This is a genomic window from Thiothrix fructosivorans, from assembly GCF_017349355.1.
Taxonomy (GTDB): Bacteria; Pseudomonadota; Gammaproteobacteria; order Thiotrichales; family Thiotrichaceae; genus Thiothrix; species Thiothrix fructosivorans.
Map to the genome: position 1 here is coordinate 1483767 of NZ_JAFMPM010000006.1, position 57671 is coordinate 1541437.

General features: G+C 49.9%; 58 protein-coding genes and 1 other RNA gene (2 of these 59 cut by a window edge). 32 read left to right on the top strand and 27 right to left on the bottom strand.

Going from position 1 to position 57671, the window contains the following annotated elements; genetic code table 11:
* From leuC to J1836_RS10700, 10 genes are all read left to right on the top strand, one after another.
* A protein-coding gene (gene leuC, locus J1836_RS10655; RefSeq protein ID WP_207251066.1) for a 3-isopropylmalate dehydratase large subunit crosses the window boundary here: on the top strand, positions 1-103 show its final stretch. 1301 nt of this gene lie to the left of the window's left edge; the window shows 103 of its 1404 coding nt (coding positions 1302-1404); its start codon lies off the left edge, out of view; the stop codon is at positions 101-103.
* 12 nt (positions 104-115) lie between these two features.
* The gene (locus J1836_RS10660) at positions 116-256 is read left to right on the top strand and encodes an entericidin A/B family lipoprotein (RefSeq protein WP_207251067.1); all 141 of its coding nucleotides are present in this window, start codon (positions 116-118) and stop codon (positions 254-256) included.
* Positions 257-261: 5 nt separating this feature from the next.
* Positions 262-897, top strand: coding sequence for a 3-isopropylmalate dehydratase small subunit (leuD, locus tag J1836_RS10665; protein WP_207251068.1), 636 nt, complete (start codon positions 262-264; stop codon positions 895-897).
* Between the two features lie 28 nt (positions 898-925).
* Positions 926-2005: a 3-isopropylmalate dehydrogenase gene (gene leuB, locus J1836_RS10670; protein WP_207251069.1), complete on the top strand. Its 1080-nt coding sequence runs from the start codon at positions 926-928 to the stop codon at positions 2003-2005.
* 2 nt (positions 2006-2007) lie between these two features.
* A complete protein-coding gene (locus J1836_RS10675; RefSeq protein WP_207251070.1) occupies positions 2008-3030 on the top strand; it encodes an aspartate-semialdehyde dehydrogenase in 1023 nt (340 codons plus the stop codon).
* Between the two features lie 255 nt (positions 3031-3285).
* Positions 3286-6480: a motility hub landmark protein FimV gene (locus tag J1836_RS10680; protein ID WP_207251071.1), complete on the top strand. Its 3195-nt coding sequence runs from the start codon at positions 3286-3288 to the stop codon at positions 6478-6480.
* A gap of 74 nt (positions 6481-6554) precedes the next feature.
* Complete coding sequence (gene truA, locus J1836_RS10685; RefSeq protein ID WP_207251072.1) at positions 6555-7337, top strand: tRNA pseudouridine(38-40) synthase TruA; 783 nt, start codon at positions 6555-6557, stop codon at positions 7335-7337.
* 96 nt (positions 7338-7433) lie between these two features.
* The gene (locus J1836_RS10690) at positions 7434-7715 is read left to right on the top strand and encodes an RDD family protein (protein WP_207251073.1); all 282 of its coding nucleotides are present in this window, start codon (positions 7434-7436) and stop codon (positions 7713-7715) included.
* A gap of 98 nt (positions 7716-7813) precedes the next feature.
* On the top strand, positions 7814-8983 hold the full coding sequence (locus J1836_RS10695) for a UbiH/UbiF/VisC/COQ6 family ubiquinone biosynthesis hydroxylase (RefSeq protein ID WP_207251074.1): 1170 nt from the start codon (positions 7814-7816) through the stop codon (positions 8981-8983).
* A gap of 18 nt (positions 8984-9001) precedes the next feature.
* Complete coding sequence (locus tag J1836_RS10700; RefSeq protein ID WP_207251075.1) at positions 9002-9907, top strand: alpha/beta hydrolase; 906 nt, start codon at positions 9002-9004, stop codon at positions 9905-9907.
* On the opposite strand, the gene J1836_RS10705 is transcribed toward J1836_RS10700, so the two are convergent.
* Positions 9908-10480, bottom strand: coding sequence for a hypothetical protein (locus J1836_RS10705; RefSeq protein WP_207251076.1), 573 nt, complete (start codon positions 10478-10480; stop codon positions 9908-9910).
* 117 nt (positions 10481-10597) lie between these two features.
* On the opposite strand from J1836_RS10705, the gene J1836_RS10710 reads away from it, so the two are divergent.
* Positions 10598-11650: an Sfum_1244 family protein gene (locus J1836_RS10710; RefSeq protein ID WP_207251077.1), complete on the top strand. Its 1053-nt coding sequence runs from the start codon at positions 10598-10600 to the stop codon at positions 11648-11650.
* On the opposite strand, the gene J1836_RS10715 is transcribed toward J1836_RS10710, so the two are convergent.
* Positions 11647-11970 carry a low molecular weight protein tyrosine phosphatase family protein gene (locus tag J1836_RS10715; RefSeq protein WP_207251078.1) on the bottom strand — a complete coding sequence of 108 codons (324 nt, stop codon included), beginning with the start codon at positions 11968-11970 and terminating at the stop codon, positions 11647-11649. The genes J1836_RS10710 and J1836_RS10715 overlap by 4 nt on opposite strands.
* Before the next feature lie 15 nt (positions 11971-11985).
* Positions 11986-13122 carry a molecular chaperone DnaJ gene (locus J1836_RS10720; protein ID WP_207251079.1) on the bottom strand — a complete coding sequence of 379 codons (1137 nt, stop codon included), beginning with the start codon at positions 13120-13122 and terminating at the stop codon, positions 11986-11988.
* Between the two features lie 87 nt (positions 13123-13209).
* On the opposite strand from J1836_RS10720, the gene J1836_RS10725 reads away from it, so the two are divergent.
* Together J1836_RS10725 and gcvA are read left to right on the top strand one after the other, a co-directional pair.
* Entirely contained in the window at positions 13210-14412 is a 1203-nt protein-coding gene (locus tag J1836_RS10725; RefSeq protein ID WP_207251080.1) for an MFS transporter, read from the top strand.
* 7 nt (positions 14413-14419) lie between these two features.
* Positions 14420-15382 (top strand): transcriptional regulator GcvA, encoded by a 963-nt coding sequence (gcvA, locus tag J1836_RS10730; RefSeq protein ID WP_207251081.1) that lies wholly within the window; start codon positions 14420-14422, stop codon positions 15380-15382.
* A 217-nt stretch (positions 15383-15599) separates the two neighbouring features.
* Here the strand turns inward: gcvA and J1836_RS10735 are convergent, their stop codons facing one another.
* Positions 15600-16190: an NUDIX hydrolase gene (locus J1836_RS10735; RefSeq protein WP_207251082.1), complete on the bottom strand. Its 591-nt coding sequence runs from the start codon at positions 16188-16190 to the stop codon at positions 15600-15602.
* A 3-nt stretch (positions 16191-16193) separates the two neighbouring features.
* The gene (locus J1836_RS10740; protein ID WP_207251083.1) at positions 16194-17270 is read right to left on the bottom strand and encodes a DesA family fatty acid desaturase; all 1077 of its coding nucleotides are present in this window, start codon (positions 17268-17270) and stop codon (positions 16194-16196) included.
* Between the two features lie 85 nt (positions 17271-17355).
* Between J1836_RS10740 and J1836_RS10745 the strand changes: the two genes are divergently transcribed.
* Positions 17356-17772, top strand: a complete 417-nt coding sequence (locus tag J1836_RS10745; protein WP_207251084.1) for a sirohydrochlorin chelatase — start codon at positions 17356-17358, stop codon at positions 17770-17772.
* On the opposite strand, the gene J1836_RS10750 is transcribed toward J1836_RS10745, so the two are convergent.
* The 4 genes from J1836_RS10750 to J1836_RS10765 all read right to left on the bottom strand — a co-directional run bounded on the left by J1836_RS10750 (position 17762) and on the right by J1836_RS10765 (position 19088).
* Positions 17762-18238 carry a DsrE family protein gene (locus J1836_RS10750; RefSeq protein WP_207251085.1) on the bottom strand — a complete coding sequence of 159 codons (477 nt, stop codon included), beginning with the start codon at positions 18236-18238 and terminating at the stop codon, positions 17762-17764. The genes J1836_RS10745 and J1836_RS10750 overlap by 11 nt on opposite strands.
* Before the next feature lie 56 nt (positions 18239-18294).
* Positions 18295-18473: non-coding RNA, 6S RNA (gene ssrS, locus J1836_RS10755), on the bottom strand.
* 55 nt (positions 18474-18528) lie between these two features.
* Entirely contained in the window at positions 18529-18843 is a 315-nt protein-coding gene (locus J1836_RS10760; protein WP_207251086.1) for a cell division protein ZapA, read from the bottom strand.
* 5 nt (positions 18844-18848) lie between these two features.
* Positions 18849-19088, bottom strand: a complete 240-nt coding sequence (locus J1836_RS10765) for a hypothetical protein (RefSeq protein WP_207251087.1) — start codon at positions 19086-19088, stop codon at positions 18849-18851.
* A gap of 74 nt (positions 19089-19162) precedes the next feature.
* On the opposite strand from J1836_RS10765, the gene J1836_RS10770 reads away from it, so the two are divergent.
* Both J1836_RS10770 and J1836_RS10775 read left to right on the top strand, forming a co-directional pair.
* Complete coding sequence (locus J1836_RS10770; protein WP_207251088.1) at positions 19163-19720, top strand: UPF0149 family protein; 558 nt, start codon at positions 19163-19165, stop codon at positions 19718-19720.
* Between the two features lie 10 nt (positions 19721-19730).
* On the top strand, positions 19731-21080 hold the full coding sequence (locus J1836_RS10775) for an aminopeptidase P N-terminal domain-containing protein (protein WP_207251089.1): 1350 nt from the start codon (positions 19731-19733) through the stop codon (positions 21078-21080).
* Position 21081: 1 nt separating this feature from the next.
* On the opposite strand, the gene J1836_RS10780 is transcribed toward J1836_RS10775, so the two are convergent.
* Positions 21082-22350: an ATP-binding protein gene (locus J1836_RS10780; RefSeq protein ID WP_207251090.1), complete on the bottom strand. Its 1269-nt coding sequence runs from the start codon at positions 22348-22350 to the stop codon at positions 21082-21084.
* A 77-nt stretch (positions 22351-22427) separates the two neighbouring features.
* On the bottom strand, positions 22428-24260 hold the full coding sequence (locus J1836_RS10785) for a gluzincin family metallopeptidase (RefSeq protein WP_207251091.1): 1833 nt from the start codon (positions 24258-24260) through the stop codon (positions 22428-22430).
* Positions 24261-24432: 172 nt separating this feature from the next.
* Here J1836_RS10785 and ubiH point away from each other — a divergent pair, with 172 nt between their 5' ends.
* Positions 24433-25650, top strand: a complete 1218-nt coding sequence (gene ubiH, locus J1836_RS10790) for a 2-octaprenyl-6-methoxyphenyl hydroxylase (RefSeq protein WP_207251092.1) — start codon at positions 24433-24435, stop codon at positions 25648-25650.
* Entirely contained in the window at positions 25647-26246 is a 600-nt protein-coding gene (locus J1836_RS10795; protein WP_207251093.1) for a 2OG-Fe(II) oxygenase, read from the top strand. The genes ubiH and J1836_RS10795 overlap by 4 nt, the downstream gene beginning before the upstream one ends.
* Here J1836_RS10795 and J1836_RS10800 read toward each other — a convergent pair.
* Entirely contained in the window at positions 26243-26884 is a 642-nt protein-coding gene (locus tag J1836_RS10800) for a lytic transglycosylase domain-containing protein (protein WP_207251094.1), read from the bottom strand. The two genes, J1836_RS10795 and J1836_RS10800, sit on opposite strands and share 4 nt — an antisense overlap.
* Before the next feature lie 258 nt (positions 26885-27142).
* Here J1836_RS10800 and J1836_RS10805 point away from each other — a divergent pair, with 258 nt between their 5' ends.
* The 11 genes from J1836_RS10805 (at position 27143) to J1836_RS10855 (ending at position 38407) form a co-directional block, all read left to right on the top strand.
* Complete coding sequence (locus J1836_RS10805; RefSeq protein ID WP_207251095.1) at positions 27143-28255, top strand: PDDEXK nuclease domain-containing protein; 1113 nt, start codon at positions 27143-27145, stop codon at positions 28253-28255.
* A 19-nt stretch (positions 28256-28274) separates the two neighbouring features.
* Positions 28275-30035, top strand: a complete 1761-nt coding sequence (locus J1836_RS21795) for an McrB family protein (protein WP_278189477.1) — start codon at positions 28275-28277, stop codon at positions 30033-30035.
* The gene (locus tag J1836_RS10815) at positions 30032-31300 is read left to right on the top strand and encodes an McrC family protein (RefSeq protein WP_207251096.1); all 1269 of its coding nucleotides are present in this window, start codon (positions 30032-30034) and stop codon (positions 31298-31300) included. The genes J1836_RS21795 and J1836_RS10815 overlap by 4 nt, the downstream gene beginning before the upstream one ends.
* Positions 31293-31814, top strand: coding sequence for a DUF1016 N-terminal domain-containing protein (locus J1836_RS10820; RefSeq protein ID WP_207251097.1), 522 nt, complete (start codon positions 31293-31295; stop codon positions 31812-31814). Before J1836_RS10815 ends, J1836_RS10820 begins: the two co-directional genes overlap by 8 nt.
* The gene (gene bioA / locus J1836_RS10825) at positions 31811-33118 is read left to right on the top strand and encodes an adenosylmethionine--8-amino-7-oxononanoate transaminase (protein WP_207251098.1); all 1308 of its coding nucleotides are present in this window, start codon (positions 31811-31813) and stop codon (positions 33116-33118) included. The genes J1836_RS10820 and bioA overlap by 4 nt, the downstream gene beginning before the upstream one ends.
* Before the next feature lie 149 nt (positions 33119-33267).
* The gene (gene tnpC / locus J1836_RS10830; RefSeq protein WP_242632653.1) at positions 33268-34845 is read left to right on the top strand and encodes an IS66 family transposase; all 1578 of its coding nucleotides are present in this window, start codon (positions 33268-33270) and stop codon (positions 34843-34845) included.
* 87 nt (positions 34846-34932) lie between these two features.
* On the top strand, positions 34933-35250 hold the full coding sequence (locus tag J1836_RS10835; RefSeq protein WP_207251099.1) for a hypothetical protein: 318 nt from the start codon (positions 34933-34935) through the stop codon (positions 35248-35250).
* Positions 35251-35290: 40 nt separating this feature from the next.
* Entirely contained in the window at positions 35291-35608 is a 318-nt protein-coding gene (locus J1836_RS10840; RefSeq protein ID WP_207251100.1) for a hypothetical protein, read from the top strand.
* A gap of 74 nt (positions 35609-35682) precedes the next feature.
* Positions 35683-36018 (top strand): hypothetical protein, encoded by a 336-nt coding sequence (locus J1836_RS10845; RefSeq protein ID WP_207251101.1) that lies wholly within the window; start codon positions 35683-35685, stop codon positions 36016-36018.
* 147 nt (positions 36019-36165) lie between these two features.
* The gene (locus tag J1836_RS10850) at positions 36166-37413 is read left to right on the top strand and encodes an Lcl domain-containing protein (protein WP_207251102.1); all 1248 of its coding nucleotides are present in this window, start codon (positions 36166-36168) and stop codon (positions 37411-37413) included.
* A gap of 214 nt (positions 37414-37627) precedes the next feature.
* Positions 37628-38407, top strand: a complete 780-nt coding sequence (locus tag J1836_RS10855; RefSeq protein ID WP_207251103.1) for a hypothetical protein — start codon at positions 37628-37630, stop codon at positions 38405-38407.
* Here J1836_RS10855 and J1836_RS10860 read toward each other — a convergent pair.
* A complete protein-coding gene (locus J1836_RS10860; RefSeq protein WP_207251104.1) occupies positions 38293-39801 on the bottom strand; it encodes an IS4 family transposase in 1509 nt (502 codons plus the stop codon). The genes J1836_RS10855 and J1836_RS10860 overlap by 115 nt on opposite strands.
* 95 nt (positions 39802-39896) lie before the next feature.
* Here J1836_RS10860 and tnpC (J1836_RS10865) point away from each other — a divergent pair, with 95 nt between their 5' ends.
* The gene (gene tnpC / locus J1836_RS10865; RefSeq protein ID WP_242632653.1) at positions 39897-41474 is read left to right on the top strand and encodes an IS66 family transposase; all 1578 of its coding nucleotides are present in this window, start codon (positions 39897-39899) and stop codon (positions 41472-41474) included.
* Here tnpC (J1836_RS10865) and J1836_RS10870 read toward each other — a convergent pair whose 3' ends face one another.
* The 5 genes from J1836_RS10870 to J1836_RS10890 all read right to left on the bottom strand — a co-directional run bounded on the left by J1836_RS10870 (position 41475) and on the right by J1836_RS10890 (position 46739).
* Positions 41475-41654, bottom strand: a complete 180-nt coding sequence (locus tag J1836_RS10870) for an IS4/Tn5 family transposase DNA-binding protein (protein WP_207251105.1) — start codon at positions 41652-41654, stop codon at positions 41475-41477. It lies immediately after the preceding gene.
* A 233-nt stretch (positions 41655-41887) separates the two neighbouring features.
* A complete protein-coding gene (locus tag J1836_RS10875) occupies positions 41888-42283 on the bottom strand; it encodes a hypothetical protein (RefSeq protein ID WP_207251106.1) in 396 nt (131 codons plus the stop codon).
* Positions 42261-44165 carry a hypothetical protein gene (locus tag J1836_RS10880; protein ID WP_207251107.1) on the bottom strand — a complete coding sequence of 635 codons (1905 nt, stop codon included), beginning with the start codon at positions 44163-44165 and terminating at the stop codon, positions 42261-42263. Before J1836_RS10880 ends, J1836_RS10875 begins: the two co-directional genes overlap by 23 nt.
* A 130-nt stretch (positions 44166-44295) precedes the next feature.
* Positions 44296-46080: a sensor histidine kinase gene (locus J1836_RS10885; RefSeq protein ID WP_207251108.1), complete on the bottom strand. Its 1785-nt coding sequence runs from the start codon at positions 46078-46080 to the stop codon at positions 44296-44298.
* Positions 46077-46739 (bottom strand): response regulator, encoded by a 663-nt coding sequence (locus J1836_RS10890; RefSeq protein WP_207251109.1) that lies wholly within the window; start codon positions 46737-46739, stop codon positions 46077-46079. The genes J1836_RS10885 and J1836_RS10890 overlap by 4 nt, the downstream gene beginning before the upstream one ends.
* Positions 46740-46886: 147 nt before the next feature.
* On the opposite strand from J1836_RS10890, the gene J1836_RS10895 reads away from it, so the two are divergent.
* A complete protein-coding gene (locus tag J1836_RS10895; protein ID WP_207251110.1) occupies positions 46887-47900 on the top strand; it encodes a T6SS phospholipase effector Tle1-like catalytic domain-containing protein in 1014 nt (337 codons plus the stop codon).
* Between the two features lie 63 nt (positions 47901-47963).
* On the opposite strand, the gene J1836_RS10900 is transcribed toward J1836_RS10895, so the two are convergent.
* Positions 47964-48653, bottom strand: coding sequence for an iron-containing redox enzyme family protein (locus J1836_RS10900; RefSeq protein ID WP_207251111.1), 690 nt, complete (start codon positions 48651-48653; stop codon positions 47964-47966).
* Positions 48654-48862: 209 nt separating this feature from the next.
* Between J1836_RS10900 and J1836_RS10905 the strand changes: the two genes are divergently transcribed.
* Positions 48863-49690 (top strand): universal stress protein, encoded by an 828-nt coding sequence (locus J1836_RS10905; RefSeq protein WP_207251112.1) that lies wholly within the window; start codon positions 48863-48865, stop codon positions 49688-49690.
* Positions 49691-49850: 160 nt separating this feature from the next.
* On the opposite strand, the gene J1836_RS10910 is transcribed toward J1836_RS10905, so the two are convergent.
* The 8 genes from J1836_RS10910 to J1836_RS10945 form a co-directional block, all read right to left on the bottom strand.
* Positions 49851-50207, bottom strand: a complete 357-nt coding sequence (locus J1836_RS10910) for a hypothetical protein (RefSeq protein ID WP_207251113.1) — start codon at positions 50205-50207, stop codon at positions 49851-49853.
* A gap of 70 nt (positions 50208-50277) precedes the next feature.
* The gene (gene tnpC / locus J1836_RS10915; RefSeq protein ID WP_242632653.1) at positions 50278-51855 is read right to left on the bottom strand and encodes an IS66 family transposase; all 1578 of its coding nucleotides are present in this window, start codon (positions 51853-51855) and stop codon (positions 50278-50280) included.
* A gap of 18 nt (positions 51856-51873) precedes the next feature.
* Entirely contained in the window at positions 51874-52152 is a 279-nt protein-coding gene (locus J1836_RS10920) for a hypothetical protein (protein WP_207251114.1), read from the bottom strand.
* Between the two features lie 62 nt (positions 52153-52214).
* Entirely contained in the window at positions 52215-52763 is a 549-nt protein-coding gene (locus tag J1836_RS10925) for an Lcl C-terminal domain-containing protein (RefSeq protein ID WP_207251115.1), read from the bottom strand.
* Between the two features lie 32 nt (positions 52764-52795).
* On the bottom strand, positions 52796-54415 hold the full coding sequence (locus J1836_RS10930; protein WP_207251116.1) for an Lcl C-terminal domain-containing protein: 1620 nt from the start codon (positions 54413-54415) through the stop codon (positions 52796-52798).
* 161 nt (positions 54416-54576) lie between these two features.
* Entirely contained in the window at positions 54577-56355 is a 1779-nt protein-coding gene (locus J1836_RS10935; RefSeq protein ID WP_207251117.1) for an ATP-binding response regulator, read from the bottom strand.
* Positions 56349-56969 (bottom strand): response regulator transcription factor, encoded by a 621-nt coding sequence (locus J1836_RS10940; protein WP_207251118.1) that lies wholly within the window; start codon positions 56967-56969, stop codon positions 56349-56351. Before J1836_RS10940 ends, J1836_RS10935 begins: the two co-directional genes overlap by 7 nt.
* Before the next feature lie 105 nt (positions 56970-57074).
* Positions 57075-57671: the 3' portion of a deoxyguanosinetriphosphate triphosphohydrolase gene (locus J1836_RS10945; protein ID WP_207251119.1), read on the bottom strand. Its footprint extends 555 nt past the window's final position; 597 of the gene's 1152 nt are visible here — the last part of the coding sequence; the start codon falls outside the window, past its right edge; the stop codon is at positions 57075-57077.

Sequence of the window (57671 nt, forward strand, 5' to 3'; positions counted from 1 at the left end):
TGAAGGGCGGCAAGGGCAGGGTGGACGTACCCACTTGGTTAGCCCTGCGATGGCTGCTGCTGCTGCCGTGACAGGTCATTTCGCTGATGTTCGTACCTTGTAAGGAGAGATTCCCATGCAAAAGTTACTGAGTGTTTTATCCCTGATGGCGCTCCTGCTGTTGGCAGGTTGTAGCACGGTGGAAGGTATCGGCAAGGATTTGAAATCGCTGGGCGGTACGATTGAAAAAGAAGCGACGACTGACAAGGCGAAATAATTATCATGGAAAAATTTACTGTACACACGGGTTTGGTGATTCCGCTGGATCGTTCCAACGTTGATACCGATGCGATTATTCCCAAGCAATATTTGAAATCCATCCAGCGCACCGGTTTTGGCCCCACGCTGTTTGACGACTGGCGTTACCTTGAACCGGGCGAACCGGGCATGGATCACAGCAAACGCACCCCGAACCCGGATTTCGTGCTGAATGCGCCGCGTTTCGCGGGTGCCTCCGTGCTATTGGCGCGTGAAAATTTCGGCTGCGGTTCGTCGCGGGAACACGCGGTGTGGGCGTTGACCGATTACGGCATTCGGGCGGTGATTGCGCCGAGTTACGCGGATATTTTCTTCAACAATAGCTTCAAGAATGGCTTGTTGCCGCTGACCTTGCCTGCGGAGGTGATTGATCAGTTATTCGTTGAGGCGCAAGCCACCGAAGGCTATCAGCTCACCGTGAATTTGGCGGAGCAGCAAGTAGTCACGCCGAGTGGCGCAGCGTTTGCATTCAGCATTGACGACTTCCGCAAGTATTGCCTGCTGAACGGGTTGGATGATATTGGGTTGACGTTGCAACATGCCGATGACATTCGGGTGTATGAGGCGAAGCGTCAGCAAACAGCGCCTTGGTTATTTTAAGATTTTGATTTATTTGGGTTAGGTTGTTATGACACACAAAATTTTGGTATTACCCGGTGACGGTATTGGCCCGGAAATCGTGGCAGAAGCGGTGAAAGTTCTGAACGTTTTCACGGCGGAAGGCAATTTGTCGGTTGAGCTGGAATACGCCAATATCGGCGGGATTGCTTACGATAAAGAAGGGCTTCCGTACCCCGATTCCACGCGTGCCTTGGCGCAAAAAGCCGATGCGATTTTGCTCGGTGCGGTCGGTGGTCCACAATACGACGCGCTGGATCGTCCGTTGCGCCCCGAACGGGGTTTACTGGCTATCCGCGCTGATCTCGGTTTATTTGCCAACCTGCGCCCTGCAATTCTGTACGAAGAACTCGCATCCGCGTCCACCCTGAAACCCGAAGTGGTGGCAGGTTTGGACATTATGATCGTGCGCGAACTGACCGGCGGCATCTACTTCGGTCAACCACGCGGCATTCGGGTGTTGGAAAACGGTGAACGCCAAGGCTTTAACTCCGCCACTTACACCGAATCCGAAATCGAGCGTATTGCCCGCGTTGGCTTTGAAACCGCGATGAAACGTAACAAACGCCTGTGTTCCGTCGACAAAGCAAACGTATTGGAAGTGTGCGAACTGTGGCGCGAAATCGTCGAAAAGGTTGGCAAGGAATACCCTGAAGTTGAACTCAGCCACATGTACGTCGACAATGCCGCGATGCAATTGGTTCGTGCGCCCAAGCAGTTTGACGTTATCGTGACCAGTAACCTGTTCGGTGACGTACTGTCTGACGCGGCGGCAATGCTGACCGGCTCTATCGGCATGTTGCCGTCTGCTTCCCTGAATTCTTCTGCGTGCGGCTTGTACGAACCGATCCACGGTTCTGCCCCCGACATCGCAGGCAAAGGCATTGCCAATCCGTTGGCAACCATTCTGTCCGTGGCCATGTTGCTGCGTTACAGTCTCAACCGTCCAGAAATGGCGGATCGTGTCGAAGTGGCGGTGAAAAAGGTGTTGGCATCCGGCTTACGCACGGGCGACATTTATACTGAAGGCTGCCGCAAGGTAGGGACAGCGGCAATGGGCGATGCCGTTGTTGCGGCATTACAAGGGTAATCATGATTAAGACTTACAATGTGGCGGTAGTGGGTGCGGGCAGTCTGGTGGGTGAAGCCATACTGGACGTGCTGGCAAAGCGTAAATTTCCGATTGGTAAAATTTATGCACTCGAATTTGAGACAGACGGCGAACAGTATGTCGATTTCGGTCATAAAACGCTGGATGTTGAATCTGTCGAAGATTTCGACTTTGCCAGCGTGCAGCTTGCGTTATTTGCCAGCACGGAAAGCGTGGCGGTGAATTATGTGCCAAAAGCGGTAGCGGCTGGTTGCATCGTGATTGATGACAGTGCCTGTTTCCGCTTCGATGCTGATGTACCGTTAGTCGTACCAGACGTGAATCCGCACGCCATTGCGGGGTATAAGCAGGGGGGGATTATTGCTAATCCCGGCAGCATGGTAAGCCAAATGTTGGTGGCACTGAAGCCGCTGCATGATGCTGCGACGTTAACGCGACTTAACGTGGCGACGTATCAGGCAGTTTCCGGCACGGGGCGTGCAGGTATCAATGAGTTAGCGCATCAAACGGCGCAATTGCTCAATGCACGTCCTGTCGAACCGGAGCTGTACGCCAAACAGATTGCGTTCAATCTCTTTCCGCATATCGGTGCGTTTCAGGATAACGGCTATACGTGGGAAGAAGTGAAGATGGTGCAGGAAACTCGTAAAATCATGGGCTTGCCTGAGCTTGGGGTCAACCCAACGGCGGTGCGCGTACCCGTATTTTTCGGGCATTCGGCAGCTATCCATCTAGAGACTGAGCGTAAACTGACGGCTGCTGAAGCGACTGAGTTGTTGCGTCAAGCGCCGGGTGTGGTCGTATTGGATGAGCGGGTGGATGGTGGTTATCCGACCCCCGTTACCGAGGCGGTCAATACTGATGCTGTGTATGTTAGCCGTATTCGTGAAGATATTTCTTGTGCGTCTGGCTTAGATTTATGGGTGGTTGCTGATAATGTTCGTAAAGGTGCTGCGTTAAATAGCGTGCAAATCGCCGAAATATTAGTTCGCGACTATCTGTAGGCATGGTTAAGCGGGAATTAATTCACTATTGCTGACAATGCGAATATGAATATGATGTGCTTTGGGTTTATGCCCAAAGTACGTGCCAGGGGCGGCATTGCTTAGCAAAATGTACTACTATATAGTTTCAATCCTAAGACATAATAACCAGAATCGCTATTCATCAGAATAATAAGGGCTTATAAGCGGAGCAGGTGATGAATCAGGGATGCCACAATCTTACACAGATAAAGAATCAATTGAAGGGGAATTGCAGTGAATAAACAAGCCTTGAGCTTAGCTATATTCATCGCCGGAGCGTATCCTGCGGCTTCCAGTGCCTTGGGGCTTGGGGATATTGAATCCAACTCTCACCTGAATCAGCCATTACGAGCCAAAATCGATTTGTTGTCTGCTGCCCCGGCAGATGCCAGCCAGATCCAAGTACGCCTTGCACCCGCCGAAGTATTTAATCGCGTCGGTGTTGCCCGCCCCGATTTCTTGGGGAATTTGCGCTTTACACCGACGGTGCAGGGCGGTAAGCCAGTTATTCTCGTGTCGTCCGATACACCGATTCAAGAACCTTTCGTCAATTTCTTGCTGGAAGTCAGTTGGCCGCAAGGGCAGCTCCTCAAAGAATACACCGTGATGCTAGACCCGCCGGTACTCATGCAGCCGGGGAATACGGTGGCGGGGGAGGCGGCGGTGCGTGCTGAACCAAAGGCTGCGGGCAATGTCCGCCGTCCTGCCCGTCAAGCCGCTGCGCAGCAAGCCGAGCCTACCCAACAGCAACAACCGGCTGCGGCGAATCGTAACCGTACTTACCGCGTGAAATCCGGCGATACCCTGTTCCGCGTGGCTTCACGCTTGCAACGTCCCGGCGTTAGTAATGACCAGATGATGATGGCGTTGTTCCGTGCGAATCCGGGCGCATTCATCGGCAACAATATTAATAATCTCCGTAATAATGCGGTGATGAAAGCCCCGTCTGCCAACGATGTTAGCGGCGTTTCACGGGCAGAAGCGCGTCGGCAAATTCGCCAGCAAAATGCCGATTGGCGTGAATTCCGCAAATCCTTGGCAGGCAATACCGTACCCCAACAAGCGACAGTCTCCAAAACAAACGGTAAGCAAGCCACACCAGCCGCCACCAAGCAAAATACGCCCGCCGCGAATGCGTCGGATAAAGCACGTCTCGAAGTGTTGGGCGCGAATAAAGACGCGAACGGGGTTGCTAAAGAGGCTGCCGTGGCAGCGGGCAATGCGAAACTGGCTGAAATCGAAAAACAACTCGCTTTGGCGAGCGAATCACTTGCGGCACGTCAGAAAGAAAATGGTGAACTCAAATCGCGTGTGACCGATCTTGAGTCGATGTTGAGCAAGAAAAACCGTTTGCTGGCCTTGCGTGATACCCAGCTTGCTGAGATTCAAAAGCAGTTAGCAGATAACGGCATCAAGGTAACGCCGGGTGCGGATGCGCTGGGTGCGGCAGCAGGTGCAGATCCACAAGGCAGCCAACCGGTTGCGGTGACACCGGATCAAGGCACAGACATCCAAACACACATGGCGAATGTGGCGGGTCAAGGGCAGAATACAATTTTGCGTACTGATCCACCTGCGCAACCAGCTCAGCCTGCGTCACCGGTCACGAATGCGGCGGTTGAACCACCAGCAGCAACAACGCCTTTGGTGGGCGGCAATCGTCCAACTCCAGCCGGTATGGCGACGGGCAATACGAATAATATTCCGTTGAAACCTGCCATTGTGCCGGTAACGCCTGCGGCAGATGCGCAACCGAAGAAACCAGCGGTATTCGCCGATCAAAACGGCGGTGACAATGATTTGCTGGGGCTGTTGACCTCGCCTCTTGCGCTGAAAATTGGTGCTGGCTCGTTAGCCTTGTTGCTGTTGCTGTGGTTGCTGGGACGTCGCCGCAAACCGGAGGGTGGTGCCAATGCAGTACGTCGTGAAGCCAATTTGGGTGACGATTTTGATACAACGCTACCCGTAGATACGCACGATCACTTTGACGTAAATTCGCTGGAAAAAGAACTGGAAAAAGCCGATAAGGGACGTATCGAGGACGATCCATTCGGTATCGGTCAGCCCCTTAGTTCGCCTAAAAATAATGCGTGGGATGATAACGATGGTATTCCGCCTATCGGTGGTTCATCGGCCACTGGCGGCAACGAGTCTGGTGAAGATGATTGCCTGACCGAAGCTAACGTTTACATTGCTTACGGTTTGTACCAGCAGGCAGAAAGCGAGCTGAAGAAGTGCATTGAGCGCAATCCTGACAAGCCGGAGTACCGCCATAAATTGTTGGAGTGCTATTTCGTAGCGAATAACCGCGAAGCCTTCGATAATCACGCGCAGCAATTTGCGGCGATGAACGGCGCGGGCAAAGACAGCTTGTGGAAATCCGTGGTCGAGTGGGGGCGTAAAATTAGCCCAGACAATAAGTTGTATCAAGGTGATGCTAGCCCAGCAAGCCCTGCTGCTCCTGCGTCTTCGGTTGCTGCTACAGTCGCGACGGCATTAGGTGGGATGGCAGCCGCGACAGCGGGTATTGCCTTGGCGAAGGATAACGTTGCAGACGTACCTGCGGCGAAAGCGCTAAGTGTGCCTGTTGCTGCGCAATCGCCTGTGCCGCCTGCGACGTTGGATTATCCTGAAGATGATTTCGGCGATTTGGATTTGGGTGAGTTGGACTTTGACGACATTGATCTCGACAAGTTGCTGCATGATTCTGAAACAACGGATGATGTGCCTGACGTGACGTTGAATGCAGTGGCAGCACCGGTATCTGCACCAGCGGCTGAATTACCCGCACTATCCAGTTTTGATTTTGACGAACCGAAACCAGCGGATAAAGCGGTTGCCTCGCCCATTGACGATGAGCCATTTGATTTCGATTTAGACGATCTGGATGACACGTTAGATTTTGATCTGGATGACATTGATGCGGTTGTCAAACCTGTACAGGTAACTGCACCAGCCGCACTAGCACAGGAAGAGAGTGCTGAACATTTGCTGGACTTTGATCTGGATGATTTAGAGGATTTAACGGATACCCCAGCGGTTGCTTCTAACCTGCCTGCCGCTGTGGCAACGGTTGCCGCACCGGTTGCGGCGATGGCTGCTGCTGGGAGTGCGACCAACTTGAACCTGCATTTGGACAATGATAACGGCATCGGGCGTATTTTGCCGAAAGACACGTTCTACGCGCCGATCAGCGATGAAGACAAGGATTGGTTGGGCGATATTGATGATGCACTGTCATTCCTCGATTTCCCCGATGAAGAGATCGACCTGCACGAAGCGCACATCAGCACCAAATTAGACTTGGCGCGTGCTTATCTCGACATGGGTGACATTGAAGGAGCGCGTAGCACGCTGGAAGAGGTCATGGTAGAAGGTAACGACGACCAGCGCCGCGAGGCGGAAGTACTGTTACACCAGACAGGTTGAGGAATCTGCACTTTCACGTTATAAAGGTCGGTTAATCCGACCTTTTTTTGTTTTGCCCGTGGAAAACCCCGACAATGAAATTTGCAGCGTGTATTGAATATGACGGCAGCCCCTTCTACGGCTGGCAGCGCTTGAGTCATGGCCCCACCGTGCAAGGTCATGTGGAACAGGCACTTTCCCGCGTGGCAGCGGAAACGGTGAGCGTGGTGTGTGCGGGGCGCACCGATTCGGGCGTGCACGGTATCGGGCAAGTGATTCACTTTGAAACCAGTGCGACGCGCCCGTTGCGGGGGTGGCTGTTTGGCACGAATGCACATTTGCCGGATAGCGTGGCAATGCGCTGGATTCAGCCCGTAGCAGACGATTTTCATGCGCGATTTTCGGCACGGGCGCGGCGTTACCGTTATATTATTTTGAATCGGCAAGCGCGTCCGGCGCTATTGCATCAGCGTGTGTATTGGCAACACGGTGAGCTGGATACTGAGTCGATGCATCTCGCTGCGCAAGCTTTGTTGGGAGAACAGGATTTTTCCAGCTTTCGGGCAGCGGGCTGTCAGGCGCGTCATGCAAACCGTGATATGCAGGCTATTACCGTCAGCCGTGAGGGCGATTTCATTTACTTGGATCTGGTGGCGAATGCGTTTTTGCATCACATGGTGCGCAATATCGCAGGGTCATTGTTGATGGTTGGGGCGGGGGAACGTCCGGTGGAATGGATCGCGGAATTGCTAGCGCTACGTGATCGTAAGCAGGCGGGCATGACTGCGCCTGCGTCAGGTTTGTATTTTGTGCATGTGGATTATCCCGAAGTGTTTGGTTTGCCAACAACTTACACCTTGCCTTACTACAACTTTTAACCGATTGCTGAAAAACTAGGATTTCTGCCAGCAAATTTGCGGTGAGCAACTATAATTAAGAACCAGAATATTGCGAGGTGACAAGGAGTGTCATACATGAAAGATTATTTACTGCCCAACAGAAATGAATCTAGCCGTAGCAATGTGGGAATGCACTTGCTGGCATTAGCGTTTGATTGGTTGTTGATTACGCTACTGTTATTACTGGTTGTCTTGTTTGTGTTTGGGCAAACATGGTTGCTTTACCAAGTGTCATACACTAATACCTCGTTGTATTGGGTGGTTTTGACGGTTCCTATTGTTTATTTCGTGAGTTTCTGGAGCTTGTGGGGTGCAACGCCCGGCAAATTGCTGCTCTTGCCTTGGTTGGAACGTTAACGCCGTGATACGGTAATTTTTCCGCACCTGTATTTCCTGCGTCTGCTTTGTTGTAGTCTTTGCAACAGGTAACGCTAATCTGAAAAGGGATGTTAGGAATGCAGACGCAATACGATGTCATCATTGCTGGTGGCGGTATGGTAGGTTCTACGCTAGCTTGTTTGCTGGGTAATGCCGGTAAACGTGTCGCAGTGTTGGAAGCGCACCCACCGGTTGATTTTTCCCCCTCTGATCCTTACGACTTGCGGGTATCCGCGATTAGCCGTGCGTCGCAACGTGCTTTGCTAGAAGCGGGCGCGTGGGAGGGTATCGTGGCCCGCCGTGCTGCGTCTTACGAGGTGATGCAGGTGTGGGATGCGACAGGGGATGGCGAAATCCGTTTCGATGCTGCCGATCTGGGCGAGCCAGACCTTGGGCATATTGTTGAAAACCGTGTGGTACAGCTTGCTTTGCTGGACGCTATTCGTGCACATCCCTCGATTGATTTGCTTTGCCCCGATAAGATTGCGGCGTTTGCAGCGGATGCGCAGCAGATAACGGTGACGTTGGCGAGCGGTAAAACCGTGCAGGCGCAATTATTGGTGGGCGCGGATGGTGCACAATCCAAAGTACGAGACTTGGCGGGTATCGCGTTGGAAACCAACGATTACGGACAAAAAGGGCTGGTGTGCGTGGTGCAAACCGCAGCGCCACATCAGGCAACCGCGTGGCAGCGTTTTATGCCGACGGGGCCTCTCGCGTTTTTGCCGTTGGGCGATGGCAGCAGTTCGATTGTGTGGACATTGCCTGCGGATCGGGCGGATGCCTTGTTGAATCTGTCGGCGAGTGATTTCTGTCGCGAATTGGCACAAGCCTTGGATTTCCGTTTGGGTGATGTGACGGCGGTAGGCGAACGTGCCGCATTTTCGTTGCGGGGTCGTCATGCTGAACCTTACATTCAAGCGCGGTTGGCGTTGGTGGGTGATGCGGCTCACACGATTCACCCGTTGGCGGGGCAGGGCGTGAATCTGGGCATTAAAGATGCGGTGGAACTTGCCAATCAAATCCGCCAAACGCACGGTGATATTGGTAGCGTGAAAGTGTTACGTGCTTACGAACGAGCGCGGCGTGGTGATAACGTACTCACCCAAAAAGCGATGGAAGGGTTTCGCTTGTTATTTGGTAACACCTTGATGCCGTGGAAAATCCTGCGCAATTCGGGGTTATCTATCGTGAATCGCATGAGCTTTTTAAAATACGAAATCGCGAAACGCGCGATGGGCATTTGAATAACGGAGGAGGATACAATGAGTTTACTAACACGTTTTACCGGTACGGTGGCGTTTTCGTTGTTGGCTGCGTTTGGCACGCTGCACGCCGAAGAAGTCACTGTGAAGCAAGGCGATCTTACCTTGCGTGGCGAATTGACGTTGGCGGAAGGTAAAACCGCTAAAGACGGCGTGATCTTAATGCAGCATGGCACGCTGGCGCACAATAAGATGGAAATCATGCAATCTTTAAGCGAGTTGCTGAAGGAAAAGGGTTACAACACGCTGAACGTGAACCTGAGTTACGCGGTCGACAAACGCCCCTCCGAGATGTTGGATTGCACCATCGAACACAAGCACAAACACGAAGACGCGGTAGCCGAACTTGATACGTGGATGAATTGGCTGAAAGAGCAGGGCGCAAGCAAAGTCACGATCTTGGGGCATTCACGCGGTGGCAATCAGGTGACGTGGTATGCGGCCGAAAAAGATTCTGCCTTACTGGAAAAGGTCGTGGCGATTGCTCCGGCAACGTGGGATGCCGCTAATTCTGCCAAGGAATACGAAGAGCGTAACAAAAAGCCACTGGCTGACATTATGGCTGAAGCGCAAAAACTGGTGGATGCTGGCAAAGGTGACACCGTGATGGAATTGCCCGGTTTTGTGTACTGCGAAAAAGCCAAAGCGACCGCCGCTGCGGTGTTGGGTTATTACAAGGATGATGAACGCAAAAACACGCCAACATTATTGCCCAAAATCAAAAAGCCCATGCTGATCGTGATGGGGTCGGCAGATGAGGTGGTCGCAGATTTACCTGCCAAGCTGGAAAGCGTTAAGCAGGATAACCTGACAGTGGAAACGGTCGACGGAGCCGACCATTTCTTCATGGATTTGTACGCCGATGAGTTGGCAGACAAGGTTGCTACGTTTGTGGATTGGAAGTGATTACTTGTGGCTTTCCAGCATCCCCAAACGGGTTAGGACTTTTTTGTAGGTGCTGAGCACTTCAGGCATCAGGGTGCGCTGGATATAGTCCAGCACCCACTTGCGGTCACGCGGCCCGACGGCTTCGGCGATGAAGTTTCCGAAAGCTAGCCCCATTGAGAAGCCGGGTTCTTGCCCGACTTTTCCCCACGTTGTGCCTGCATAATCTTCCATGCGCTGGTTTAATTTGTTGATGAACGGGTTGCGGTAATCACCGGGGCCGCCGAAGTCGCGGGCGTTGTCTTGCACATGATCGGCAATTTTCAGCGCGAACATCGTGATCATGGCAGCACGGTCTTCATCATTTAGAATATCGTGAGCGATGCGGTCGAGGACGTGGATCATGAATGCCATGATTTCTTCCATGATCATCACGCGCTGCATTTGGGTATCGGTCTGGAAATTCTCGTTTTCGATTTCCACTAGGGTTTGCATCCCTATCTTCCACGTATTAAACGCCAGTACACTGACAGTATCTTCCAACGAAACTTCACGTTCCTGCTTATTCCACTTGGTTTTTAGGCGTATGCGCACGGGGTTTTCCTCTCTCAAAGCTAAAACAGTGCGGCATTATAGGGGCAGGGGGCGGGGGAATGCGAATTGTGGGGTGAACCTTGCTATGATCGTGTGAAACGTAAACGAGGTAGGTTTATGCGCACACAGTATCAAGACTTGATCCAAACCATCCAACGCAATTGCCACATTGCTGACGCACGCCACGCGGGTGATTACACCTTATGCGTATATCTGCTGAAAATGCGCGAATTTTACCGCTGGGAAAAAGGCATCCTCCTCAGCGAAGTGGTGACTAGCGACGACGTGGGCGAATGGCTCACCCAACGTGAAGCCGTGTGGGATGCACTAGACGATCAAGATTACGCACCCGTGCCGCTCAATGGCAGCGGTGAACACGACCCGTTTGCTAACGAAGCCATCAATACCGCGTTGAACAAAGAGGGGCTGGTCTACAGTGCAGGCTACGGTCGGCGTTGCCGCCCACTGTTTTTCTTGGCGGAACTGGAACAAATCATCGAGCAAGACGATTACACGCTGTTGGTGGCAGGGCGCGAACTGGCGCGTGACGTGGAAGCCCCGCCCGCCATGAATCAAGGCAAGCACGTCTTTATCCGTCGCGAATCCTTGCGCCGCATGTTGTGGGAAAAGGTCGACGAATGGCGTTGGAGCGGTTTGGATAACCCAATGGGGCGGGCGCTGGCGCACTACGATTTCGATGCGGATGTGGAGGCGGCGTTAGATGCGATGGCAGCGGCTGAAATCCAAACCGTGATTGCGCACGAAATCGGCGAAGTGAAAGCGGGGCAGGTGTTGGGTGACACGGAATGGCAAACCATGCTGTTTGTGCTGCCACCGTCGCACGCCGACATTATGTTACGGGCAGTACGCGATTTACTGGCAGATTGCTTGCATACCTTGCCGGAATTGCTGGCACGGGGGAATGCTGCTTCCATCCATTTCTATTTCGGCAATCTGTCGGCAATGCGCAAAAAAATCGCGCCGCAGTTGGTAGCGGCGTATCAGCATTGGTATCAAACGGGTGATGTGGAGCAGATGGCGGCGTATGCGGAGTGGGGGCGTGAACATTGGGCGCAAGTGGGGCGCGAGGCGTTAGTATTGTTCCAAGCCAAGGGCATTGCTGCCTTGCAGGAGATCGAGGTATTGATTGGTGCAGAACATTCGTTTTAACGCAAAAACGCGCTCACTCTGGTTTCCAGCAGCCGAATCAACTCCGGCTGCATGTAGTCATAGTCATCAGGAATCCCCAGACAAATAACCCGTTTGCCATTCAGGTGAGCCTTGAACTGTTTCGACAATTTGTTGCGGTGGGCTTTTTCCATCACAAAAATCAGCGTTGCCCACTCGATTTGCTCAACGGAAAGGTGTACGTCGGCATCATTGCCCAGTCCGGCAGAGTCCGTTTCCACGTTTGTCCAAGTGGAGAAAACTTGTTCTGCGGTAGGGCTACGCAAGCGGTTTTGCGTGCAAATGAATAGGGCTCGAATCATGTACGGCTCTCACGCTTAACGAAACGGCGGGAAGCCGTCAAAAAATGGATCAAAATCTGGCTCTGGAATCCGATAGCTTTTCAGCCATGCTTTAAGATTTTTCACATCCTGAAACGTCCGCAAGTCGCGTTGGATGCGGGTAATCATGTCCTGCATCGTGCGTACATCTTCCCTGACCATCATCACCAAGCGTTTGGGTGAGAGCGTTTCAAACGGTGCAAGGTGCAGCATCATGCGGATTTGATCTTCTTTGAGAAACACTTCTTCCTGCAATTCGCGTAACTGGTCGTTGAGGATTTTGTTGTAATGCTTGAGGCGGTCAGCAGCAATATTGTTGAGCTTAGTCTGGTCGATTTGCTCAACGGCAAGCTGCAATTCCAGCAGTTTCAGCAAGTCCTTATTGCCGTAAGCGACAGTGACTTGCTGCATCAATTCGGTCTTGCGTTCGCGTTCTACGGGGTCTTGCTCACGGTCGGGGTGTAAGGCGCTGGTGAGTTGGCGGTAAACGGCTTGGATGGATTTGCTGACGTTAGCGGCTTCTTCCGCATCTTTGGCTTCTTGCGCCAGTTGTTTAGCGGTTTTTTTGCGTTGGGGGCGTGCAGCAGACGCGGCTTCTGCCTGTTCTTGCTGTTGTTTGAATTTGGTAAATAAACGTTCTGCACTGGCTTCGGGGTCGTTGGGGTCGAATTCACCGTCTTCTATCTTGATGCCCAGCTCTCTTTCCATCATCTGTTTGAGGAAATCCGCCGCCATGTCTTGCTCTTCTTGCGCCTCGGTATCGTAATCGCCGCCGCTGTATTTGTTGTAGAGCGTTTTTAGCTGATCACTGCCATCGGTTTGCAGCAACTCTTCGCAGGTTTCGGTAATCAGGTGGCTGAGTTTGTCTTGCTGATTGGCGGTGAATTTGTGGCTGGTGAACTGTTGGTCTAGCAGTTTGAGCATTGCCAGTTGTTGTTCTTGTAAGGTTTTTTTCAACGGTTCTAGCTTGGTCATGGCATCTTGTTGGCAGCGTGAGAAGGTTTCTTGCCATTCCGCCAGCAGTTTTTTTTGTGTGTCGATCTTTTTGATCAAATTGTTGAATTGCTTTTGAGCCGGTGACAGCGGCGCTTGGGTGGGCGCGGTTTTGATGTGGACAACTTTTTTCGTGGGCATGAAATCTTCCTGACAGGGTTTTGTAGTTAGTGTGGCATCAGGTGCGGCTTTGTTCCAGTATGCTGTGGGGAAATTCAGGAGATTGCCATGATTGAAGCGAATACCCGTGATTTTCGTGCTGCGACGTTGGCATTGTGCCTTGGTTCAGCGATGATTTTTGCCAACCTGCATGTGGTGCAGTCGTTGTTGCCGACGTTTGCGCAGCAATTTCATCTGACGGAATTGGAAGCAAGTTGGAGTTTGACCATTACGATTCTGACGCTCGGCTTGTCGTTGCTGGTGTATGGCCCGTTGTCGGATGCGTTGGGGCGTAAACCCATTATGGTAGTGACAATGACGGGCGTGGTATTGACCACATTGGCGTTGTCGCAGGTGGAAAGTTATGGCGCATTGCTGTGGTTGCGTGGTTTGCAGGGCTTGTTTCTCGGCGGCTTGCCTGCGATTGCGATTGCGTACATGGGGGATGAATTTACCCGCAAAGCGGTGGTGGTGGCGGTCGGGGTGTACATCAGTGCGAATAGTCTTGGCGGAGTAACGGGGCGCATGGTGGGCGGCTTCGTGGGGGAGCATTTCGGTTGGGCGGCAGCGTTTGGGGCAATGGGTGTGCTCAGTGCGGTGCTTTTGGTGGTGTTTGTGTGGCTGTTGCCGAAATCGCAGAATTTCCATGCTAAACCGTTGCACCCTCGTCACATTGTGCAGGATATGCACGGGCATTTGCGTAATCCAGTGTTGCTGGCGGCTTATTTGATTGCTGGCGGTAATTTCATGATTTTCCTGAATCAGTACAGTTACATTACCTTTGTGTTGGCGGCTGCGCCGTATCATTTGTCACCGCACGCGCTGGGTTTGCTGTTTTTGACGTATTTGAGCGGCACGCTGGCAGCAGCGTTTTCGGGGCGTATCACGCAGTATTTTTCTGCGCCCGTGGGAATGGCAGTGGGGATTTTGTTGTTGATGGGCGGTTCGCTGCTGACCTTGATTCCAAATTTATACGCGATTGTGTGGGGGTTTATGGTGAGCAGCTTAGGCTTTTTCCTGACGCATTCGTTGGCGAGTAGTTGGGTAAGCCATCATGCTTTGAGGGCGCGGGCGAGTGCGTCATCACTGTATCTGGTGTTTTATTACATGGGGGCGAGTGTGGGCGGGTTTGTGCTCGCGCCATTTTGGGCGTGGGCAGGCTGGTTGGGGGTCGTGGTTGGCTCGTTACTGGTGTATAGCCTGACATTGGGGTGCAGTGTGTGGTTATCTGTAAAATTTACCGCAACAAGAGACGTGGGAAATAAGGCATAATCACGCGATGTCTCAACAACTCCCCCCCCTGAATGCCTTGCGTGCCTTTGAGGCTGTTGCTCGCCACTTAAGTTTTACGAAAGCGGCGGTCGAACTCAATGTGACCCGCGCCGCGATTAGTCACCAGATTAAATTTCTGGAGGATTACCTTGGCTTTACCTTGTTGGAACGTAAAAATCGCACGATTACCCTCAGTCAAGGCGCAGAAGAGGCGTTGCCCAAATTACGCGAAGGTTTTGATAATCTCGCGGAAGCCGTACACTTGATGCGCAGCGAAAAGCATCGGCAAAGCATTACAGTGTTCACCACCCCGTCGTTTGCGTCCAAGTGGCTGATTCCGCGTCTGCATCGCTTTTCACTCAAACACCCCGATATTGATATGCAAATCAATAGCAACGTTCATCTGATGGCGGCGGATTTGCAGGGGGATGGCGGCGGTATGGATACCTTTTTCCGCCAGAATCATGTGGATGTGGTGATTGGCTTTGGAGCAGGGCAGTTAGCGGGGGCAGAAAAGTTGTTTGCGGTGTCGGCTGTGCCAGTGTGTAGCCCGACGTTGGTTAGCAAGACTCACCATCACCCTTTGAAACAGCCTGAAGATTTGGCGTTTCACACCTTGTTGCATGATGAATCCGATTATATTGGGCATCCGAGTTGGATAACCTGGCTGAAACGCCAAGGTGTGCAGGGGGTAAATGTTAATCGTGGCTTGCATTTTAACCACGTTTCCTTGGCATTGGATGCCGCTGTGGATGGGCAAGGGGTGCTATTAGCCATAAAACCATTGGCACAATCCGATATTGACGCGGGGCGATTGTGTATACCGTTCAATTTACCTATCCAATTAGAACATGCTTACTTTATTTTTCGTCAGAAAAAAAACAATAATAATCAAGTGGGTACAAACGTTTTTGTTGAGTGGCTGCGCGAAGAAGCTCAGTTACAAAGCCGCGAAGCCTCGAAAGGTTAGCTTTTCTAACCAATGAGTTTAGAAATTGTAGCTTGTCTGCCTAACCTGAAATCCATAATAATTGCTGCATTGCAGAAAACGAGTGATTCCGGCTTTCTCTCCTCCTCCTAGCGGCGGAATCATTTGCAAGCGCCCACAGCGCATGGACATAGAGGGTTTCTCTCCTCCTCCTCTCTATCCTCGTGTTCTTGCTGTGGGCGTACTCTTTCTAAACTGTCTATTGCAGACAAGCCAATAAAGCCAGCGTAATTCGCGCTGTTGCTCCCCACAGTATTTCCCCGTCATATTCCTGAAAGTAAACCACCGGTATGGGTTGTGCTACATCGTCTAATTGTCGATAGCGTATTTCGTGGTGTTGTGGTTGGGCTAGCCAGTGCAAGGGAATCGTGAAAGCGCGTGCCACTTCTTGTTCGCTGAGAGTCAGCGGGTAAGGCCACGGCACGGTGGCAACAATCGGCGCAATACGGAAGCGGCTAATGCTGTGGTGTGGGCTGAGTTGCCCTAGCACTTGCACATCTGCTGGCAAGATACCGATTTCCTCATGTGCTTCGCGCAATGCCGTGGCGGTCAGGCTGACATCTTCTGGGTCACGCTTGCCACCGGCAAAAGCCACTTGCCCACTGTGATAATCCCGTACCGAGGTCGGGCGGCGAATAAACAGCAAATGCCACGCATGTTCGACACGTACAAAGGGTACTAAGACCCCCGCTTCACGGCACGCATCCAGTGCCACGTCGTGCGTAGGGGCGCATTCCACCCGTAGGCACTGGCTAATCTCCGTTGCTGTCAATTGATCAATGTTGTGCATGATTTAAGTCACTATTGAATACCCACGTAAGCGTTGGGCAAATTGTTCCAGTGCGGCAACACCGGTTTTCTCGGCATTGCTGATCCACTCTTGTACCGCTTCCAGTCGTGCTTCTTGGCTGACGGTGGTGCGTTCCCATAATTGATGCAGGCGTTGCTGATACAGGTAAACGGTTTGCAAGGCTTGGCTTTCGGCGAGTATCGCTTGGTGGCGCAATTCCGCTTTGGTGACGGGTTTGACGACTTGTTGGGCGAAGTTGGAAAGCACTTGCAAACGGTTGCCGAGTACGGCGGTGACGGTATCAACGTCCACGGTCAGTTTTTGCGGGTTGATACGCAGACGTGGGGCAAGTTTGCGTACTTTCGCCATGCCGAGCATTTCCAGCAAGCGAATGTAAAACCAGCCAATGTCAAATTCATACCAGCGACTGGAAAGGCGTGCAGAAGCGGCAAACGCATGGTGATTATTATGCAGCTCTTCGCCACCAATCAGGATGCCGATGGGGGAAATGTTGGTGGAAGCGTCGGTGGTATTCCAATTGCGATAGCCCCAGAAATGTGCCAGCCCATTGATAACACCCGCCGCCCAGAACGGAATCCACAGCATTTGTACCAGCCAGACCAGTAAACCGGGTAGCCCGAATAACACCACATCAATGACCAACATGAGCACAATCCCCAGCCACGAGTGCGGGCTGTAAAGATGCCGCTCTAGCCAATCATCGGGTGTGCCTTTGCCGTATTTTTCGAGGGTTTCCTGATTTTTGGCTTCTTGTTTGTACAGCAGTGCGCCTTTCCACAATACGGTGTTGATACCACGGGTTTGCGGGCTGTGTGGGTCTTCAGGCGTTTCGCATTTAGCGTGGTGTTTGCGGTGAATAGCAACCCATTCGCGAGTAACAGTGCCAGTGGTTAGCCATAACCAAAAGCGGAAAAAGTGGGAGGGTATGCGCCCCAAATCTAATGCACGGTGTGCTTGGGTGCGGTGTAGAAAAATAGTGACCGCTGCGATGGTAATATGCGTTAAGCCTAGTGTGACCAGCACCAATTGCCATCCGCTCAGTTCCGACAGTAAACCCATACGATTTATCCCTCCTCTGTTGTAATAAAGAATACTCTACTACATTCGCTCCTATTTGATACACGTTTTGATACAAGGATTCTCCATGCAAGCGCTTCTTATTGTGGCTCACGGTAGCCGCCGTACTCAATCTAACGACGAAATCCGCGCCCTCGCGCTTAAGGTAAGGGAACAGTCAGGTGAAACCTACGCTTACGTCAGCAGTGCGTTTTTGGAATTGGCTGAACCGTCCATCCCTGATGGCATCCAGCAGTGCATTGATCAAGGCGCTACCGATGTCACCATTATGCCGTTTTTCCTCTCGGCGGGGCGGCATGTGGTCAATGATGTACCGGAATTAGTGCGTACCAAACAGCAAGCAAATCCTCAAGTGCGGGTGCGTATTGCCCCTTACCTTGGCGTATCAGATTTGATGCCCAGTTTGATTTTGCAAGCCGCCCAGACAGCCTGTGACTGCAAGGGCGGCACGGATTGTACCTATCCCGCTTGCCTTACGGGCTGAGGTAGCTCCAACCTTCTTCTTGCAGGGTAATGATACGCACAATGCCGGTTTGGGTTTCTTCGATGCCATCGATAAGGGTAGGGCGTGTGCCGCTGCTGGCTTCGACGGTATCCAGCGTGTTGCCGCAGGCGGTGAAGGTGACGTTTTGCAGCATCAGGCTTTCGACGCGCTTGATGAATTTACTTTTGTCGGTGACTAGCCAGATACCTGGGCCATAGGCGACGACTTCCATTTCAATATCATCCATGCCGTAATGTTTTTGCAAATTAACGATATTGGATAAAACGTGATCTTGGAATTCCTCATCCCGCTTATTCATTTGAATGACGAGCCGGTGCGGCTGTGCCGTGGCTGTTGCGGTAACAGCGGGGGTTTGGGCAGGTTCTTCCGCAGACGCCGCAGGCAGACTGGCAGATAACAAGATAGCAGCTAAAAATGTGGCAGATAAATGTGGGACTAATGACATAATTTAATTTCCTCCTAACAGTGTTCTCAACTATAGCAGGGAGGAAAGGAAGGGGACACACTCCAAGAAATCGTGGAAGACTTCGACCTTGAACCAGGGGTTCAAGTGGGTGCGGCGAATGGCTTTCAGGCTTACCGTCGAGCGGTCATGCACACCAAGCCATTACGACCACTCCCGGGGTAAGAAATTAGGCTCAAGGATAATACCCATCCTCTCACGCGTTCCCCAGAAATGTGTCCGTGAAGCCATACTATTACAATTCTCTTGCGGGGGGAAGAATTGACAAATGCTTAGGATTTGTGCTTATCCAACACAGCATCCATACGTTGCTGCAATTGTAGCAATTGTTCGGCAAATTGATGGGTTGGTTGTGTCGCCGCTTGCTGCTGTTGTTTACCCTGCATGAGTTCATGGGCAAGGTTGAGTGCTACCATGACTGCAATGCGATCACTGCCTAACACCTTGCCTGAATCGCGGATGCGGCGCATTTCTTTATCGACGCGGCGGGCGGATGCCAGCAAGGCTTCTTGCTCGCCTTGTGGGCAAGCGACCATGTAATCTTTATCGAGAATGCGCACACCGACGGGCTTTATCTCTTTTTCCATTGTATTTACGCCCCGCTGGTGGTTGGCTGATGTTTGAGACGTTGGATCATGGTTTCGAGCTGGCTACTGGCTTTGTCATGGCGGCTGCGCAAGTCTTGGCATTCTTGCACAAGGGATTTTTCCTGCTTTCTCAAATCAGCATTTTCCGTGGCGAGTTTTTCAACTAAGCCAAGTAGCCGCTCCACGCGATTCTCGATGGTGCTGAATTGAATGGGCAATGTCAGATTAGGGGTTTGTGTATTCATACGATTATGGTAGTAAAGAGTGCGAAACGAGGTCAATCATCTCATAATAGCGCTTTGCCAGGGAGAACATAATTTTGAACGAAGAATTACCCAGTTACGTGGGCATGGAACGCGCACTTGGACGTGCCAATGTCGATTTTTCCGGTGCAGAGATTCACGGTGTCGCGTGCGGCATGTTGGTGGTGGATCAGGCTTTCCGGCAGGATGCGTGGTTAGCGCACGTCTTGGAAGGTGGTAATCCGCAAGATTTTCATGTGCAGGAAGTGCGGACGTTGTTACGCGAATTATTTACTGCTACACGTCTGCAATTAAATGATGCAGGCATGGCATTTGAGCTATTTTTGCCCGAAGACGATGCGCTGGAAACACGGGTGGAAGCGATGCAGGATTGGTGTCAAGGTTTCAGCTTCGGGCTAGCAATGGCAGGCGTGAAAGACATGCGCAAGTTGCCGGACGATTCCCGCGAATGGGCGGAAGACGTGGTACGCATTGGCAGCTCCGGCGAGTTGGAAATGGACGACGAGGAAGAAGGTGAAAATGCCTTGGCGGAAATTATCGAATACTTGCGGGTTGGCGTGCTGATGATGAACGAAGAAATGCAGCCGATGCAAGCGGCATCACACATTCATTGAGGTAACACACATGACGATACCCAGCATACCCAAAGAAGAATTTGCTGTTCGCCGCCGCCGCTTGCTGGAACGCTTGGGTAAGGATGCGATGGCGATTGTGCCTTCGGGTGGTTTGAAGGTGCGCAATCGCGATGCGGAATACCCGTTTCGCCAAGACAGCGATTTCCATTACTTGACGGGTTTCAACGAGCCGGAAGCGGTAGCGGTGTTTGTGCCGGGGCGCGAAGAAGGCGAATACGTGTTGTTTTGCCGCGAAAAAAATGAATTGGCAGAACGCTGGTCGGGAACTCGCGCAGGTTTGGAAGGGGCAAAGCATTGGCATGGCGCGGATGATGCACATGCCATCGGCGACCTCGATAAGTTGATGCTGGAATTACTCACCGGGCGCGATCAAGTGCATTACGACTTGGGTGTGAATGCGGATTTTGACGTGAGCGTGATTCGCTGGATCAACCATTTGCGTGCTAAAGCGCGGGCTGGGGTACGTGCGCCGCACAGCATTGTGATGCTGGATCGGCTTTTGCACGAAATGCGCCTGTTCAAGTCCGAGGCGGAAGTAGCGGTAATGCGTTACGCGGCACAAACGTCGGCGCGGGCGCATACGCGTGCTATGCAGGTGTGTCAACCGGGTAAGTTTGAATACGAAGTCGAAGCCGAGTTGTTGCACGAATTCCGTCAGAGGGGGATGGAAGTTGCTTACATGTCCATCGTGGGCGGCGGCAAGAATGCTTGTATCCTACACTACATTGAAAACCGCAATACCTTACGCGAGGGTGATTTGCTGTTGATTGACGCGGGGGCGGAACATGAGTGTTATGCCAGTGATATTACCCGCACCTTTCCCGTCAATGGCAAATTCAGCCCTGAACAGCGGGCGTTGTATCAGTTGGTCTTGGATGCGCAATACGCCGCGATTGCTGAGGCTATGCCCGGTAAAACATGGGATGACCCGCATCAAGCCGCCGTGAAGGTGTTAGCGCAAGGCTTGCTGGATTTGGGGATTTTAAGTGGCACGTTGGAAGAGGCGTTGCAAAAGCCTGAAGCCGTCGATGGCGAACCCGCCAAGGAAGAGCCTTATCGCCAATTCTACATGCACAAAACCGGACACTGGTTGGGCATGGATGTGCATGACGTGGGTGATTACAAAATCGGCGATGAATGGCGCACGCTGCAAGCGGGGATGGTGCTAACGGTCGAGCCGGGGTTGTACATTTCCCCCACCGATAGCGTTGACCCGAAGTGGTGGAATATTGGCATTCGGATTGAAGATGACGTGCTGATCACCGCCGATGGTAACGAGATACTATCGGCGGCGGTCGTTAAAGAGATTGTGGATATTGAGGCATTGATGCGCGGTTGAATCAGCGTAGCAGCCACGTTTGTACGGCCGTTTCGAGCACGTTGTCGGTACTAGGTTGGGCGTTAGCGGTAAGAATAACGCCCGGCTTATGCAACTGCTCGCTAAAGTGTTGCAGGGCGCGGGTTTCGCGCTGGAGTGTTTTAGCCTCTTCCAGTGAATAGCACACTTGGTACAGCATTTCCCCATCGAAAAAATCGACCTCAACGGTTTCGCGGCAATATGTCAGATTGCGCGTGCGTTGCTTCAAGGCAGTAAATACTAAATTTTCCAAGGCTTGCCCAAGGTTGCGACTCGGTTTGGTGGCGGTTTGCAAGAAACCGTTATCGAGCGCGTACAGTTTCTTTTGGGATTTGATACGTTCTTTGGGTTTGTAATGAAAACGGTCAATGCGTTTCAGCAGAAACGTTTCCTCAAAATAGCCCAGATAGTCGCGAATGGTTTTGTCACTGATGCCAAAGGTTTGGCTTAACGTGGTGTAGTTCACTTCGCGGGTGGCGTTGGTCATCAGGTAAAAAAATAGGTGTTCCAAGGTGGCGGCGTTGCGTATTTGGTGACGCGGCACAATGTCTTGATAGATGATATTTTGCGCATAACTCAGTAATAGGGCTTGCCGAATCGCAGGTGTGGGAGCGGTGAACACTTCGTAAAACCCACCCCATTGCAGGTAGGTGTCGAAGGCACGGTTAATGTCGATACGATTTTTACTCAGACTGAGTTCGTCGGCATGGTCGATACCGAGATAGTTTAAATATTCGTGGAATGAAAATGTATCGAGATGAATATTGAGGCTACGCCCACTCAACAGCGTGTTTAAGTCGTTGGATAGCAGCGAGGAATTCGAGCCAGTAAGGACAAACTTGATGCCAGTCTTTTCGTATTGGCTTTTCACAAACACTTGCCAGTTGGTAAAAAACTGTACTTCGTCGAGGAAGACGTACACCTTGCCTTGAGGGTTTGCTAATTGCAGGTAGGTGTCATACAGCGTGTTCAAGTAAGCCGCATGATGACGGTGTTCAATAAACCACGGCTGCTCAAGGTTCAGAAACAGGATGTTAGTGGGCGGGACTCCCGTCTCCAACAAGTGCTGAATGCCTTGTTTGGCGAGCACGCTTTTCCCACAGCGGCGGATGCCACTGATGGTAATAATCTGGCGTAACGGCAAGTAAGCGATCAGCGTTTCGCGTTGTGTTCTCAGTACGGCACGGTAGGTTTCGCCATACCAATGCGGGTTTTGGTCGCTGAGAATCGCTTTTATGGTATCTGTACTCATGAGAAACAGCCTACTATCAAGAAGTATAATTCCAAATAATAGGCTGTTTTACCTAAATAGCAAGCATCTGGTCGCTATTAATCCAGCTTAAACGGGAAGCCGCCGTGTTTGCCAGCGACCCCAGGCAGGTGCTCTTTTAGGTTGCAACGGTGACGCACGGGGCGCGTAGCACCACTGGATTGTTTCACGATCTTGAACGGTAGCGCATGTTCCCCGCTCGGTAAGTGACCATTCGCATCAACTAAGCCATCGCGGAAGGCGCGTAATGAGCGGTGATGAATACGGGTGAAACGTTCCTTTGCCAGCCGTACTATACGTGCGCCTGCGGGTTCGCCGCTCTCGCTGACTTGCTCAACAGGCGTGATGAGCGTGTCGGGGTCGGTGGCTAGTTGCAAGTCATTCCAATTTTCATCCATGACCAGTGTGCCGCCCTTGGCGATGAGGATAAAGAAGCCTAAGCCCGGGCAGAGGTCGATCATCATTTCATAGCTGTAATACAAGTAACGTTCGGTCATGGTTTTCGTGCCGCTGCCGCGTTGTTCTAGCCCTGCATCCACGGTGCGGGTGACGGTGCTCACGCGGGCATTGAGGATGCGTGCGCCTTCGCTCATCGGAATGCGCAGTGCCTCGGCGTTTTCGTAAACAGCTCGCATCAGAGCGGTATTGCCAGCGAAGGAGGCTTCTTCAAAACGTGTGCCGATGCCGGGGGCGCTTAGGTCGATGTCCTCGTTCCACAACATGCGCCGTTGAAAGACTTCTTTCGCCAGTTCACGCGGGTGCGGGTCAGCGGGGAATAAGCGTGCATCGGCGTTATACAAGACGCGAGCCAAGGTGGGAAAGGTTACGCCCGTCGGTGGGATGTCCTGAAGTGCCCGTAACATCATGCCCTTCACGCGTTCGCTAGCGGCGATGATGGCACTGAAGAAGGCATCAAGGTCACATTGGTTATCGCCTTGCGCGTAGTAGTCCTCGAAAGCCATTTGTTGTTGTGGGTTAGACTGTTGCATTATGTTGCGCCGTGGCTTGCTTTGGCTAAACGTGGGGGCATTTTGTAGGGTAGCCTTGGCAGTCGGCGGTATTGCTTCGGCAACGAGTTTGGCGAGAATTTCGTAAATGGCGGCTGTCCACACCGTGGAGCGGTCATGGATTTCCCCCGGTGCGACGTCATAATTCACGCCATTCAAGGCGGAGCGCAGGAAGGGGAAACTCACGCCCCACAGACCAATCCCAAATTCTTCCGCCAACCCACTGGCTAAGCTCGGATTCATCATGTCGCCGCCGGATTCACGGAACAAGCGTTCCACCACGGGGCGGTGGCTGAGGGCGGTGAACATCGACATCATGTCGCCGACAGATTCGTGCAGTGCGCCCGTGTCAATTTCTTCCGAATACACGTATTGGGGGCGGAAAGAGTCGAGGATGGCATGACCGAGTTCATGCGACACGATGTCGTGGGATAAGCACGTCCAGATTGGGGTGCGTCGGAACGGTGAGGTAAAAGAACCAAAGTTGAGTGAGGGTGATTCTACGTCATAGTAAGCATTGGCTTCGTCAAATGCGTGCGGACGCAACACCAGAGGGGCATTGTGCTTCCACTTCATTTCCCGCCCGATGGCGTTTTCCACTAAATCAAGCGTGTATGCTGCCACTGCAAACGTATTGACTTGATGAAATTGGGGATTGTCGATGAAATTACCGTTTTTGTTCAGCGTGTCGAACGACAGGTCAGCCGTCGCCCAATCCAGCCCTTGGTAACGCAGATCGCCAAACTCGCCGGTATCTTGCAAGGTCAGTTTGCTGGAACTCATGCCCGTCAGAAAGTCGCTCTCTATGGGAAATTGATAGTCTTGGAATAGCTCAGGTACGGATGGGTCTTGCAATAACATGCCCATTGATTTGGTATTACTCATGGTGCTCGCCCTCGTGCAGTTTAGGTGGAAAAGTGCTCTATGCTTGGACATTACGCGGTATACAGTGGGTAGGTAATCACCAGAACAAGGTATTTTGTGCGGCACTACTCGATGCTTGACACCTCGGCTGGTTTATTCAAGGATGCAGGATGATTCTGAGTGAGGACGCGCAATGTTTGATGTGTTAATTGTCGGTGGTGGCATGGTGGGCGCAAGCCTCGCAGTGGCACTCAAGCCCTTGAAGCTGAAAATCGGTTTGATCGAAGCTTTCAACTTCGGCGTGGCGGAACAGCCGAGTTACGACGACCGTTCCATTGCGCTGTCCTACGGTTCGAGCCGCATTTATCAGGGCATGGGGTTGTGGCATAAGCTGAAAAACGGTGTGGAAAATATCCAGTATATCCACATCTCTGATCGTGGGCATTTTGGCGCAACCCGTTTGGCGGCGACGCAGGAACATGTTCCTGCTTTGGGTTACGTGGTGGAAAGTCGCGTGTTGGGTAAATTGCTCTACGACGAACTCAGCGCTGACAACACCATCGAATTGCTCGTTCCAGCGAAAGTGTTTGGGGTGGAGCAAACCGCTGATTATGCGCAGGTGAGCCTCGAACGTGCTGGCGTGGTGGATACGGTGCAAACCCGCTTGCTGGTGGTGTCGGATGGGGTGAATTCCACAGTGCGCGATTTGCTGGGGATTGCCACGACGCGCCGCGAATACCACCAAACGGCGTTGATTGCGAATGTCACCACCGCAGAACAGCACCGTCACACGGCTTATGAACGCTTTACCCCTAATGGCCCGCTGGCGCTATTGCCGTTGACTGAAGGGCGCTATTCGCTGGTGTGGACGCATCGGGATGAAGAGGTTGCGGCAACAATGGCGTTGGATGATGCCGCGTTTTTACGCAAGTTGCAGGCGGAATTTGGCTATCGGCAAGGCGTATTTACCAAAGTCGGGCAACGCGCCACTTACCCGCTGGTTTTGCAGAAGTCGGTGGGGGAAGTGGCAGGACGGGCGGTGGTGATCGGCAATTCGTCGCACGCGCTGCATCCGGTGGCGGGGCAGGGCTTGAATCTGGGCTTGCGGGATGTGGCAACGCTGGCGGATTTGTTAGCGGATGCGGCACGCACGGGTGCGGATTGTGGTGATGCGGATTTGTTGGCGGATTATGCGCAACGTCGCCAGCCAGATTATGCAGCGGTGCTGCAATACACCGATACGCTGGTGCGGATTTTTTCCAATGATTTTGCGCCCTTGGGTCATGCGCGGGCGGGGGGCTTGCTGGCGGTGGATCGTGTGCCGTGGTTGCGGCATTGGATTACGCGTCAAAGCATGGGCTTGCGGCATCGCCAAGCGCGTTTATCCAGAGGCTTGGGGCTGGCAGTATGATGGATACGGTGATTGATACCTTAGCCGAGCGCGGCTGGTTAGTGCTGCCTGACTTTTTAGCGCCGGAACAAGTGGCGGAATTACGCGAACAGGCGCAGGCGCAATGGGCGGCGGGTGAATTTCACGCGGCAGGTGTCGGGCGAGCGCACGAGCTGAACGTGAATGAATCTATTCGTGGTGATCAGGTGCAATGGTTAGAACCCGCAGAACAGGGCGTGTTAGCCGATTACCAAGCCTTTATGGACGATTTGCGGGTGAATCTGAACCGTGCGCTGTATTTGGGTTTGTTTGAATTTGAAGCGCATTTTGCGGTGTATCCACCGGGCGCGTTTTATCGGCGGCATCTGGATAATTTTAGGGGTACGTCGGCGCGGATTATCACTGCCGTCTTGTATTTGAATGAGGGGTGGGATGAGGCGGATTGCGGGCAGTTGCGCTTGTATACCACGGGGGAAGAGGGCGGCGACTACGTGGATATTTTCCCAGAGGCGGGGCAATTGGTGCTGTTTCGTAGTGCGAAATTTTGGCATGAAGTGCTGCCAGCCCGTCGGGAACGTTTCAGTTTGACGGGCTGGCTGCGGACGCGTGCCCATTAATCGCTGGCGAATTCATCCCATTGGAAACGGGGTTCGGGCTTCGGCGCGGGTTTGCGGTAAGCGACCAGTACCGGACGTACTGTTCTCGCTTGGTTATTATTATAGCTAGCGCGGCGTGCGGGTATATTGCGCCCGTTGCTGGCGAGCTTGCTGTAGGCATTTAAGACGCGGCGGGTGTACACGGCAGTTTCTTGAATGGGTACAGCCGCGCCGTAATAATCGACGCGCCCTTCGCCTGCATTATAAGCAGCGATGGCGTGCGGTAGGCTGCCGCCGTAACGGTTGAGCAACCAGCGTAAATAGCGTGTGCCCCCGTCGATGTTTTGGTAGGGGTCAAAGCGGTCGTACACACCGAAACGGCGGGCGGTGGCAGGCATTAATTGCATCAAACCGCCCGCACCTTTGTTGGAACTCGCTTGATTTTTAAAGCAACTTTCAGCGGTAATCACTGCTTTGATCAACGCGGGATTGATGCGGTATCGCATGGCAGCGGCGGCAATCGCATCGTTGTAAACATAGGCTTTTTGGTGCAACACATTCACATGTTGTTGGTCACACGAAGCGGCGAAACTGCTGAACGATATACTCAGCAGCGCAACAACTCCGAGGAGTTGCTTGATAATCTTCGGTTTTTTCATAGGTAACGATACGACACTACATGTAAAAATTAGGGCAAACGGTATTCTAGCCCATAACTTTTAGGACTCATAGGCTTTGGGCGAATTGTTGTCGGTCATCGTTGCGCTTATGTGGGTTGTGAAGTCGCGCTTAGGTACGATTTGCTGCCATGCTATCATTGGAGCGTTGCTAAAGTTGGTAGGGAATGTGGATGATGAAAACTGATCATGAAGTGCGTACTTTCCTTTTTACCCTCACGTTAAACAAGGATGATGATCGTGAATAATAATTTGCAATTTGATCAGTTGGTTGAACTGTTCCGCCTAACGCATCAGGAAACCCAATACCGAGCCAGCCGCACAGTTGATACATACTTGGTTGTACGCAATTGGTTGTTTGGTTGGTATATCGTCGAGTTTGAGAACGGCAATGCGGGTCATGCAGAACTGTATGGGCAAGCATTAATGATGAAGTTGGCAAAGGAACTCGGAAACCCGCAGATCAAGGGCATTTCGATAACCAGCCTAAAACAATGTCGCCGATTCTATAGTGCTTATAAATTAGTTGATAAAACAGCATCAATAATGACTTTTGAGGAGGAAAAGATGCGGCAGGCACTGTCTGCCTCATCTTCTCTGACGACGCCATTTAATGCTATGCAAGAATTTATTACACAGTTAATGCCCTGTTTTACGTTAGGCTGGTCGCACTATGTCACATTGCTAACCATTGACAACTCAAGCGAGAGGCGTTTTTACGAGATCGAAGCGACGGCAAACAGTTGGAGTGTGCGCGAGTTAGAGCGGCAAATTGCCAGTTCCTTGTATGAACGTTTGGCTCTGAGCCGTAACAAGGATGAAATTCGCCAATTGGCAGAACAGGGGTTGGTTATTGAGAAAGCCGCAGACATCATCAAAAATCCATTCGTGTTGGAGTTTCTGGGGTTGGAAGAGAGAGCTGGCTATTCCGAATATGAGTTAGAAGCAGCCATCATCAACAAGATTGAACATTTCTTGCTGGAACTTGGCAAAGGCTTTTTATTTGAAGCACGGCAGAAACGTTTTACCTTTGATAATGATCACTTTTATGTTGACCTCGTTTTTTACAACCGCCTGTTACGCTGTTATGTGTTGATTGACCTCAAACGTGACAAACTGACCCATCAGGATTTGGGGCAAATGCAGATGTACGTCAACTATTTTGACCGTTACGTTAAAACTGATGATGAGCTGCCGACAGTGGGAATTGTGTTGTGCCATCGCAAGAATGACGCGTTAGTAGAACTGACATTGCCAAAAGATGCGAATATCTTTGCTTCCAAATATCAACTGTATTTGCCATCGAAAGAAGAATTAAAATATCAGTTAGAAACAATTGAGATCGATTTGTAGTTTTTTATTATGGGGATTTATGGGTTTTGAAGATTATGCAAGTGAGAGTGTTAAAAAACTGTTTGATAGTTTTAACACGGATGAAGATCGCAAGTGGGCTTGGATGGTTATAAAAAAGCTTAAAGAATATTTTCCAAAAGCAGACCATCATCTCTTTTTTGAGCAATCTAAAAGCTATAATGATCGTTGGACTATTAGGATTGGAGTGAAACCGAAAAATCAGACAAGAGGGTATTATTCTTTTATCCTTGCAAAAGATAAAAAAGAACATGATGCTTCTATATGGGCACATAGTGCTGGATATGATCAAGGGCGATTTGTAAAATTGTTAAAAGAAGAAGGGAAAGAAAAATATTATGTAAGTTCTTCAATGCATCGCGAGGAGAAGGATGTATTGGAATGGCTTGAACTTTGTAAAAAAGTTTCAGAAAAAATAGGGGTTCGATTTGATGGTAATGGTTATATGCCAAAAGACTACGACAAGAAACAAGAGAAAGGTACTATTATTATGAAAAATTTATCATTAAATACTATTCTTTATGGATCGCCAGGTACAGGAAAAACCTATCACACTATCAATAAATCACTCGAAATTCTTGATAAACCATTTCTTGATGCGAATATTAAAGACAGGGAAAAGCTGAAGAAGCGGTTTGATGAGTTACGCAAAGAGGAAAAAATTGCCTTCACAACTTTTCATCAAAGTTTCAGTTACGAAGACTTTATTGAGGGAATTCGTGCTAATGCTATCGATGGAAAAATTGAGTATAAAGTTGAAGACGGTATTTTCAAAAAAATTGCAATAGCAGCCAGCCTACAAACAAAATCAAATTTTGATGAAGTATATGAGAAGCTATGTGATGAGATAGAAGAAAAAGGTCTTGTTTTGAGAACGTTAGCCCACGATAGACCGTTTGATGTTAGAATCTCCGGTACTGGAAATTTGTCAGCAATCCCACAAACGGGCAATGGCAATACCATGTCAATTACCAAGGAAAATTTACGCAAGTTTCTCTTGGAAGATAAAAAGATTGATTGGATTATTTATGCTCGTAGTATCAAAAAACATATCGAAACGACATACGGTTTCAGAAAAAATGAAGAAAAATCCAATTATGTCTTGATTATTGATGAAATCAACCGTGGCAACATCGCCAACATCTTCGGCGAGCTAATCACGCTAATTGAACCTTCCAAAAGGGCAGGCGCACCAGAAGCTTTATCTGTCACACTACCTTATTCCAATGCTTATTCCAAAGAGGAATTTTCCGTACCGGATAATCTCTACATCATTGGCACAATGAACACGGCTGATCGTTCGCTGGCGTTGATGGACACTGCATTACGTCGTCGTTTCCACTTTGAAGAGATGATGCCGAAGCCGGAGCTTTTGCGCGGTATTATCGTTGATGGTGTGAATATCGAGTTATTATTGGCACGAATGAATAAAAGAATCACTGCCTTGTATGATCGTGATCACACATTAGGTCATGCGTTTTTTATGTCACTAACCAATGAGTCACCATTAGCGAAATTGCGCGAGGTGTTTGAGCGACAAATTTTACCTTTGCTGCAAGAATATTTCTTTGAGGATTGGAATAAAATTCGGTTGGTTGTTGGTAATGCGCTAATTGTTACAGAAAACGTAGAAGCTGATTTATTTGAAAGTAGTCCAGAGGGTTTGGTTAACTCGAAAATTTATCGTATTAATCTTGATGCGTTAGATGATCCAAAAACCTATATGCGTATTTATGATAAAGCGATGAAGCCCAGTGTATGACTACTTTATGCTTGCGTGAATACGCGCATATTCGCCGCACTGCTATTCCCTCTTCAGCCTTTACGTGGTTAGAGACGTTGGCAAGTCAACGAAAAAAAGGCGAAGCGGAATTCTTGCGCCATTACGGACAATCATTGCAGGTCAGGAATTTTGTCGGTGTTTTGGAAACACCGTGCGGTACGGTTATTGAAATTTTACCAAAAATAGCAGACACAGATAATCCTGAAGCAGACCGCGCCTTGCTTTTAAAAATGCTGAATGTCGTGTACAAATTGAAGCCCCGCGAATCTACTGAAGCATCGCTTGCAACACGGCAAGGTTCATTGCTGGAAATTCTAATTACGCGATTCCTGCAAGAAGTATCACGCATTGTACATTGTGGTATCCGTTCGGATTATGTGCGTATCAAGGAAGAAGCGGCTTTCATCAAAGGACGTTTGCGCATTGCTCAACAAATTCGTCAGCCGATTTCACGCCAGCATTATTTTCAGATTGAATACGATAAATTCTTGCCAGATCGTGCTGAAAATCGCTTGATTAAAGCTGCATTACGCGTGGTTAGCAAGTCCAGTCAGCAAATGGAAAACCAGCGGTTGGCGCGTGAATTACTGTTTGTATTTGATGCCATTCCTTGCGCTACGCAGATTAACCGTGATTTTTCACGTTGGAGTGCGCAGCGTGATATGGTGCATTACCGTCCCGTAAAGCCGTGGGTGGAATTGATTTTAATGCGTGAAACACCGTGGTTTCTACAAGGTAAGTGGCAAGGTATTTCATTACTATTTCCGATGGAAAAATTGTTTGAAAGCTATCTTGAAATTCTCTTAAGAAGGCAATTGTTACCTACGTATGAATTGATTCCACAATCAACCTTGCATTCGTTAGTACAGCATAATGATAAGGCGTTGTTTCAACTGAAGCCCGATATGTGTATTCGCCAAGGTCGCGATACCAAACTTGTGTTGGATGCCAAATGGAAACGCTTGGAAAATGGCACAGATAAATACGGTTTGAGTCAGGCTGATTTTTATCAGCTATTTGCCTACGGTCAGAAATACCTGTCGGGTGTGGGTGAAATGTTGCTGATTTACCCGAAAACGTCACAATTCGAGACAATGCTAGCACCGTTTCATTTCGATGATAAATTGACAGTTTGGGCTGTGCCGTTTTGCCTTGAACGGGATGAATTGTTGTGTCCTGATGACATGTTACCGCGTTTTTTTCTTTCTACACTCACGTTAACCAAGGATGATAATCGTGAATAATATTTTATCCCAACAACCTTACGATACGCTAATAGCCACGATTGCCAGCACCTACGATCAAGGGCGTTTGCGAGCGGTACAAGCTGTCAACGTACAATTACTGGAAACGTATTGGCAAATTGGTCAGCATATCGTTGAGTTTGAACAAGGTGGAAGTAGCAAAGCCGACTACGGAAAGTCGCTTATTAAACAGCTATCTACAGATTTAACCTTACGTTTTGGTAAAGGTTTCAGTCGTAGTAATCTGATTCGTATTCGTCAATTTTATCTACTTTACCCAAAAGGTGCGACACTGTCGCACTTTTTCAGTTGGTCTCATGTAGTGGAATTGCTCAAGATTGATGATCCACTAGAACGAGGATTTTATGAGCAGCAATGCACGCGTGACCGTTGGACAGTTCGAGAGTTACGTCGGCAAAAAGACAGTGCCTTGTTCCTACGTCTTGCCGCCAGCACTGACAAAGAAGGCATTTTACGTTTATTGGAACTGACATTGCAGGAGGCAGAAGAATGACAATCACCGACCTCGACCGCTGCCACGTCTGGCATCCCTTCACCCAAGCCCAGACCGCGCCCGATGCTATCCCGATCCGCTCCGCTAAAGGCATTCGCCTCTATGCCGAAGATGGACGCGAATTCCTAGACTTGATTTCTTCATGGTGGGTGAACATCCACGGACACGCGCACCCGACCATTGCCGCCGCCATTGCCCACCAAGCGCACACCTTGGAGCAAGTGATTTTCGCTGGATTCACCCACCAACCCGCCGCACAATTAGCGCACGAATTGGTACAACGCTTACCCGCAGGCTTAACCCGCGTGTTCTTCAGCGACGACGGCTCCACGGCGGTAGAGGTCGCCCTGAAAATGGCGCTGCAATACTGGCGCAACCACGGCGAAGGGCAACGCACCCGCTTTCTCGCGTTTGAAGGTGGCTACCACGGTGACACCGTAGGCGCGATGTCCGCCGGAAAAGGTTGTGGATTTTTCGATACTTACGGCAGCTTGCTGTTTGAAGTCGGCTTATTGCCATACCCCGCCACATGGGACGGCGACACCGAGGTCGAAGCCAAAGAACAAGCCGCCCTCGCATGGTTAGATACCTACCTCGCTGATCACGGTGACACGCTCGCCGCCGTCATCCTCGAACCGCTGATCCAAGGTTCGGCGGGGATGCGCATGTGTCGCCCCGCATTTCTGCAAGCCCTCGCCGCTCGCCTACGCGCCGCTGGTATCTTATTGATTTTCGATGAAGTCATGACTGGGTTTGGGCGGACTGGCGCGATGTTTGCCAGCCTCAAAGCGCAAGTCACCCCCGATATTATTTGCCTCTCGAAAGGGCTGACGGCGGGTTTTTTGCCCATGTCGGTGACGGTGGCGAGTGAAACGATTTATGCCGCATTTTTGGGTGACTCGTTTGATAAATCGCTGGTGCATGGGCATTCTTTCACCGCCAATCCGCTGGGTTGCGCTGCCGCCTTAGCCTCGCTGCAAGTGTTTGAAGATGAGCAAACCCTCGCGAAATTGCCGCACATCGAAGCATGGCATCGGCAAGGGTTGGCGACATTAGCGGCACATCCCTTAGTGCAACGGGTGCGCGTGATGGGCACAATTGCCGCCTTTGATGTGGTGGCAGCGGATACGGGTTATACCTCGCCAATCGGGGCACAACTGAAGGCGTTTTTCCACGCACACGGTTTATTGCTGCGTCCGCTCGGCAATGTGGTGTACTTATTGCCACCGTATTGCGTGAGCGAAGCTGAGCTTGCTCATGCGTATGCCACGATTGCCATTGCGTTAAATACCCTCTGTGATTAATTTTACTGTTATCCCTTATGTCAGTGAGCTAAGGGATTATAAGATGCCGCAATGATGCGATTCTTTTAAAAGCGCTTCTCAGTAACAATGCACACGTAACTGAACAGTCCCCCCTTACCCAAACGCACTAAATTTGCGACACTCCCCCGATGACCCAACAACTGAAAGACCACAGCCTCAAACAGCTTAACAGCCAGTACCTTGCCAAGCTCACGCCGGAGGAACTGCTGCACCTGTCGACCAAGTTGTTGCATGACCTGAAAGAAGCGCGGGAACAGATCAACCAAAACTCCAACAACTCCTCCAAACCACCCAGCAGCGGTTTCCCGTGGGAAACGTCACCCAAAACGGTGGCTTTGCCCGAAACAGAAGGGGTGGGTGCAGCCAGAGGAAAGCCAACCCCGGAACCAGAAGCTGTGGCGGGCACAAAGCCAGCCCAACCAGCCAAACGCAAAGCGGGTAAACAACCCGGCGCACCGGGTTATGGTCGGGTATGGCATCCGCCCATCAATGCAGACGAACACCATTACCCCAGCCGATGTGAAGCCTGTGGCAGGTCCCTGGATGCGGCTGTCTCCCGTATTTATACCGCCTATGACAGTGTGGACATCCAGTTTGGCACGGATGGGAACCCCGGACTGACCGTCATCACCACCCGCCACCACCTTCACGATAGCGTATGCACCTGCGGTCATGTGAGCCGCCATATCCCGCATCGCCAAGCTCCCGACCCGTTATACCCGGAGGTTGATGTGGGCGAGTGGCGGCTGATTGGGGGCAATCTGGCGGCACTTATTGTCCACCTACGGCTGCGCTCACGCTTGTCACTGCGTGGCACACAAGAACTGTTGCGGGAGGTGTTGGGCATTCCCCTAAGTGTCGGGGTGTTGCAGCAATGTTTTGAGGAAGCAGCCGCGAGTGCTTCTCCATTGGAAGATGCCTTGGTGGAAGGGCTGTTGGCAGAAGCCACCGCTGACGGCGGGGTGCTGTATATTGATGAAACCTCTTGGAAAGAGCGTGGCGAAGCCCTGTGGCTATGGACATTCGTCACCACCCTCAGCGTTTGTTTCTACGTAGGGCAGCGCACCATTGAAATGCTCGACAACGTGATTAGCCCCCACTTTGGGGGCTGGCTGATGAGTGATGGCTATGCCGCTTACCGCCACCACCCCAAACGCTTGCGTTGCTGGGCGCACCTGATCCGCAAAGCCCGTGGGCTGGCAGAATCACTGGACAAAGACGGGCGGACGTTTGGCAACTTCACCCTCGCTTGGCTGAGGGTATTACAGGACGACATTTACGCTTGGCGGGCAGCAGGCGGCACGGTGGGGACGCAAACCGACGTGATCCGTCAACGCCATCAGGCAAAACTCCTGGAATTCAGGGCATTATGCTTGATCCATGCCGTATCTGCCCATGACAAGACGGCGGCACTGGCGAAAGAGTTCATCAATGATTGGGATGCCATTTTCCGAATCCTTGACCACCCGTGGCTTCCCTTGACCAATAATGAGGCTGAGCGGGCGTTGCGCCATTGGGTGATCCTGCGCAAAACCAACCATGGCACAAAGAGTGCTACGGGGAGCCGTGCGTTTGCCATGCTGGCCAGCATCATCGGTACTTGCCGCAAACGTGGACAGTCTGCCTTGGCTTATCTTGCCAGTGTTATTACCGCTGCCCGCGCTGGCTTTGCCCTGCCCGCTTTACCGCAAGGGGTGGGGATGTGATCAATTACATGCACACCATGAACTGCAATAAAGCAACGGTTCATAAACAACAAACTTTACTGACTGCACTTGAAAAGGAATCAACTCATGAAAACGTCTAAAACACTGGCTGGCATTATTGCTACTTCTTTGCTGCTGTTGGCTTCTGCGAGCCAAGCGGATTTTGACAATAATAGCTATAACGATAATAGCTACAATTGGTCAGCTAATAACAGCACCAATAGCACGACTGATGGTAGCTACCAAGATTATAGCACCAATGATAATCGTGTTTACGACCACAGCGTCAATGACAATAGCTACCATGATTCAGGTACGCATGTTACCAATAACGCAGTAAGCGGCGATATTGCTATCGGCAACGGCTCTCATAACGCCAGCTCAACCACGACGGTTAACCAATAATACCCACTGTTACTTTATCTGATTGAACGAGGAATACCCCATGAAAACCTTCAAATTGATTGCCACCACGCTGGCTACTGCACTGTTAATGGTTGCCAATGTTAGCCATGCTGACTTTGATGATAATAGCTCAAACAATAACAGCACCAATGTGAGCACGGATAATAGCTGGAATACGTATTCCGACTACAGCTCTACCTCGGCGGGGACTAATGACAACCGTTATTATAACCACAGCACGAATAACAACAGCTACCATGATTCAGGTACGCATGTTTCCGATAACAGCGTCACTGGCAATATCGCGATTGGGAATAGCTCTGGTAATACCAGCAGCACCACCACGATTAACCAGTAATCATGCCGCTTCCTTTGGGTAGCCAAACCTGCTTGGCTACCTCCTTTCTACTCGATTGATCGGAGCAATAGACCATGAACGCACAAAAATCTTTTGTTATGAGCACCCTACTGTTATTGCTGCTCGGCACAAGCCCCCTGAGTATGGCAAATGGCGATGCTGATTTTGGTGAAGATAATAAAGGCTTAAACAGCTTCAATGATTATCAACAGCCAGTTGGTACAGTCAATGCCATTATTCATGATAACCGTATCAATGATAACAGCGTCAATGACAATCGTACTTTCGATTCTAGTGTAAACTTGAATGATAATGTTATTGGAGGCAATGTGGAAATTGGCAATAATTCGCATAACACCACCATTAATAATATCAGTGTCAAGCAAAGTGCAAAGCAAGGTAAATCATAATGCCATTAAATGATTAATTTAAACAATGCGCCCATAATTAAATAGAATAATGTTTGCGGTATTGCTCTGTATTTTTTTGCTACGCATTAGGTTTATAATGATTTTGATTAATTTTATTAACTTAATAATGATAGAGGGAGATTTTTTATGTCTATGGCAAGTCATTTGATTAAATTTAATAATAGATTGGCATTGAAGAAAATCAGTGTTGTCGTTGCTACCGTGATACTTCCTTCTTTATTAGGTGCTTGTAGTAGCAATAATGGTGGGTCTGAAGCTGCTGCCAGTGACACCACCGGTACGACCCCTGCCAGTACGTTAGTTGTTAGCCCTAGCACAACGGGCACAGGCACAACCGACACAGGCACAACGGGCACCGGCACAACCGGCACAGGCACAACGGGCACAGGCACAACGGGCACAGGCACAACGGGCACAGGCACAACGGGCACAGGCACAACCGGCACAGGCACAACCGGCACAGGCACAACGGGCACCGGCACAACCGGCACCGGCACAACCGGCACAGGCACAACCGGCACAGGCACAACCGGCACAGGCACAACCGGCACAGGCACAACCGGCACAGGCACAACCGGCACAGGCACAACCGGCACAGGCACAACGGGCACCGGCACAACCGGCACAACCGGCACCGGCACAACCGGCACCGGCACAACCGGCACAGGCACAACCGGCACAGGCACAACCGGCACAGGCACAACCGGCACAGGCACAACCGGCACAGGCACAACCGGCACAGGCACAACCGGCACAGGCACAACCGGCACAGGCACAACCGGCACAGGCACAACCGGCACAGGCACAACCGGCACAGGCACAACCGGCACAGGCACAACCGCTGCATCTTTCCCGTCATATTTTACGAAATTGGGTGATGACGGCTCAACCTTGCCAGCCGACGCGGATGTATGGAGTTGTTTGCTGGATACCAGAACGGGATTGATTTGGGAAGTGAAAACTGATGATGGCGGTTTGCGTGACAAAGATTGGCGCTACCGTTATAACGGTTCTGCTGGTTTATCACCGGCTGGTACGGATTATCCCTGCGTTGGAGTGTCTGCTTGCAACCCGATGTCTTATATCGAAGCCTTGAATGCCTATGGTGTCTGTGGTAAGAGAGATTGGCATCTGCCTACGGCTAGTGATATGGCAGGGATTGCAGAACCGCATAATGCACCACCACACATCAATTTAGCCGCTTTCGCGGTGAATACAGATTTGCCTTATTGTATTGCTAAAGTAGAACCGGGTCATTATCAGGGAATGCATTTTGGGTTGGAATTACCTGCTGGTGCTAACGTGCAGGATGCTTTGCGTGTCGATATGCAAGATTATGATTTTGAATGTCGGGCTTTGATGCTGAGCTATTAATAAAAATAAGTCATTGGTGTTATATTAAATAACAGGGTTAATGAGTCGATTCATTAGCCCTGTTATTGATTTTGGCTATCATTATGCGTTTTTCCCAGACTATAAATTAAATCAAAGGTAAATGTTTTTAATCTGTTGCCTATGATATTCATAAACTATGCTATAAATAAAGTGCGAGGTTTGTGTTTTATTTATCAATAAGGATAGTTGGTCTATGCATAATAAAAAGTGTCAGTTGATTAAGCGTGTTGCTGTTGTATTTATTACCAGCTTATCAGGTATGACAGGGTGTTCTACCCTCAATCACATGGATGCCTTGAATGGTGGTTCAGATGCCAATATGAATTCTGAGGATGTTGCAGCTTATGCAGCGAATCAAGATGCTGTCTATCAGTCGTTATTGACATTAGCGGGTTTACCGGATCAGCCTGCGAGTACTGACGATTGGAATCAGGTGATTATGGCTGGCGTACAGTACTCTAATCAGAAATGCGAAAACTATTTGGATGCGATGAATTGGTCGAAGCAAGGTCGCCAGCGTGATAGCAGCTTACTGGGACAATCCGGTTCATTTACCAATGGCGTGATGGGCATTGCCAAAGCCAGTGCGCGTGAGTTGGCGTTGACGGCAGCCGCTTTTGGGTATGCACGCGCCGGTTTTGATACTTTGAATGAGGATGCTTTGGCAGGGTTGGAAGCCTCTTCAGTACGCAATTTGGTGCATACCATGCAGCAGCAGTACGTTGAACGTCTCCATGCCAACCAGTACACCAATCGGGTAGGGGCTTTCAATGCTTTACAGGGCTACATTCGGTTGTGTATGCCGGGTAATATTGCTGCTGAAGCGAATCAGGCAGTGCGTAGTGCCAAAGCCACTGATCAGTCCACGGTAAGTAGTAATATTAATATTGCGCCCACGATTTCACTCGCTGCGCCACCGTCCGCTGCGCCTGTTGCCAGTGAGTCGCTGCTGATTGCTCCTACCTTACCGTAAAGTGATGCGCACTTGCGTTCCCGTGTCCGATAAATGGTGAGCGATGTCGATGGTGGCATTAATCGTTGTGGCGCGTTTCCGCATACTTGCCAGCCCTTTGCCGGGTTGGTAAGTCTCTGGCATTCCAACACCATTATCGGCAATTTGCACAAAACCGTGTTCACTCGCCGCATCCGTACTGACAGTGATGATAACCAGTCTTGGCTCACACAAGCCAAGACGTTATTGGTACACCATGCGTTTTTGGGAAAATAGTAAGCGATAAGTGCTGGAATTAATCCCACTAACATGGCAATAAAGAGCACGCCTGTTAGTGAAGCATAATTCAAACGCGCCAACCAATTCACCAGTGGAAGAAGCACTAACAGACCGAGCAGTGTTAGGGGAATCAACAAAATAGCAAAGTACATGCTTTGATATACCCCATTTTCCATACTCGTGTTTCCAAAGAGGACGGCGACTAGCCCGACCAAGTAACAAAGTAGCAGGCAAGCCAATACTGCCCCACCCGTTCCTAATGCGATTCGGCGTATGCTGAGTGTTTCAAATGAACGTGACAATGGAAGCCACGGTTTTCCGCATCTCCTTATACACAAATCAATCCATTCCCAACTCACTAGCCATCTGAATGCCATAAATGAGTCCAGCACTCGTGAATAGCCTAACCAGATACTTTTAGCCCCCGGTTCGCCGTCGGATTTTCTGCCCAGAAAGCCCCCCAGTTCTGCCAGATTGCGGATCACTTGATGGAGGGTCGGTATGCCATCGGGTAGTGCTTTTTTGCCGAGCCGGAAGGATACTTTCCATTCCAGCGGGTCAAACACCCGATTAGCTGGGAGTTCTGGGCAGGTACGCCCCAGCCGCATCAGAAACATAATCCGCCATGCCACCATGATGTAGAGCGCGAGGGCTTTTTCGATGCGCTCTTTGGTCTCCAGTTGCAGTTTTTCGACGCGGCAGCCGACTTTCAGGACATCAAAAAACATCTCGATTTCCCAACGCGCTCGATACCAGTCGATAAGTTCACAGGCAGCATCGGCTGTTTCCACACAACGGTTGGTGACTAAACGCCAAATAAGGGGCGATTTTCCGGCGGGTGGGTTGATTTCTTTGGCTTGAACCAAGGTCAATAGCATCGGATGCTGACTCTTGGGACGCAAGGTATAACGTAACACCTTGATTTCTTGTACCACTTTGCGGGGCTTTTCACCCTGCTTGCGTGGTTTGGTAAAGGTGATACGGGTCAACGCCTGTTGTTGCTCAATGGCATCCCACAGCTTTAGGTCATCTCCTAAGGCACGGTTATGTTGCGCCCGTATCAGCAGGTCAGCCGGGTAATTCAAGGCTTGCGCCCGTTGGAGCAAGTTGACGAATTCGGTACTCTGTCGCTTCAAAGTGGGATGCCATCAAAGCCTCATGGCTCACCGCTTCATTCGTAACTGAACAGTCCCCCCTTACCCAAACGCACTAAATTTGCGACACTCCCCCGATGACCCAACAACTGAAAGACCACAGCCTCAAACAGCTTAACAGCCAGTACCTTGCCAAGCTCACGCCGGAGGAACTGCTGCACCTGTCGACCAAGTTGTTGCATGACCTGAAAGAAGCGCGGGAACAGATCAACCAAAACTCCAACAACTCCTCCAAACCACCCAGCAGCGGTTTCCCGTGGGAAACGTCACCCAAAACGGTGGCTTTGCCCGAAACAGAAGGGGTGGGTGCAGCCAGAGGAAAGCCAACCCCGGAACCAGAAGCTGTGGCGGGCACAAAGCCAGCCCAACCAGCCAAACGCAAAGCGGGTAAACAACCCGGCGCACCGGGTTATGGTCGGGTATGGCATCCGCCCATCAATGCAGACGAACACCATTACCCCAGCCGATGTGAAGCCTGTGGCAGGTCCCTGGATGCGGCTGTCTCCCGTATTTATACCGCCTATGACAGTGTGGACATCCAGTTTGGCACGGATGGGAACCCCGGACTGACCGTCATCACCACCCGCCACCACCTTCACGATAGCGTATGCACCTGCGGTCATGTGAGCCGCCATATCCCGCATCGCCAAGCTCCCGACCCGTTATACCCGGAGGTTGATGTGGGCGAGTGGCGGCTGATTGGGGGCAATCTGGCGGCACTTATTGTCCACCTACGGCTGCGCTCACGCTTGTCACTGCGTGGCACACAAGAACTGTTGCGGGAGGTGTTGGGCATTCCCCTAAGTGTCGGGGTGTTGCAGCAATGTTTTGAGGAAGCAGCCGCGAGTGCTTCTCCATTGGAAGATGCCTTGGTGGAAGGGCTGTTGGCAGAAGCCACCGCTGACGGCGGGGTGCTGTATATTGATGAAACCTCTTGGAAAGAGCGTGGCGAAGCCCTGTGGCTATGGACATTCGTCACCACCCTCAGCGTTTGTTTCTACGTAGGGCAGCGCACCATTGAAATGCTCGACAACGTGATTAGCCCCCACTTTGGGGGCTGGCTGATGAGTGATGGCTATGCCGCTTACCGCCACCACCCCAAACGCTTGCGTTGCTGGGCGCACCTGATCCGCAAAGCCCGTGGGCTGGCAGAATCACTGGACAAAGACGGGCGGACGTTTGGCAACTTCACCCTCGCTTGGCTGAGGGTATTACAGGACGACATTTACGCTTGGCGGGCAGCAGGCGGCACGGTGGGGACGCAAACCGACGTGATCCGTCAACGCCATCAGGCAAAACTCCTGGAATTCAGGGCATTATGCTTGATCCATGCCGTATCTGCCCATGACAAGACGGCGGCACTGGCGAAAGAGTTCATCAATGATTGGGATGCCATTTTCCGAATCCTTGACCACCCGTGGCTTCCCTTGACCAATAATGAGGCTGAGCGGGCGTTGCGCCATTGGGTGATCCTGCGCAAAACCAACCATGGCACAAAGAGTGCTACGGGGAGCCGTGCGTTTGCCATGCTGGCCAGCATCATCGGTACTTGCCGCAAACGTGGACAGTCTGCCTTGGCTTATCTTGCCAGTGTTATTACCGCTGCCCGCGCTGGCTTTGCCCTGCCCGCTTTACCGCAAGGGGTGGGGATGTGATCAATTACCTTCATTCCAGAAGAAACGGTACGTCGCCAAGGTGCTTGACCAACTCTGGCAAGCCCTAGGGATGCTGGACTGGGGGGCTTTCAGCATAGCGTTGAGAATATGGACAGCGCGTGTTTCGAGGCGCTTGTCTCCCAAATCAAGATCGGTGAGTTCGCTAGATGACCCGTTCATGGGTGAAAATTGCTTATCTTACATCAGCTTGGGGACTTGTGTATAAGGAGATGGGTTTTCCGATGGAGCTACAACTAACAAGTATTGCAATAATTGTTAGCAAAACGGGGAGGCGGAGAGTAAGCGCAAAACCATCTAGACCCATAGCAATATATACTCACTTTTCACGCATGTAATCAAAAGATTTTACCAATGCCTTTAAATTTTCTTCAAATAAATTTTTTGATATGTTCTCATGGCTTATTTATTTCGTTAATCAAGTAATTAATATCTTTTTTTGAAAATAAAAAAGGTCTTATAAAATCTTTTATAGCATTGTTTTTAAAAATTATTCTTGTTTTGTATTTTGAATTTTCCATAAGGTTTATTTTTCGCATATATTTTATCTCAGAAATTTTTATTGTTTCATTGTGAAAATAATAGGCTATATTTAGAGTGCCATTATCTATTGAAATTGATCGAGTACTTGTTAGCTCACCAACTAGAAACATAATAATAATAATAATTAAGGCAACAATACTACCGGAATTGTATATAACTACCATAGCTCCAGTAAATGCTATTCTAGTAATAATAATTTTTTTTAAATCTGGAAAAATTATCATGCTACCATCCGATAGGGCTAACATGGTTCTGAAATAGAGTATAGCTTGCGGCAGCAACCCCACCCCAATAGCCGTATTGTACCCCCATTGCTCCGACGACCGCGCCATCCCAATCCTCTGTTTGTGCAGACCAACCAGCTCCCATGTAACTCAACGCTGGGCTGCGTATTCCAGCGACTCCGAGAAAACTATTCAGAATGATTAGGTCGCGCTGACCTGCATCAGTCTTTACATAATCTGCAATATCACGATAATCGTTATTTGGTGCTTCCCACCAAGGTTGATTAAAGCCTCCTGAAACCCCACCATAGTTTTTTTGATTCTCCATCCATTGATTGCTTATTTTGCTTTGAGCATGGTGAGACACAACACTCGGAACTCTTGGGTCGCTATGGTCTCTTGTAACCCAGCCATCCTCATTATCAAAATATGTCATTTCATCATTAAATACATGGGTAATCGCCGCCGCTCTTGCTCCATCCTGAAAATCACCGCCACTGATTTCAGCAGCCAAGCCTCCTATTAAGCCTGATAGTGCTGTGCGTTGGGCAATACCTGACATTGTGTTCACATTTGCACCTAGTTCTGCTGCGACTGCTCCCGTAAAGCCGGAGACAAATTCACCACCCCGGGCTTCTTGGAATACGCCTTGAGCAATACCGTGTGCTATTGGTTTTGCATTACCAAAGGGCGAATTACCATTATCGCCATGCCCAATATAGTTGGCTACCTTAGCACTTGTAATATCCAGCATGGCATTTTTGGGGTCATTAATGACTGTCGCTACCGTTGCTATATCACGTAGAGCGCTGGCAGTGTTCGCTATATTGGTTGAGCCAGTGAGTTTACCTGTCCCTGTTACTGCTCCAGCAGCACTTGCTAAGGCTTTAGTGATGTTGCCATCTTCAGCCGCCTGAATGGTGTCATGTGCCGCCGCCACAGTATTAAAAATAGTCGCGACAGGCGTAAGAGGGGTAAACTGCGCGATTTGTGCAACCGTGCGAATAACTGGGTTGTCAATGACGTTTTCAATGAATCCATTAACGAAACCGCTTAAACCATGACGATCTTTGGTTGGGTCAAATGCCCCATTTTTATTGTTATCCGCTCCTGCTGTATGCCCATGCTGGGTGTTTTCCGCAATGGCAGCCAACAGTTCCCCACCTGCAACGTAATGACCGCCTTGTGGTGAAGAGATTTTAATATCCTTGCTGACTTCTGCTTTGAATGCTTCCTGCGACGTTTCAAAACGGTAATTGAGTCGTTGATCGGCATAAGTCACGGATATGCCAGACTCTGACCATTCTTCCTTGGCGTATTGATGATTGTAGGCTTCTCGGTACGGATTCAGTTTTTGGTTAATCTCATCAAGACGCGCTTTGACGGTTGGATTTTGATATTGTGGTTGTAATTGGGCGTATTCCTCTATGAGAGCTTTCATGTCAGCAACGTTCAATTGCTGCCCAGTGGCAGGAATTAACGCACGATAATAATCATCGGGGAGTTGCTTCAGGAATTGCTGCTCATCGTATTCAGGCGTTGCGCCTGCGTAACTATAAAATGCCATGCTATTGTTATAAGCATCCTGCACTGCCATTGCCGCGTGGTCAACGCCAGTCATGGAGTAGGTTTCACTATTGGTTTTCTGATTGAGATTGGTGACAGTTTGTGCTGCTAATGCCTGATAGTCCTTGTTATCCAGTGCAGTTTTGCCGGTAGTTTGTAAGCATTTTTCGCGCCATTGAGTGAACCCTTGCGGTGTATTGAGATCGGGCAGATTGGATGGCGGTGGGGCTGAAAGTACTTGCGTGAATTGCATCACACTGTGGTTATCAAGTGCTGTAGACGTTGCTACAGACGTATTGGTTGATAACGAACGAGAAAAATTTCTAACACTGTCTACCATGACTTTAAGCTCCACCAGCAATTCAAACTATTAGCAATGGCATCAATAATACACGGGGCGGTAAATCCCATAGCGAATGCCATAGACCGTCAATCTGCTTTAGCGGATAAACGGAGTGAATTTAGCGCAATCAATGCAAAATAATCCGTATGCTTAAACCGCTGCCATTATCCGCCGCTCCAAACGCTAATTGCGCCCCAATGGTGGCAGCGCGTTTGCGCATACTCGCCAGCCCTTTGCCCGGTTGGTAAGTGGCAGGCATCCCCATGCCATTATCGGCAATTTGCACAAAGCCGTGCTCACTCGCCGCATCCGTGCCCGTGCTGACAGTGATAGTATTGCCGCCGCTGTGTTTGATGGCGTTAGTAATCGCTTCTTGCACGATGCGTAACAGTTGCAAGGTTTTTTCTGCGCCAAAACCTGCGGGTGTGGCAATGTCTTCCACTGCCCAGCGCAGTTCAAAACCTGCTTGCTTGATCTTGCGGCTGTTACGACTGCGGAACATGCCGAGGGCGGTGGTGATGTCTTGCGAGTCAAAATCCAGTGAATCAATCACCAGCCGCAAATCGTTTAACGCGTCTTGAATGTTTTCTTTGATGACAGAAATCCGTGCATCCGGGCGTTCCAGCATGGCTAAGGTGGAAATCAAATCTCCGCCAAAACCATCATGAATGTCACGCATAATGCGTTCGCGTTCATCGACCACGGCTTTTTCTTGCTCCATGCCGCGAATTTTTTGGTAATTAGCTTCCAATTCTTGCTCACGCGCTGCGACGATGCTTTCCAGATTGTTGGCGTAATATTGTGTTTCACGCAAGCTGCTCACAAAACGCCGCACCAACAGCACATACTGAGTGAGCAAGGTGAACATCGCCGCAAAATGCAGCAGGTAAGGGCGGGTCGAATGCCGCTCGATAATCACCTCGGTGTCATGCAGCCCGAACACCAGCATGGCGAAACCGCACAGCACAAACAGCAAGCGTTTCGCGGTTTGGTCTTGCCAATAGAGTTGCACCACATACGCCAGCACCAGCGAAAACAGCAAGGCGAGCAAACTGTACCAAACGATATGGTAGTTTGCCTGTGCTCCAGACGCATACGGCAAGATAAACAGCGGCAGTGCCAACACCAGCACGGTTGCCCACAAATAAAACAGCGGATGGGTGTAACGTCGCGGTGGTAGGTGAGTGCGGGGAACGTAGTAATACACCATTGTGACTAGCGCCAACACGCTCAACCCAATCGTAAACGGCACAGAAGCTGCCCACAGCGCATCATTCACCGGAATATCGCGGATCACCAAGTTGCTGCTGTGAATTCCCCATAATGCCGTACCAATCGCATACCACAGGTATTCCTTGCGAGCGGGGTAAAACAGCCAGATACCGCCGATCAACAACGCCGCCAGCAAGAGCGTGGTCAGCAGCACTTTCACACTGTCTTGGCGTAGCAGATTGTTGAGGTAGTAAGCCTTTTCGAGGGTTGCGCTTGCACCGAGATACACATTAGTCAGCATCAAGGTATTCGGGCGGGTCGAGGCTAATTCAAAGCGCAATACGCCGCCGGGTGTCAGCGCGGGTTTGTACAGCGGCAGCAACAGCGGGCGGTGTTTATTGCGGGCAATCGGTGCGGTCATGCTACCGCCATCGCCCGCGAGTGTGCCGTCAGGGTAATACACGGCAATATTTTGGTTGAGATTGAAGATCAGCAACGCGGGTTGTTCAATCGTATTGAGATTGGCAGGAATACGAATCGTACCCGTGCTGCGAGTAGCGTTGGGGCTATCTAACGTCACCTTGGCTTGCGGTTGCTCCGGCGCAAAGGTCAGGTGATCCAATTGTTGTGCTAGCAAATACAACGCCAGCAAGTACAACGGTAACCACCAAAAGACGCGTATTCCCCCCAAAACCTTCATAGCAGATGCCGTTTGACGGCTTCGTGTACCGCTTCGGCGCGGGTGCTGATGTGCAATTTACGGTAAATGCTTTTGATGTGCGAGGTAACGGTGTGGTAGGAAATGTGTTTGAGATCCGCCGCTTCTTGCGCGGTGTAGCCTTTGGCGATGAAGCGCAGAATTTCCAACTCGGCTTTGGTGAGCTTGATTTCGTCGGCTTCGGGGCGCAGGCGTTTCAGTAAGTGGCTGGCAACGGCGGGGCTGATCGGTGAGCCGCCTGCGCACAGTTGCACAATCGCTTGTTCCACTTCCATCGACTCGTCGTCTTTGAGGATATAGCCAGTTGCGCCTGCTTCGATAGCGGTGATGACGTGCTTTTCATCGCCAAATACGCTGATCACCATGATATGTGTGTCGGGGTGTTGTTCGGTGCATTGGCGGATCAAGTCCAGCCCGTTGCCGTCGGGCAAACCGAGGTCGGTTAACAAGACATCGGCGTGGCTCGCGTTAATGACGCTGTGGGCAGTAGTGGCATTGCTGCACGCGGCAACCAGCGTGAAGCGTGGGTTGCTGGTGAACATAGTCATGAAACGGTGCAAGACGATGGGATCATCTTCCACAACAATAATGCTGATGGGGGTATTCATGGCGGGGCTACCATTGGTTGTGGGAACGGGCATTTATGCACAAGTATAGACCTTCATTTCAGCATCGGGTAATCCCCTGTTCTGGGGATTAATTGCGTAAAATTCACACGTTTGTGGGATTAAATAATCATCAACTTGCGTGTTAAGGTAGCGCCATCAGCAAAGCGAGGGAGAGTGGGCATGGCAAAGCGTTTGATGGTGTGTTGTGACGGGACCTGGCAAAGCCCGGATAATGATTGCCCAACCAATATTGTGAAATTGGTGCAGGCGCTCAAAGACGTTGGCGATGACGGTTTGCATCAGGTGATTTATTACGATGAAGGTGTGGGTGCGGATAGTCATGGTATTGCGCACTACCTCAGCGGCGCGTTTGGGATTGGGCTGGATAAAAATATTCTGGATGCATACCGTTTCCTGTGCCTGAATTACGCGCCGGGGGATAAAATTTGCCTGTTTGGGTTCAGCCGTGGGGCTTACACGGTGCGCAGTTTGGCAGGTTTGTTGTATTCCTGCGGGGTGTTGGAACGGCGTTGGATTGCGCTGTCCGGTGAGGCGTATCGTTTGTACCGTGACCGTAATATTCGCCCTGAAACCTCGATTGCGGCAGCGTTTCGCAAGGAGTTAGCACATCCGGTTGAAGTCGATTTCATGGGCTGTTGGGATACGGTGGGTGCGTTGGGAATTCCCGATGTATTGCCGTATTTTCCGCTGGATAATTTGCTGAATCGCAAGTACGAATTCCACGACACCAAACTCAGCCCGATTGTGCGCAAGGCGCGTCATGCGATTGCGCTGGATGAAACCCGCAATATTTACAATGTCACCCACATGGAATTATCCAACAAGGCTCAACAGGCGGGGGTAGATGTGCAAGAACGTTGGTTTGTGGGGCATCACGGTGCAGTCGGCGGCGGCAAACACGAGAATCGCGGGCTTGCCGATATTACCCTGACGTGGATGTTGGAGGAGGCGATGAGTACTGGGGTAGGGGTGGATGTCGAGAAAATTCCTGACGCATTAATACCGGATGCGTGCTGCACGTTTACCAGCAAGCTCTATCAGGTATTCGCGTTGGGGTCGGGTTTTCGGCGGGCGTTTCGTGGGGATAAAGACTGTATTCACCCCAGCGTGTTTGAGCGGGTTAAAGCGGTGCCGGATTACCGACCGCGTAATATTGAGGGGTTTCTCGACTGAGGTTTCACGCTCTTGGTCTGCACTTTGCCGCGTGGGGGACACACCTCCACGCGGCTGTTTTGCTTAAACGTTGCCGAACACTTCGCGCTGCAAACCGTTCAATTGCACCAGCCGTGCGTTCAAATTCAGCTCAATACCACGCCACAGGGAGGCTTGCCCTTCGCGGGTTTCCAGATGCGGCATAATAGCTTCTTCCACAATGTGGGAATGGTGGATGTCTAGTTCAATATGCCCGACAAACAATTCCAGTGCATCTTCGGTAATCCCCGGCACAGTACGCAAGCCCGTGAGCAACATGCGGTAATAGGGTGGAATCGGCCATTCGCCTGCAATGCCTGCCACACCAACGGCGGCGAGCCAATCCGTGCCTTGGGTCACGCGCATCATGGTGTCGATGTAGCCTTGCTGTTCGGGCGTAATCGGCGCATTTGCCATTTCTGCTTCACTGAAATCCAGCGCCCGTAGCAGTTTGCGATACACCTCCATGTGCGAATTTGCGGGATTACCGTTGCCGTATTCGTCGTACAAAATATCGGCTAATACTGCTTGAATACGTTCGTCTGGCGTGACTCCCAGCGCATTGGCTTGGTACAAACGCGTGCGCAAAATGTGCGGGTAATACAGCAGCGCAAAGGTACGCGCTTGGGCAAACGTCAGTGGCTGCGTCGAAAATTGTTGCAGGAATGGATGGCGCAAGAAAGGGTGATTATTCACGCGTTCTTTGAGTTCTTGCAGGAAAGCAGGTGCATTCATGTGGTGTCATCTCCAAAAGTGTCATGGTGGCAATATATCAGGGATGTTGAGCTGGCTCGAATTATCCATAAGTTTTTGCTGATATGCTTGGTATCTCGCGCTGAAAAATAGACTTAATCCCTGTCTGCTTGATGTGTGTCATCTTAACGGAATAAAAGCTCATCAATAATATGCCTAACTAATGCCCTATAAGATGAGGATGTGTTTTTATGCAGCAGTTCCGTACACTCTTTCACCCAACTGATCTCTCTGCCGCCAGTGAAGTGGCGTTCTTGCACGCGTTGAAATTAGCCGTGATGAACAAAAGCAGTTTGACGCTCTTGCATGTGGCGGGTAAACACGAACATGTACACAGCAACCACTTTCCTAGTGTGCGTGCAACCTTGGAGGGCTGGGGAGAGATTCCGTCACACAGTGATAAAGCGGCTGTTTTTGCCTTGGGCGTGACAATCCACAAGGTGGTATCCAAACCGGAAGACCCAGTACGCGCCTGCCAACGCTATTTGGAATCACACAGCATTGATTTGGTGATTTTGGCGGTGCATCAACACAACAGCCGGATGGGTTGGTTATATGCTTCTATCGGGCAACCTATTGTGCGGAATACTGGCGAAACCGCGCTCATGTTGCCCCACGGGGTCAGCGGTTTTGTGGATCGTCAGGCGGGGAGCTTGTCGCTCAGGAATATCCTGATTCCGATTAGCACACAGCCGAATCCGCAACGGGTGGTGGATACTGTGCAGGCATTGTTGGCGACATTGCAGTTGACGGAAGGGCGGGTCATTTTGTTATACGTTGGGCAAGCCAGCGATGCGCCGCGTGTCTCTTTGCCTGCGGAGAGTGGGTGGGTGTGGGAACAGCAAGTTGCTTCTGGTGATGTGGTGGATACCATTCTGCAAGTCGCTACGGATTCGAGCTGTGACCTCGTGGCAATGGCAACAGAAGGGCGGCACGGTTTCTTTGATGCGTTGCGGGGTAGCACGACGGAACAGGTGTTGCGTCGTTTGAATTGTCCGTTGTTGGCTGTGCCTGCGTAAAGCTGGTATTTTTGTGGTGTAATCCTTACAAAGCTTGGATGGAAGATTAGATGGGAATTCCCTCGCTCCCCAAATCAGCGCATTTTTGTTGACAAATGGGGAGCGGGTAAGAAAAATATGACTGTTTTACAGTGCTATGATCTATCGGGATTTGACAAATTTAAAATCCATAAGAAATACCTATTGATGCAACAGGCCAATATTTTATTGAATCTATATCATTACGTATATTGTCAATTTCTTTATTAATGTCAGTTTGTGAGACTAAGTTCTGTGGCGATACTTGCAGACTAACTTTTGGACTTCCTTGGTATAAAATACCTAGCTCTGAGGTGAGGCTAAGTCCTTTGTTACTTGCAATCGGTTGACGATAGCCAATGCCAATATAGGGACTTGCACCATCGAAACTGATAGTTGAGTCAACTTTACCGGTATTGACTATGGTATCGCCAATATTGACACTTTTGTTACTGGTTGCAGTCGCTGACAAATCTAGTTTGTTATTGTTAACCATCATGCCACCACTAACAAAAAAGCTATTGTTTACGGGATGCCAGTCCGCCAATACACTGATTGTTTGTAATTGATCACATCCCCACCCCTTGCGGTAAAGCGGGCAGGGCAAAGCCAGCGCGGGCAGCGGTAATAACACTGGCAAGATAAGCCAAGGCAGACTGTCCACGTTTGCGGCAAGTACCGATGATGCTGGCCAGCATGGCAAACGCACGGCTCCCCGTAGCACTCTTTGTGCCATGGTTGGTTTTGCGCAGGATCACCCAATGGCGCAACGCCCGCTCAGCCTCATTATTGGTCAAGGGAAGCCACGGGTGGTCAAGGATTCGGAAAATGGCATCCCAATCATTGATGAACTCTTTCGCCAGTGCCGCCGTCTTGTCATGGGCAGATACGGCATGGATCAAGCATAATGCCCTGAATTCCAGGAGTTTTGCCTGATGGCGTTGACGGATCACGTCGGTTTGCGTCCCCACCGTGCCGCCTGCTGCCCGCCAAGCGTAAATGTCGTCCTGTAATACCCTCAGCCAAGCGAGGGTGAAGTTGCCAAACGTCCGCCCGTCTTTGTCCAGTGATTCTGCCAGCCCACGGGCTTTGCGGATCAGGTGCGCCCAGCAACGCAAGCGTTTGGGGTGGTGGCGGTAAGCGGCATAGCCATCACTCATCAGCCAGCCCCCAAAGTGGGGGCTAATCACGTTGTCGAGCATTTCAATGGTGCGCTGCCCTACGTAGAAACAAACGCTGAGGGTGGTGACGAATGTCCATAGCCACAGGGCTTCGCCACGCTCTTTCCAAGAGGTTTCATCAATATACAGCACCCCGCCGTCAGCGGTGGCTTCTGCCAACAGCCCTTCCACCAAGGCATCTTCCAATGGAGAAGCACTCGCGGCTGCTTCCTCAAAACATTGCTGCAACACCCCGACACTTAGGGGAATGCCCAACACCTCCCGCAACAGTTCTTGTGTGCCACGCAGTGACAAGCGTGAGCGCAGCCGTAGGTGGACAATAAGTGCCGCCAGATTGCCCCCAATCAGCCGCCACTCGCCCACATCAACCTCCGGGTATAACGGGTCGGGAGCTTGGCGATGCGGGATATGGCGGCTCACATGACCGCAGGTGCATACGCTATCGTGAAGGTGGTGGCGGGTGGTGATGACGGTCAGTCCGGGGTTCCCATCCGTGCCAAACTGGATGTCCACACTGTCATAGGCGGTATAAATACGGGAGACAGCCGCATCCAGGGACCTGCCACAGGCTTCACATCGGCTGGGGTAATGGTGTTCGTCTGCATTGATGGGCGGATGCCATACCCGACCATAACCCGGTGCGCCGGGTTGTTTACCCGCTTTGCGTTTGGCTGGTTGGGCTGGCTTTGTGCCCGCCACAGCTTCTGGTTCCGGGGTTGGCTTTCCTCTGGCTGCACCCACCCCTTCTGTTTCGGGCAAAGCCACCGTTTTGGGTGACGTTTCCCACGGGAAACCGCTGCTGGGTGGTTTGGAGGAGTTGTTGGAGTTTTGGTTGATCTGTTCCCGCGCTTCTTTCAGGTCATGCAACAACTTGGTCGACAGGTGCAGCAGTTCCTCCGGCGTGAGCTTGGCAAGGTACTGGCTGTTAAGCTGTTTGAGGCTGTGGTCTTTCAGTTGTTGGGTCATCGGGGGAGTGTCGCAAATTTAGTGCGTTTGGGTAAGGGGGGACTGTTCAGTTACGATTGTTTGCGCATTAAGATCAGCACTATAATCAATATTGTCGATAGTTTTATCACTACCATAACTCGCTTCGTTTATTCCTACACGAAAGTCGATAGAGTTAACAGGTTTAATAGCCTCTACACCTAATCCTAATGTACTGGTTTTTACACCAATAGCTATATCCGTTATAGCGGTTTCATCCGCCATAACGTTGGTGGTTAGTAACAATAAACTAATCATTGATGCCATAACATTCGTCATAATAATATGTTCTCACTAATATTAAAAATATAAAAAAGAGAGCTGATCTAAATTAATGCTAATTATTCTCCACGAACCAACCTAATATGAAAAAGTTCTTGTTCGTATGTCCAATCCTCGAATCCTGACTGAAATTCATTAAAATTACCATCAAAGTTAGCAAACCATATACCATCGCGTCCAAGAATTGAGTGACCTAAAGGAGATGAAGACCAATATTTGGAGGGGGGATTTGGAAATATAAATAAATTAATTGATGGTTCATAACATTGATATTCTATTATGGAGTTTAACTCTGAAATATTAGGTATTCTCCAGTCTTTATAATCCATAAATCCACCATTATTATTCATTGTTTTTGCTTGCGCTAATGCTTTATTCCAATTATATTCATTGCCATCTCCATCACAATTGCTGGTGATGTCGTTCCATTGTTGACCCTCAGCACATCTTTTCCACATTAAACCAGTTTTATTATCTATTGTTATTGCTCCTTCATTGCTAAAGCGATTGTTTGGTGTCGTTGCAGAAATGTTATTAATTTGACATATTTGAGCGTAACTGGCTTTAGATAATAATAAAAAAATCATTGCGCGAATTAATTTTGACATTGATTTTTACTCCGGTTTACTGATGAAATCTATTATTGGTCACGAACTAATTGAACATGTAAAGAATATTCTTTGTTAATTATATATTGAACTCCATATACATAATTGCTTTTACTGGCATCTGTCGATGAAGACCAACTTCCTGCATACGCATTATTGAAGAAATCATCTTGAATATATTGATGATCATATGATATGGATTTTAATTCTTCCCTAGTTGGCATACGCCAATTATGAGCACCACACAAGCCTTCTGTGTTTACTGCTTGTACATATCCATAGGTATCGCACTGAATTAAATTATTACAGTCACCACCGTTTCTTTTTCCTGAATAGCCACCATTGATGTTATCATTTGGTTCATACCACGAATAAGTCCATAATAAATCATGTAATCCGCCATCATTAGTCTTTACCTCCCATATTAGACCAGTCACATTATCTTTGATACATGCCCATTCATTAGAATTAATAGGTAGTGAATATCCGTTGCTACTGATCTTTGTAAAACTAAATCCTGCATGACCATCATAATCATTGTTAGTAACCTGATTAGCATCTCGACCATATTCAGCATCTTGCATTGGATAATCTGATTGTGGGCAAGTAAGTTGACGAAAACATGTAGTAATACCCGTGTCGTTAAGTTTACCAGTTGGTGTGGGCTGAACAATTATATTATTGATGTTTTTAACTAATATGTTGACTGAGTCCTTTGCTACTGCACTTTTGTCATCTTTGACAGTTAATTCAAATGTTAATATTTCATCTTTAACGACATCAGGAGCCGTAAAAGTCGGTTTGGCAGAGGTTGTACTTGCCAAAGTAACAGTCGTACCTGCTGTTTGTTTCCATGCATAACTATCAATTGAGCCATCAGTATCTTTGCTGGCACTGCCATCCAAAGTTACAAGCGTTTGCTCATTGATATTTTGATCTGCACCTGCATTAGCTATAGGGGGTAAGTTCTGTGGTTTAGCAGTAACGGTTATGCTGACAGTCGCTGTTTTGGATTTCCCCTTTTTATTGTCTTGTACGGTAAAGGTAAAACTATCTGAGCCTACATAACCTAATTTTGGCGTATAAGTGACAATATTACCCGTTTTCCAGATGACTGTTCCGCCTTTTTTTGTTTTCTTGGTGGGTAGATACGTTAAAATATCTCCATCTACATCACTGGCAGATAAAGTAATATCTGTAGCTGTATTTTGTATAACAGACGCTATACTATTTTGTGCTACTGGCGGGTCATTGACGGCGGTCACTACTACGCTGATAGTTGCAGGAGTGGAATTCTGTGTGCCATCATTGACTTTGAACATAAAACCATCTGGAGAAGATGTTGTATTGAAATAATTAGCTGCTGGTAAATAGGTTGCTTTGCCGCCTGCTAAGGTAACTGTTCCATATTGCGGTTGGCTGACAATAGCATACGTTAGTTTTTTCTTTTCTGGATCTGTGCCTTTGAGAATGACAGACGTTTTGCTATCTTCCTTTGTCGTGATGAGTAACGCGGTCGCCGTTGGTATTTGGTTTGCAGAGACTTGAGAAATCCATCCTAATAATAATAGACAGGTCAACCTACTCTTATAATATCTTAGCGTTTTGCGCCTAGCTGTTGGCGGCTCAATAGTGTTTCGTAAGACAAACATTGCATAGTCCCCATTCTATTCAATAATGTCAGAATATTCTGATCAAATGCTAAAGTGAAAATGAATTTACACTGAAGGTAGCCGTAGTATCTATTTATAATTTAAATCTATCAATTATTAATTGGTTATATTTTTATGACTAAGGTAACTAATTTATAACTTTAGTTATAATTATCCATAAGTTTTTTAAGTTCTATTGGGCTGATTGGTTTATAGTTGACTGGAATATTCGACTTTTCCAATTGCTCTATTAATAAAGGTGAGGTATTACCTGTTATCAGTAAAGCAGGAATGGTTTTCTTAAGGGCTTCTCTAAGTTGCTGGATGATTTCCATACCATTGACCCCAGCTCCTAGCTGATAGTCACTGATGATGAATGCAATGTCAGGATGCAGCGCAATAATGCTTGCTGGATCAGGTTCAAAAGCGGTTACAACAGTATATCCCCAAAGATGGAGTAGGGTATGCAATGACTCCAACACATCTCTATCGTCTTCGATCACCAACACTTTGCCACGAGGGGGCGAGGTGGATCTGTTTTGGGAAGGCATGATGATAGAATTTGTTTGCTGTACAGCCATAGGAACAGTGACCGAAAACACACAGCCTTTACCGGGTCGGGATTGCAGCCCAATGTCATGCTCCAATGCAGCGGCGATACGCTTGATAATGGAAAGCCCTAATCCGACCCCACGGCTGCGTTTGCGTTCCGGGTTATGCAATTGGTAGAACTCGCGGAAAATACTGTCCTGTTCTTGTAGTGGAATCCCCACACCGTTATCCCACACTTCGATGCGCAGGCGTTGCCCCTGCCGTCGCCCACCCAACAGAATGCGCCCCTGTTTCCCCATGTGTTTAATAGCGTTTTCCACCAGATTACGCAAAATGCGTTCCAATTGGGTCGGGTCAGATTCGACATGCAAGCTGGTGTCAACATAGCGCAATGTTAAGCCAGCTTCAGCGGCAATCGGTTCATATTGCTGATAAAGGCGTTTAAACAACACATTCAGCGGGAAAGTTTGGTGTTGAATGGGCAACGTGCCTGCATCGATCCGTGAAATATCCAGCATGGCATTCAACAAACCGTTGAGTGCGGTGATCGATGCCTCCATATTGCCTAGGATACGTTGTTGTTCCGTAACATTGCCCTGTTCAATCAGCACTTCCAAACTCTGTTGGAAAAAATGCAAAGCCTGCAAGGGTTGGCGCAAATCGTGACTGGCAGCCGCGAGAAAGCGCGTTTTATCGTGACTTATTTGTTCGACACGCTGTTTTTCTTCTGCCAATTGTTGTGCGAGCAAGGCTTTCTCTTCACGTTGTTCCAAGGTATCCATCAGAAAGGTATGAAGGTTTAAGGCAAAAGCGGTCGTCGCGATCATGTAAATCACAGAACCTGCACCAAACCAAATATAGAACATACCGGGGTTAATGAAGCTACTGATGAGCGGTGGCATAAACGAACATAGCGTAAATGACAACAACGATGGCAAGTGAAAAATCGTTGCGAAGACACCGCCAGTAAACACACCACACAAAATAATACTGAACATAACGGCTAACTGTACGTGTGTGCTATCAGTATTGCCGACAAATAACACCCAGCCAGCCCCCCACATAAAGCCATAGAACGAGCAAACAATGGTCGACAGATAAGGCCACCAACGACGCGTGCGTGGGGTGCGGTGTTGCGCGTGTTGTGCAATAAACCCCAGCCAGAATACACCGACCACAAGTTGTAATAGCAACCAACCACTGATGTAGTGTGCTTGTGGAGCATCTTTGGGAAAAATGAGATAGACAAACAGGGCAATCAGCATCACGCCGCTAGCACCAATAGCCGTGCTGATACTTTCATGACGGATGCGTTCATCTAATACGTCGGCCGCACTCAATTTGCGACGCGGATGCAGCAGCAAGCGTTTTAACCAAGTGGTTAGCAAATGATGCCCCGCATTTTGGCAACTTGTACCGCTTTAGTGCGATTTTTTACTTCTAGCTTTTTGCAGACGGCATACACATGTTGTTTGATCGTACCTTCTTCCAAACTGAGGTCGCTTGCAATTTGTTTATTACTCCAGCCATTTGCCATGCCCGATAACACCTTCATCTGTTGTGCGGATAAATGCGTTTCAGTGTTGAGCGTGCGCACGGAGCTAGGTTTTAAGTAGGCGGTTGGAATGTAAAAGCCAATATCTAGCAAGCGTTTTACCGCAATAATCACTTCATCGGGTGAAGCACTTTTAGGAATAAAGCCTGCTACACCTGCTTCTAGTGCTTCCTGAATGTGCTGATGCGATTCTGATGCTGAAATAATCGCAATGCGTAATGTTGGAAAGTCTTTCAGAAAGTCAGGTACATGACTAAGACCGTCTGTACCCGGTAGTGTACGATCCAATAGCATCAATGTGATAGCCGGGTGACGCCGCAGACAGGTTCTAGCAGTTTCAATATGATCGGTCTGAAAAATCTCCCAAGCAGGGCAATGTTGTTTTAACGTGGTTTCCAGTCCCTTTGCATACAAAGGGTGGTCATCTGTGATTAAGACACTCGTCATAAAGCCCGCCCTGCGCACTGTTGAATTCAGTGTACAGTTTCTCGGAATTTGTCGGTAAATCCAACTGTAAATTTTCAGTAACGCACATAATCTTGATACGTATCACTAGCGCAAGCCCGCCAAATCAAACAACTGCCCATACTCCCGCATCGCATACCGATCGGTCATTCCCGCAATAAAATCGGCAATCGCCCGCGCCCGCCCCGCCTCACCATTCTCCGCCTCGTAACGTTTGGCGAAGGCTTGGTATTTTGGGGTGAGCAAGCGCGTATCCTGCATATAGGCTTCAAACAACGCTCGTACCACTTTCTGCGCCCGCCAGGTCATGCGGTACACTGTCGGGTGGAAGTACAGGTTTTCGCGCAAAAACGTTTTCAGCACATTTTTCTGCTGGCGCATGGTGTCGCTGTAACGCATCAGGGCAACAGGTTGTGCCCGCACCTCTGCCAGTGTTTGCACGCCGGATGCACTAATGGCAGCGCGGCTGCTTTCGATCAAATCCACCACCATGCAACCAATCACGCGCCGCAAGGTTTCGCGAATCAGCCGTCGCCCTTGCAAATCGGGGTATTGCTGACGCACCGCTTGGTATTCCACCGCAAACACTGGCACGTCCTGCAACTGCTCCAGCGTGATCAATCCAGAGCGCAAACCGTCTTCAATGTCGTGATTGTTGTAAGCAATTTCATCGGCAAGGTTGGT

Excerpts from the sequence above, each read along its gene's own strand:
- J1836_RS10660 (WP_207251067.1), top strand. The coding sequence starts at position 116 with ATGCAAAAGTTACTGAGTGTTTTATCCCTGATGGCGCTCCTGCTGTTG.
- leuD (WP_207251068.1), top strand. The coding sequence starts at position 262 with ATGGAAAAATTTACTGTACACACGGGTTTGGTGATTCCGCTGGATCGT.
- leuB (WP_207251069.1), top strand. The coding sequence starts at position 926 with ATGACACACAAAATTTTGGTATTACCCGGTGACGGTATTGGCCCGGAA.
- J1836_RS10675 (WP_207251070.1), top strand. The coding sequence starts at position 2,008 with ATGATTAAGACTTACAATGTGGCGGTAGTGGGTGCGGGCAGTCTGGTG.
- truA (WP_207251072.1), top strand. The coding sequence starts at position 6,555 with ATGAAATTTGCAGCGTGTATTGAATATGACGGCAGCCCCTTCTACGGC.
- J1836_RS10690 (WP_207251073.1), top strand. The coding sequence starts at position 7,434 with ATGAAAGATTATTTACTGCCCAACAGAAATGAATCTAGCCGTAGCAAT.
- J1836_RS10695 (WP_207251074.1), top strand. The coding sequence starts at position 7,814 with ATGCAGACGCAATACGATGTCATCATTGCTGGTGGCGGTATGGTAGGT.
- J1836_RS10700 (WP_207251075.1), top strand. The coding sequence starts at position 9,002 with ATGAGTTTACTAACACGTTTTACCGGTACGGTGGCGTTTTCGTTGTTG.
- J1836_RS10710 (WP_207251077.1), top strand. The coding sequence starts at position 10,598 with ATGCGCACACAGTATCAAGACTTGATCCAAACCATCCAACGCAATTGC.
- J1836_RS10715 (WP_207251078.1), bottom strand. The coding sequence starts at position 11,970 with ATGATTCGAGCCCTATTCATTTGCACGCAAAACCGCTTGCGTAGCCCT.
- J1836_RS10720 (WP_207251079.1), bottom strand. The coding sequence starts at position 13,122 with ATGCCCACGAAAAAAGTTGTCCACATCAAAACCGCGCCCACCCAAGCG.
- J1836_RS10725 (WP_207251080.1), top strand. The coding sequence starts at position 13,210 with ATGATTGAAGCGAATACCCGTGATTTTCGTGCTGCGACGTTGGCATTG.
- gcvA (WP_207251081.1), top strand. The coding sequence starts at position 14,420 with ATGTCTCAACAACTCCCCCCCCTGAATGCCTTGCGTGCCTTTGAGGCT.
- J1836_RS10735 (WP_207251082.1), bottom strand. The coding sequence starts at position 16,190 with ATGCACAACATTGATCAATTGACAGCAACGGAGATTAGCCAGTGCCTA.
- J1836_RS10740 (WP_207251083.1), bottom strand. The coding sequence starts at position 17,270 with ATGGGTTTACTGTCGGAACTGAGCGGATGGCAATTGGTGCTGGTCACA.
- J1836_RS10745 (WP_207251084.1), top strand. The coding sequence starts at position 17,356 with ATGCAAGCGCTTCTTATTGTGGCTCACGGTAGCCGCCGTACTCAATCT.
- J1836_RS10750 (WP_207251085.1), bottom strand. The coding sequence starts at position 18,238 with ATGTCATTAGTCCCACATTTATCTGCCACATTTTTAGCTGCTATCTTG.
- J1836_RS10760 (WP_207251086.1), bottom strand. The coding sequence starts at position 18,843 with ATGGAAAAAGAGATAAAGCCCGTCGGTGTGCGCATTCTCGATAAAGAT.
- J1836_RS10765 (WP_207251087.1), bottom strand. The coding sequence starts at position 19,088 with ATGAATACACAAACCCCTAATCTGACATTGCCCATTCAATTCAGCACC.
- J1836_RS10775 (WP_207251089.1), top strand. The coding sequence starts at position 19,731 with ATGACGATACCCAGCATACCCAAAGAAGAATTTGCTGTTCGCCGCCGC.
- J1836_RS10780 (WP_207251090.1), bottom strand. The coding sequence starts at position 22,350 with ATGAGTACAGATACCATAAAAGCGATTCTCAGCGACCAAAACCCGCAT.
- J1836_RS10785 (WP_207251091.1), bottom strand. The coding sequence starts at position 24,260 with ATGAGTAATACCAAATCAATGGGCATGTTATTGCAAGACCCATCCGTA.
- ubiH (WP_207251092.1), top strand. The coding sequence starts at position 24,433 with ATGTTTGATGTGTTAATTGTCGGTGGTGGCATGGTGGGCGCAAGCCTC.
- J1836_RS10795 (WP_207251093.1), top strand. The coding sequence starts at position 25,647 with ATGATGGATACGGTGATTGATACCTTAGCCGAGCGCGGCTGGTTAGTG.
- J1836_RS10800 (WP_207251094.1), bottom strand. The coding sequence starts at position 26,884 with ATGAAAAAACCGAAGATTATCAAGCAACTCCTCGGAGTTGTTGCGCTG.
- J1836_RS21795 (WP_278189477.1), top strand. The coding sequence starts at position 28,275 with ATGGGTTTTGAAGATTATGCAAGTGAGAGTGTTAAAAAACTGTTTGAT.
- J1836_RS10815 (WP_207251096.1), top strand. The coding sequence starts at position 30,032 with ATGACTACTTTATGCTTGCGTGAATACGCGCATATTCGCCGCACTGCT.
- bioA (WP_207251098.1), top strand. The coding sequence starts at position 31,811 with ATGACAATCACCGACCTCGACCGCTGCCACGTCTGGCATCCCTTCACC.
- tnpC (WP_242632653.1), top strand. The coding sequence starts at position 33,268 with ATGACCCAACAACTGAAAGACCACAGCCTCAAACAGCTTAACAGCCAG.
- J1836_RS10835 (WP_207251099.1), top strand. The coding sequence starts at position 34,933 with ATGAAAACGTCTAAAACACTGGCTGGCATTATTGCTACTTCTTTGCTG.
- J1836_RS10840 (WP_207251100.1), top strand. The coding sequence starts at position 35,291 with ATGAAAACCTTCAAATTGATTGCCACCACGCTGGCTACTGCACTGTTA.
- J1836_RS10845 (WP_207251101.1), top strand. The coding sequence starts at position 35,683 with ATGAACGCACAAAAATCTTTTGTTATGAGCACCCTACTGTTATTGCTG.
- J1836_RS10850 (WP_207251102.1), top strand. The coding sequence starts at position 36,166 with ATGTCTATGGCAAGTCATTTGATTAAATTTAATAATAGATTGGCATTG.
- J1836_RS10855 (WP_207251103.1), top strand. The coding sequence starts at position 37,628 with ATGCATAATAAAAAGTGTCAGTTGATTAAGCGTGTTGCTGTTGTATTT.
- tnpC (WP_242632653.1), top strand. The coding sequence starts at position 39,897 with ATGACCCAACAACTGAAAGACCACAGCCTCAAACAGCTTAACAGCCAG.
- J1836_RS10870 (WP_207251105.1), bottom strand. The coding sequence starts at position 41,654 with ATGAACGGGTCATCTAGCGAACTCACCGATCTTGATTTGGGAGACAAG.
- J1836_RS10875 (WP_207251106.1), bottom strand. The coding sequence starts at position 42,283 with ATGTTAGCCCTATCGGATGGTAGCATGATAATTTTTCCAGATTTAAAA.
- J1836_RS10880 (WP_207251107.1), bottom strand. The coding sequence starts at position 44,165 with ATGGTAGACAGTGTTAGAAATTTTTCTCGTTCGTTATCAACCAATACG.
- J1836_RS10885 (WP_207251108.1), bottom strand. The coding sequence starts at position 46,080 with ATGAAGGTTTTGGGGGGAATACGCGTCTTTTGGTGGTTACCGTTGTAC.
- J1836_RS10890 (WP_207251109.1), bottom strand. The coding sequence starts at position 46,739 with ATGCCCGTTCCCACAACCAATGGTAGCCCCGCCATGAATACCCCCATC.
- J1836_RS10895 (WP_207251110.1), top strand. The coding sequence starts at position 46,887 with ATGGCAAAGCGTTTGATGGTGTGTTGTGACGGGACCTGGCAAAGCCCG.
- J1836_RS10900 (WP_207251111.1), bottom strand. The coding sequence starts at position 48,653 with ATGAATGCACCTGCTTTCCTGCAAGAACTCAAAGAACGCGTGAATAAT.
- J1836_RS10905 (WP_207251112.1), top strand. The coding sequence starts at position 48,863 with ATGCAGCAGTTCCGTACACTCTTTCACCCAACTGATCTCTCTGCCGCC.
- J1836_RS10910 (WP_207251113.1), bottom strand. The coding sequence starts at position 50,207 with ATGATGGTTAACAATAACAAACTAGATTTGTCAGCGACTGCAACCAGT.
- tnpC (WP_242632653.1), bottom strand. The coding sequence starts at position 51,855 with ATGACCCAACAACTGAAAGACCACAGCCTCAAACAGCTTAACAGCCAG.
- J1836_RS10920 (WP_207251114.1), bottom strand. The coding sequence starts at position 52,152 with ATGACGAATGTTATGGCATCAATGATTAGTTTATTGTTACTAACCACC.
- J1836_RS10925 (WP_207251115.1), bottom strand. The coding sequence starts at position 52,763 with ATGTCAAAATTAATTCGCGCAATGATTTTTTTATTATTATCTAAAGCC.
- J1836_RS10930 (WP_207251116.1), bottom strand. The coding sequence starts at position 54,415 with ATGTTTGTCTTACGAAACACTATTGAGCCGCCAACAGCTAGGCGCAAA.
- J1836_RS10940 (WP_207251118.1), bottom strand. The coding sequence starts at position 56,969 with ATGACGAGTGTCTTAATCACAGATGACCACCCTTTGTATGCAAAGGGA.